Annotated in this window: 61 protein-coding genes and 1 tRNA gene; 3 read left to right on the top strand and 59 right to left on the bottom strand. The window is 67.7% G+C overall.

The window, feature by feature from the left end:
- A partial coding sequence (locus tag DMC18_RS00740; protein WP_158285821.1) for a substrate-binding domain-containing protein occupies positions 1-392 on the top strand: 392 nt, incomplete at its 5' end.
- Between the two features lie 166 nt (positions 393-558).
- Here DMC18_RS00740 and DMC18_RS00735 read toward each other — a convergent pair.
- Both DMC18_RS00735 and DMC18_RS00730 read right to left on the bottom strand, forming a co-directional pair.
- On the bottom strand, positions 559-1,677 hold the full coding sequence (locus tag DMC18_RS00735) for a site-specific integrase (protein WP_110122210.1): 1,119 nt from the start codon (positions 1,675-1,677) through the stop codon (positions 559-561).
- Between the two features lie 3 nt (positions 1,678-1,680).
- A complete protein-coding gene (locus tag DMC18_RS00730; protein ID WP_146217933.1) occupies positions 1,681-2,130 on the bottom strand; it encodes a winged helix-turn-helix transcriptional regulator in 450 nt (149 codons plus the stop codon).
- A 674-nt stretch (positions 2,131-2,804) separates the two neighbouring features.
- Here DMC18_RS00730 and DMC18_RS00725 point away from each other — a divergent pair.
- Positions 2,805-3,188: a hypothetical protein gene (locus DMC18_RS00725; RefSeq protein ID WP_146217932.1), complete on the top strand. Its 384-nt coding sequence runs from the start codon at positions 2,805-2,807 to the stop codon at positions 3,186-3,188.
- Positions 3,189-3,256: 68 nt separating this feature from the next.
- Here the strand turns inward: DMC18_RS00725 and DMC18_RS00720 are convergent, their stop codons facing one another.
- The 23 genes from DMC18_RS00720 to DMC18_RS00620 form a co-directional block, all read right to left on the bottom strand.
- Entirely contained in the window at positions 3,257-3,469 is a 213-nt protein-coding gene (locus DMC18_RS00720) for a hypothetical protein (RefSeq protein WP_110122213.1), read from the bottom strand.
- Positions 3,469-3,693 carry a hypothetical protein gene (locus DMC18_RS00715; RefSeq protein WP_110122214.1) on the bottom strand — a complete coding sequence of 75 codons (225 nt, stop codon included), beginning with the start codon at positions 3,691-3,693 and terminating at the stop codon, positions 3,469-3,471. The genes DMC18_RS00720 and DMC18_RS00715 overlap by 1 nt, the downstream gene beginning before the upstream one ends.
- Entirely contained in the window at positions 3,693-3,845 is a 153-nt protein-coding gene (locus DMC18_RS25805) for a hypothetical protein (RefSeq protein ID WP_158285820.1), read from the bottom strand. The genes DMC18_RS00715 and DMC18_RS25805 overlap by 1 nt, the downstream gene beginning before the upstream one ends.
- Positions 3,846-3,940: 95 nt before the next feature.
- Entirely contained in the window at positions 3,941-4,357 is a 417-nt protein-coding gene (locus tag DMC18_RS00710) for a hypothetical protein (RefSeq protein ID WP_110122215.1), read from the bottom strand.
- Between the two features lie 300 nt (positions 4,358-4,657).
- The gene (locus DMC18_RS25800; RefSeq protein WP_158285819.1) at positions 4,658-4,813 is read right to left on the bottom strand and encodes a hypothetical protein; all 156 of its coding nucleotides are present in this window, start codon (positions 4,811-4,813) and stop codon (positions 4,658-4,660) included.
- On the bottom strand, positions 4,810-4,983 hold the full coding sequence (locus tag DMC18_RS25795; RefSeq protein ID WP_158285818.1) for a hypothetical protein: 174 nt from the start codon (positions 4,981-4,983) through the stop codon (positions 4,810-4,812). Before DMC18_RS25795 ends, DMC18_RS25800 begins: the two co-directional genes overlap by 4 nt.
- A 1,034-nt stretch (positions 4,984-6,017) precedes the next feature.
- Positions 6,018-7,739, bottom strand: coding sequence for a phage terminase large subunit (terL, locus tag DMC18_RS00700; protein WP_158285817.1), 1,722 nt, complete (start codon positions 7,737-7,739; stop codon positions 6,018-6,020).
- 103 nt (positions 7,740-7,842) lie between these two features.
- Positions 7,843-8,196 carry a hypothetical protein gene (locus DMC18_RS00695; RefSeq protein ID WP_110132612.1) on the bottom strand — a complete coding sequence of 118 codons (354 nt, stop codon included), beginning with the start codon at positions 8,194-8,196 and terminating at the stop codon, positions 7,843-7,845.
- A 55-nt stretch (positions 8,197-8,251) separates the two neighbouring features.
- Complete coding sequence (locus tag DMC18_RS00690; protein WP_110122218.1) at positions 8,252-9,064, bottom strand: hypothetical protein; 813 nt, start codon at positions 9,062-9,064, stop codon at positions 8,252-8,254.
- 10 nt (positions 9,065-9,074) lie between these two features.
- Positions 9,075-9,335, bottom strand: coding sequence for a hypothetical protein (locus DMC18_RS00685; RefSeq protein ID WP_110122219.1), 261 nt, complete (start codon positions 9,333-9,335; stop codon positions 9,075-9,077).
- Complete coding sequence (locus tag DMC18_RS00680; RefSeq protein ID WP_110122220.1) at positions 9,332-9,589, bottom strand: hypothetical protein; 258 nt, start codon at positions 9,587-9,589, stop codon at positions 9,332-9,334. Before DMC18_RS00680 ends, DMC18_RS00685 begins: the two co-directional genes overlap by 4 nt.
- A complete protein-coding gene (locus DMC18_RS00675; protein WP_110122221.1) occupies positions 9,589-9,834 on the bottom strand; it encodes a hypothetical protein in 246 nt (81 codons plus the stop codon). The genes DMC18_RS00680 and DMC18_RS00675 overlap by 1 nt, the downstream gene beginning before the upstream one ends.
- An 8-nt stretch (positions 9,835-9,842) precedes the next feature.
- Positions 9,843-10,325 carry a hypothetical protein gene (locus DMC18_RS00670; RefSeq protein ID WP_146217931.1) on the bottom strand — a complete coding sequence of 161 codons (483 nt, stop codon included), beginning with the start codon at positions 10,323-10,325 and terminating at the stop codon, positions 9,843-9,845.
- Positions 10,307-13,018: a hypothetical protein gene (locus tag DMC18_RS00665; protein ID WP_110132611.1), complete on the bottom strand. Its 2,712-nt coding sequence runs from the start codon at positions 13,016-13,018 to the stop codon at positions 10,307-10,309. The genes DMC18_RS00670 and DMC18_RS00665 overlap by 19 nt, the downstream gene beginning before the upstream one ends.
- 6 nt (positions 13,019-13,024) lie before the next feature.
- Positions 13,025-13,249, bottom strand: coding sequence for a hypothetical protein (locus tag DMC18_RS00660; RefSeq protein ID WP_110118639.1), 225 nt, complete (start codon positions 13,247-13,249; stop codon positions 13,025-13,027).
- The gene (locus DMC18_RS00655; RefSeq protein WP_110118640.1) at positions 13,246-13,467 is read right to left on the bottom strand and encodes a hypothetical protein; all 222 of its coding nucleotides are present in this window, start codon (positions 13,465-13,467) and stop codon (positions 13,246-13,248) included. The genes DMC18_RS00660 and DMC18_RS00655 overlap by 4 nt, the downstream gene beginning before the upstream one ends.
- A complete protein-coding gene (locus DMC18_RS00650; RefSeq protein ID WP_110118641.1) occupies positions 13,468-15,993 on the bottom strand; it encodes a phage tail fiber protein in 2,526 nt (841 codons plus the stop codon).
- Positions 15,990-19,982 (bottom strand): hypothetical protein, encoded by a 3,993-nt coding sequence (locus tag DMC18_RS00645; RefSeq protein ID WP_110132610.1) that lies wholly within the window; start codon positions 19,980-19,982, stop codon positions 15,990-15,992. Before DMC18_RS00645 ends, DMC18_RS00650 begins: the two co-directional genes overlap by 4 nt.
- A gap of 7 nt (positions 19,983-19,989) precedes the next feature.
- Positions 19,990-21,624, bottom strand: a complete 1,635-nt coding sequence (locus DMC18_RS00640; protein ID WP_110118643.1) for a hypothetical protein — start codon at positions 21,622-21,624, stop codon at positions 19,990-19,992.
- 8 nt (positions 21,625-21,632) lie between these two features.
- Positions 21,633-22,181 carry a hypothetical protein gene (locus DMC18_RS00635; RefSeq protein ID WP_146217930.1) on the bottom strand — a complete coding sequence of 183 codons (549 nt, stop codon included), beginning with the start codon at positions 22,179-22,181 and terminating at the stop codon, positions 21,633-21,635.
- Positions 22,132-22,623, bottom strand: coding sequence for a hypothetical protein (locus DMC18_RS00630; protein WP_110118645.1), 492 nt, complete (start codon positions 22,621-22,623; stop codon positions 22,132-22,134). The genes DMC18_RS00635 and DMC18_RS00630 overlap by 50 nt, the downstream gene beginning before the upstream one ends.
- Positions 22,620-24,743 carry a hypothetical protein gene (locus tag DMC18_RS00625; protein ID WP_233248021.1) on the bottom strand — a complete coding sequence of 708 codons (2,124 nt, stop codon included), beginning with the start codon at positions 24,741-24,743 and terminating at the stop codon, positions 22,620-22,622. The genes DMC18_RS00630 and DMC18_RS00625 overlap by 4 nt, the downstream gene beginning before the upstream one ends.
- Positions 24,744-24,802: 59 nt before the next feature.
- Positions 24,803-25,414, bottom strand: coding sequence for a hypothetical protein (locus DMC18_RS00620; RefSeq protein WP_110118647.1), 612 nt, complete (start codon positions 25,412-25,414; stop codon positions 24,803-24,805).
- Between the two features lie 14 nt (positions 25,415-25,428).
- Here DMC18_RS00620 and DMC18_RS00615 point away from each other — a divergent pair, with 14 nt between their 5' ends.
- A complete protein-coding gene (locus DMC18_RS00615) occupies positions 25,429-25,908 on the top strand; it encodes a hypothetical protein (RefSeq protein ID WP_110118648.1) in 480 nt (159 codons plus the stop codon).
- 54 nt (positions 25,909-25,962) lie between these two features.
- Here the strand turns inward: DMC18_RS00615 and DMC18_RS00610 are convergent, their stop codons facing one another.
- From DMC18_RS00610 to DMC18_RS00445, 34 genes are all read right to left on the bottom strand, one after another.
- Complete coding sequence (locus tag DMC18_RS00610; RefSeq protein WP_146217929.1) at positions 25,963-26,913, bottom strand: hypothetical protein; 951 nt, start codon at positions 26,911-26,913, stop codon at positions 25,963-25,965.
- A gap of 267 nt (positions 26,914-27,180) precedes the next feature.
- The gene (locus DMC18_RS00605; protein ID WP_110118650.1) at positions 27,181-28,080 is read right to left on the bottom strand and encodes a hypothetical protein; all 900 of its coding nucleotides are present in this window, start codon (positions 28,078-28,080) and stop codon (positions 27,181-27,183) included.
- A gap of 181 nt (positions 28,081-28,261) precedes the next feature.
- Entirely contained in the window at positions 28,262-29,773 is a 1,512-nt protein-coding gene (locus tag DMC18_RS00595; protein ID WP_110118652.1) for a portal protein, read from the bottom strand.
- A gap of 7 nt (positions 29,774-29,780) precedes the next feature.
- Positions 29,781-30,059, bottom strand: a complete 279-nt coding sequence (locus tag DMC18_RS00590; RefSeq protein ID WP_146217928.1) for a hypothetical protein — start codon at positions 30,057-30,059, stop codon at positions 29,781-29,783.
- A 319-nt stretch (positions 30,060-30,378) separates the two neighbouring features.
- A complete protein-coding gene (locus DMC18_RS00580; RefSeq protein WP_158285815.1) occupies positions 30,379-31,203 on the bottom strand; it encodes an exonuclease in 825 nt (274 codons plus the stop codon).
- A 166-nt stretch (positions 31,204-31,369) separates the two neighbouring features.
- Positions 31,370-31,612, bottom strand: coding sequence for a hypothetical protein (locus DMC18_RS00575; protein ID WP_110118656.1), 243 nt, complete (start codon positions 31,610-31,612; stop codon positions 31,370-31,372).
- Positions 31,612-31,833 (bottom strand): hypothetical protein, encoded by a 222-nt coding sequence (locus DMC18_RS00570; protein WP_110118657.1) that lies wholly within the window; start codon positions 31,831-31,833, stop codon positions 31,612-31,614. Before DMC18_RS00570 ends, DMC18_RS00575 begins: the two co-directional genes overlap by 1 nt.
- Entirely contained in the window at positions 31,830-32,156 is a 327-nt protein-coding gene (locus DMC18_RS00565; protein WP_110118658.1) for a hypothetical protein, read from the bottom strand. Before DMC18_RS00565 ends, DMC18_RS00570 begins: the two co-directional genes overlap by 4 nt.
- Entirely contained in the window at positions 32,153-32,323 is a 171-nt protein-coding gene (locus tag DMC18_RS25790; RefSeq protein ID WP_158285814.1) for a hypothetical protein, read from the bottom strand. The genes DMC18_RS00565 and DMC18_RS25790 overlap by 4 nt, the downstream gene beginning before the upstream one ends.
- A 32-nt stretch (positions 32,324-32,355) precedes the next feature.
- The gene (locus DMC18_RS00555; RefSeq protein WP_110118660.1) at positions 32,356-32,592 is read right to left on the bottom strand and encodes an amino acid ABC transporter substrate-binding protein; all 237 of its coding nucleotides are present in this window, start codon (positions 32,590-32,592) and stop codon (positions 32,356-32,358) included.
- Positions 32,589-32,888, bottom strand: coding sequence for a hypothetical protein (locus DMC18_RS00550; RefSeq protein ID WP_110118661.1), 300 nt, complete (start codon positions 32,886-32,888; stop codon positions 32,589-32,591). The genes DMC18_RS00555 and DMC18_RS00550 overlap by 4 nt, the downstream gene beginning before the upstream one ends.
- 55 nt (positions 32,889-32,943) lie before the next feature.
- Complete coding sequence (locus tag DMC18_RS00545; RefSeq protein WP_199228357.1) at positions 32,944-34,926, bottom strand: DNA polymerase; 1,983 nt, start codon at positions 34,924-34,926, stop codon at positions 32,944-32,946.
- Between the two features lie 71 nt (positions 34,927-34,997).
- The gene (locus tag DMC18_RS00540; protein WP_110118662.1) at positions 34,998-35,414 is read right to left on the bottom strand and encodes a DUF3310 domain-containing protein; all 417 of its coding nucleotides are present in this window, start codon (positions 35,412-35,414) and stop codon (positions 34,998-35,000) included.
- Positions 35,404-36,897, bottom strand: a complete 1,494-nt coding sequence (locus tag DMC18_RS00535) for a toprim domain-containing protein (RefSeq protein ID WP_110118663.1) — start codon at positions 36,895-36,897, stop codon at positions 35,404-35,406. The genes DMC18_RS00540 and DMC18_RS00535 overlap by 11 nt, the downstream gene beginning before the upstream one ends.
- Positions 36,898-37,067: 170 nt before the next feature.
- Entirely contained in the window at positions 37,068-37,337 is a 270-nt protein-coding gene (locus tag DMC18_RS00530; protein ID WP_110118664.1) for a hypothetical protein, read from the bottom strand.
- Positions 37,337-37,549, bottom strand: a complete 213-nt coding sequence (locus DMC18_RS00525; RefSeq protein ID WP_110118665.1) for a hypothetical protein — start codon at positions 37,547-37,549, stop codon at positions 37,337-37,339. Before DMC18_RS00525 ends, DMC18_RS00530 begins: the two co-directional genes overlap by 1 nt.
- Positions 37,549-37,833, bottom strand: a complete 285-nt coding sequence (locus DMC18_RS00520; RefSeq protein ID WP_110118666.1) for a hypothetical protein — start codon at positions 37,831-37,833, stop codon at positions 37,549-37,551. The genes DMC18_RS00525 and DMC18_RS00520 overlap by 1 nt, the downstream gene beginning before the upstream one ends.
- Before the next feature lie 41 nt (positions 37,834-37,874).
- The gene (locus DMC18_RS26465) at positions 37,875-38,045 is read right to left on the bottom strand and encodes a hypothetical protein (protein ID WP_199228358.1); all 171 of its coding nucleotides are present in this window, start codon (positions 38,043-38,045) and stop codon (positions 37,875-37,877) included.
- A gap of 15 nt (positions 38,046-38,060) precedes the next feature.
- On the bottom strand, positions 38,061-38,732 hold the full coding sequence (locus tag DMC18_RS00515) for a hypothetical protein (protein ID WP_110118667.1): 672 nt from the start codon (positions 38,730-38,732) through the stop codon (positions 38,061-38,063).
- A gap of 26 nt (positions 38,733-38,758) precedes the next feature.
- Positions 38,759-39,250, bottom strand: a complete 492-nt coding sequence (locus DMC18_RS00510) for an N-acetylmuramoyl-L-alanine amidase (protein ID WP_233245182.1) — start codon at positions 39,248-39,250, stop codon at positions 38,759-38,761.
- Complete coding sequence (locus tag DMC18_RS00505) at positions 39,247-39,621, bottom strand: RusA family crossover junction endodeoxyribonuclease (protein ID WP_158285813.1); 375 nt, start codon at positions 39,619-39,621, stop codon at positions 39,247-39,249. Before DMC18_RS00505 ends, DMC18_RS00510 begins: the two co-directional genes overlap by 4 nt.
- A 28-nt stretch (positions 39,622-39,649) precedes the next feature.
- Complete coding sequence (locus tag DMC18_RS00500; protein ID WP_110118669.1) at positions 39,650-40,318, bottom strand: hypothetical protein; 669 nt, start codon at positions 40,316-40,318, stop codon at positions 39,650-39,652.
- Positions 40,319-40,344: 26 nt separating this feature from the next.
- Positions 40,345-40,917, bottom strand: a complete 573-nt coding sequence (locus DMC18_RS00495) for a hypothetical protein (RefSeq protein WP_110118670.1) — start codon at positions 40,915-40,917, stop codon at positions 40,345-40,347.
- A gap of 27 nt (positions 40,918-40,944) precedes the next feature.
- Positions 40,945-41,100, bottom strand: coding sequence for a hypothetical protein (locus tag DMC18_RS25785; protein ID WP_158285812.1), 156 nt, complete (start codon positions 41,098-41,100; stop codon positions 40,945-40,947).
- A complete protein-coding gene (locus DMC18_RS00490; protein ID WP_110118671.1) occupies positions 41,097-41,483 on the bottom strand; it encodes a hypothetical protein in 387 nt (128 codons plus the stop codon). Before DMC18_RS00490 ends, DMC18_RS25785 begins: the two co-directional genes overlap by 4 nt.
- The gene (locus DMC18_RS00485; RefSeq protein ID WP_110118672.1) at positions 41,483-41,764 is read right to left on the bottom strand and encodes a hypothetical protein; all 282 of its coding nucleotides are present in this window, start codon (positions 41,762-41,764) and stop codon (positions 41,483-41,485) included. The genes DMC18_RS00490 and DMC18_RS00485 overlap by 1 nt, the downstream gene beginning before the upstream one ends.
- Positions 41,764-41,997: a hypothetical protein gene (locus DMC18_RS00480; RefSeq protein WP_110118673.1), complete on the bottom strand. Its 234-nt coding sequence runs from the start codon at positions 41,995-41,997 to the stop codon at positions 41,764-41,766. Before DMC18_RS00480 ends, DMC18_RS00485 begins: the two co-directional genes overlap by 1 nt.
- A gap of 89 nt (positions 41,998-42,086) precedes the next feature.
- On the bottom strand, positions 42,087-44,546 hold the full coding sequence (locus DMC18_RS00475) for a DNA-directed RNA polymerase (RefSeq protein WP_158285811.1): 2,460 nt from the start codon (positions 44,544-44,546) through the stop codon (positions 42,087-42,089).
- 569 nt (positions 44,547-45,115) lie between these two features.
- Positions 45,116-45,205: transfer RNA gene (locus DMC18_RS00470), tRNA-Ser, on the bottom strand.
- 159 nt (positions 45,206-45,364) lie between these two features.
- Entirely contained in the window at positions 45,365-45,784 is a 420-nt protein-coding gene (locus tag DMC18_RS00465; protein WP_110118675.1) for a PaaI family thioesterase, read from the bottom strand.
- A 69-nt stretch (positions 45,785-45,853) separates the two neighbouring features.
- On the bottom strand, positions 45,854-46,705 hold the full coding sequence (locus DMC18_RS00460; protein WP_110118676.1) for an MBL fold metallo-hydrolase: 852 nt from the start codon (positions 46,703-46,705) through the stop codon (positions 45,854-45,856).
- A 79-nt stretch (positions 46,706-46,784) separates the two neighbouring features.
- Positions 46,785-47,471 (bottom strand): hypothetical protein, encoded by a 687-nt coding sequence (locus DMC18_RS00455; protein WP_110118677.1) that lies wholly within the window; start codon positions 47,469-47,471, stop codon positions 46,785-46,787.
- Positions 47,472-47,552: 81 nt separating this feature from the next.
- Positions 47,553-47,891 carry a hypothetical protein gene (locus DMC18_RS00450; protein WP_110118678.1) on the bottom strand — a complete coding sequence of 113 codons (339 nt, stop codon included), beginning with the start codon at positions 47,889-47,891 and terminating at the stop codon, positions 47,553-47,555.
- 3 nt (positions 47,892-47,894) lie between these two features.
- On the bottom strand, positions 47,895-48,863 hold the full coding sequence (locus tag DMC18_RS00445) for an RluA family pseudouridine synthase (RefSeq protein ID WP_233248024.1): 969 nt from the start codon (positions 48,861-48,863) through the stop codon (positions 47,895-47,897).
- Positions 48,864-48,887: the final 24 nt, after the last annotated feature.

The raw sequence follows: 48,887 nt of genomic DNA, 5'->3' as shown, positions 1-48,887 counted from the left end.
CCCATGGCCTGGCCGCGCTCGCCCTGCCGCCGGCCGTGCGCGCGGGCGGCGGCTACGACTACGCCAGCGGGGCGGAGGCGGCGCGGGTCCTGTTCGGCGAGGCGGAACGGCCCGACGCCCTGTTCTGCGCCAACGACCTGGCGGCTTTCGGCGTGATCGACACCCTGCGCGAGACGTTCGGCCTCAAGGTCCCCGACGACGTGCTGCTGGTCGGCTACGACAATCTCGACATGGCCGCCTGGGCTCCCTACCGCCTGACCTCCTTCGACCAGGACATCGAGGCGCTGGTGGCGACGGCGATGGAGCTGCTGGGCCTGGAGGCGGGGGCGACCTGCGTGGCGCGGGTGGTTCCGGCGCGGCTGGTCGAGCGCGAGAGCACGCGATCAGGCTAGCGCCGAGGGCGCTTTCGCGGGGTCGATTTTCAGGGGGTAATGGCGGAGAGGGTGGGATTAAGTGTAGCAATTACAGGCACTTGTGAGGCCTGGGTGTGCCAGAAAATTACCCGCCGCCGCTGTTCTCTGCGTTAAAACATTAGATGCGTTGACGCAATTACCGCCATTACGAAAGAAGAAGTTGCTTAGACCGGGAGGTGACCGCCGGGGCCGGCCCGTCGAGGATGCCCAGGGCGTCCATCGTGTCCTCCGGGCGGAGGTGGGCGTAGCGCTTGACCGTGATGTCGATCGAGCTGTGGCCCGCCCACTGCATGATCTTGTGGATCGGCAGAGACGTCCTGGCGAGCTTGGTCAGGCAGGTGTGCCTGAGCGTGTGGAGCTTCACATCCCCGATGTCGAACCCGACGAGCTTCAGGTCGTCGCGCAGGTTCGTCCACTTGTACCAGACGTTGGCCGGCGAGTACGGGAACACGCGGCCGTCGGGACCGGCCATGGCCAGGAGCACCGGTAGGCTCTCCTCGATCGCCCGGGTGAGCGGCAGCTGGCGCGGCTTGTCGTTCTTCGTCGAGTAGATGGGGAAGGTGACCCACCAGCGCTCGGCGAACTCCTCGAAGCGCGGCACCTGGGCGTTCAGGGCCTCGCCCAGGCGACACCCGGTGTCCAGCAGGAAGCGGATCAGCAGCCCGAAGCGGAGCCAGTCGCGGGTCGGCTCGGCGGCCCGGCGACGCTCGATGGCGGCGAACAGGGCAGCTTCCTCGGCGGGCTCAAGGACGCGGTCGGAGTAGTTGCGGACCTCAATGGTCGGCATCTTCGGCTTCGCCGCCAGGATCGGCCGGCCCTTGCTGTCCTCGTACTCCAGCCCCATCACGAGCGCCTTCGACAGGGTGTCCAGCTTCCGCTTGATGGTGGCTGGCGCGTAGCCGTCATTCTCCAAGTCGGCCACGAGCAGCTTCAGGCGTGCGCCGGTCAGATCGACGACCGCAACGGAGCCGATGCGCTCCCGAAGCAGCTTCAGGTTCGACTTGACGGTGGCCTCGGCTTTCACCTTGCCGGGCTTCCAGATGTCCTGCTCGCACATGCGGAACAGCTCGTCCACGGTGGTCCGGCCGTCCGGTGCTTGCGTCTTTACGGTGGATGGACTTACGCAAATGCCGGACACGATGTCACGCGCAAGGAGGGTCGCAGCCGCTTTGTCGCGGGTGCCTGTGGTGACGCGGCGGCGTTCGCCGGCCGCGTCCGTGTAGTCGACGACCCAGATGCCGCTGGGCTTCTTACGGAGGCGCATGGCCTACTCCTTCAGTGCTCGGCCCTGATAGGCCTCGATAAAGCGGGTGGCGGCTTCCTGGCCCTCCAGAGTGAGGCGCAGGTACTTCCGCCGACGATCGTCCGCGTCGTTCTCGTGGGTGAGCCATCCGAGCGCCTCGGGGTCGCGCTTGGTCGGCTCAAGGAACGAATTCAGGGTGCGTTCGACCGAGTTGCCGAGGATCGGCTGGCCTTCGTTGTCCTCACCCACCAGCTCGCGCAGGTCGGACATGGTGATGCTCTTCCCCATGGTGTCCAGATAGGCCACCGTCAGGAACGCCATGCACTGGCGTGCGGACGTCCGTGCAGGCACCTCGGCTGAGATCGCCTGGAGGGCCACCGACAATTGCTGCAAGGCGCTCGCGGAACCCAAGAGCGTTTTTGATATGACAGCGGGTCCTTTCGTGGCCCCTGCGGTCTTCGACGTGTTCGTCATTGATGGCCTCACTTCTCAAGGGACTCAGACTCCTAACCTTGGCAAATTACTTGAGCAAGGCCATTAATTGCGGGAACGCATCCAATGGCTTTACGTTGCGACGGACCTAAGTCAGTCGCGGCTCTGAAACAATCACCCCGCCAAGGCTAATCCACAGGTGGTCAGGGAGGGTCTTAACAAGAGACCCGCGTTACCCGGGACAGCTCAACCAGCACCTTGGGTGGGTTGAGCGCACCGGGCCCCGCTACCGCTTAGCTCGACGTCTAGGAGACGACCAAAGCAGCAGGACCTAGGATGAGTAGACGCTCTACCGCATCCTCTGGATGTGTGAATTCCTGACCTTCCGTTTGGCGCGCCTATCCACAGGAAAGAGCGAGCTGACGACGCGGCACAACGCCGCGAGGAGGAAGAAGGCCAGGATCGGGAAGACGAAGCAGGCGAGGGACGCCCTCACGCGCCACGCTCCTCGATAGGCTTGAAGGGATGGGGATGTGCGACCGACGCGCCCTTGTCGGCCACCACGAGTCGGCCGGCGGCCATCTCGAAGTTGATCAACGCGGGACAAACTGGGCAGGACATATGTTCTCCTATCGTTCTGGTTTACGTCAGAACTGGACGCACCCGATGCGAGTCCGATTGACGCACCTGGGGACGGCCGGGGCGGCAGCGCCGCCTTGATGTTCTCCATCTGTTCTGACCATGATGGGCGCATGAACGCGCCCCCATCAGCCCCCGTAATCGGGGACCTCCTCGTCACCGGGGACCGGCTAGAGGTCTGGTGCCAGAACCTCGGCTGCTCGCGCACGGAGATCACCGTGTGGATGCCTGAGGAAGCCGTGGCCCGCCTGGGCGCGCATACGACGTTCGCCGACGCCCGGCGCATCCTCGTGTGCCCCGCGTGCAAAGCCGCAGGGCGCCAGAAGATGATCGGGGCGCGGGCCTCGGTGCTGGACTACTACGGCCGCCAAGAGCGGGAGCGCCTGGCCCAGTATGAGGCGCAGTACGGCCCCGAGGCGGCGGACCTCCTCAAGGCTCACTTGCGGCGACCCGGGCGCTAACCCAGGCGAGACGCCACGACCGCCAGCGGCGGTTTCGACCGTGTCTCACGCGGTCATCTTCAGGTGGCTTAGACGGCCATGGCGGCCGCGAGCAGGGCGGTCTCGGCGAGGCTCAGGGCCACGGCGTCACCGGCAAGGGCGCGGGCCTGCTGGGCGACAAACCGCGCCTTCGAGCGCAGCATCTCGGCCGCCCGCTGGGGAGGGTAGAAGCGCGCCTCGGCGATCCAGCGGTCAACTGCGGCGTTGATCTCGGCGACTGAAGGGGGTGAAGGGCGGGCCATCAGGCGTCCTGCTCTTCGTAGGCCCAGGCCATGATCTCCATGGTGCGCGGGTCGCCCGTGTAGTTCCCCGTCACGGCCATGATGACGTGATGCGCGGCGAAGACGCATTTGCGCGAGGCATCGAGCAGCCCCGCGTCCCAGGCCCGCAGGCGCTTCGCCTCCAGATCGGCGAGCACGAGGAGGGCCGACGAGGTCAGCCGCTGAGTGGTGTCGTCCTGGCGCATCAGTACGCCCCGCCCAGGGCGCGCACTTGGCGGCCGGTCAGGTCGAGCTGGCGGAGGACGTCGCGCGATCCGTCGAGGTCGTAGCCCCGGCCCTGCTCGATGACGGGAGCCGGGCGGCGCTTGGTCGGGCGGTGAGCGGGAGGGGTAGGCATCGGAAGGGCTCCAAGCGAAACCCCGGGACAACCCCGGGGCTTGGACAGGAGCCCCGGGCGCTAGGCCCGAGGCGATCTATGGATTGACGCAAGTTTCAGGCGGCGAGAGCCGACAGGATGTCGGCGCGGGTCCGATCGAGGATCGAGGCCATCTCGGAGGCGTTCCATTCGACGGCGAACCAGACGAGCCCGCCGACGCTTTCGATGACCGGCCGTTGGCCCACGGCGTCATGGTAGTCGGTCAAGGCCTCGTCGATCTCCGTGCGCCACTCAGGCACGCGGCGGGCAAGGTCGGCGTCGTAGATCAGGCCGGACGGGGCGGCACAGGCGGCGCAATCGACAGTCTCCAGACGGCGCTGGACGGCGCCTAGGGCGTCGCCCAGGTCGTTGGCCTCGTAAGCCGCGTCTTCAAGAGCCCAGTCGAGGAGCGCGGCGCGAATGCCGTGGGTCTCGAAGGTGTCCACGCGGTTGACGATGGCGGCGCGGAGGCGCTGAAGGTCGAGATCGGCCATGGGTTTGCAGCCGCGCGGCTAGGCGCGGTCCTCTTGCTGTCCTGGGTTGTCGGGAGTAGGGTTCGGAGGTGGCCCCCGGCGTTGGAGCGCCGAGGACCGGGTAGCTGGCTAGAGCAACCGAAGGACTAGGTGGAACGACCACCTGGTCCTTTTGCTTTTCCAGCGGACCCCAAAGCTCAGCCTAGGCATCGCTTTGCCCTCCGTTGTAGGCCGACGGCCGGTCGGCCAGCGGGCGGACGTGAGACGCCGCGACGCCCACAGGGCGTTTCGACCGTGTCTCAAGCGGTCATCATCAGGCGGCTACTTGTGGTCGGCCTCCTCGTCCCACCATCCCGCCATCCAGCTTTGGTAGCGGGCGACTTCGGAAGGCCGGTCGCTCTCGGGGTCATAGGGGCATGGGCCGTTGGCGGTGCGCCAAGCCCGGCGGCCCTCCTCGTAGTAGGTCGGGAGGATCACCGCTCCACCACCCAGGCCGGGTAGCAGCCCTCAGGGCGGCCGTAGTCGTGGAAGCGGCCGGTCAGCTTGGTGAGCACCACGGCCAGCCATCGGGCGGCCCAGCGCGGCCCGTGGAAGTCGGCGGCGACGCCGACAGTCGTGGTGCAGTCGAAGACTTGGTAGCGGTGCATGGTGCCTCCCGTTGCGCAAGGCCATTGGATGGTCTTACGCAAGTATGCGTTTCGGCCCTTCCATGGGCCTTCCTCAGGCGGCCGGTGTCAGGCCGCGACGCATGTTCACGATGTCAAAGAGCCGGGCCGGAGCCCGTCCGGTGCGTCGCCGCCCCGGTGTTCCTGCTTCTCGCAAATCAGATTGATTGCGTCAATCCATCAAATGCACTGACGCAATAAAAAGTCCCTAGCCCGGCGAAACAGGCCGCCCAGGCAGGCCCCGGCGCAATCCCCCGGCCGCCCCCGGGTTCGCCCCGTGTTGCCCCAGGCCAGGACCCCGGCGTGTGGCCTTAGTCGAGGAACCCCCGGACCAACCAACGGCCGACACTGTAGGCGACCCAGAGGACTAGACAGGCAGCGAGGTAGGCGACGACCCAGAGGCCGACGGCGTAGGCAACGTGGATGGGGCGGAACAGCCACCCTTCCTCCCACTGCCTCCAGATGAACCAGGGGGCCGCCCCGGCGTACATCACGGTCAACACGACGGCGACGCGCCGCAGTCCGCGCTTCCAGTTCACTCCAGCCCCTCCCGGTGAGTCAGGGGGCGACCCTAGGCCAGCCTAGCGAAAAAAGCAGGGTACACCGGAGGCACGCCGAGAACGCACGGCAGGCCAACAGGGCGGCCCAGGGTGTCCCCAGGTGCGCCGCTTGCTGACCTGCCGTCGCCCCTTGGCGCTTGTCCCGCCATTCACATGCAGTGAAATCAAGGGCTTGCGTCGTAGTGTGCCGCCGATGCGTGCCAGGACCCATGTGTCAGGCCTCAGGCGGACCCCAGGCGAGCCGGGCGGTTCCCCCGGGCCCACCCCATGGGGGGAGTGGGACAGAAGCCACCACGTACATGCCGCTTCGGATTTCTGACCCAGAAACGATCGGACCCCCTTGAAAGAGGGCCCGACCCTTCTACGTAAAGAACTAGAGGTTACACCCAGGCTCATACCTAGGTGATTAGACAGGTAGACGTAGGTCCCTAGTAGAACCTCTGGTCCACCCGAAGCTCACCTCATGCGACGTCCGGCTCCACGGCGGGGGCCGGCCCCGGGTTTCTTCAGGTTGCCCCCGAGGATCGTCCCGGCGAAGAACTGCTTCTCCCACCTCTCGTTCTGCTTCCGGTCGTAGGCCTCCTGGGCCTTCTGCTGGTCGGCGTTGAGGTACTGGGTCCAGTAGGCCACACCGAGCGACAGGACGTCGATGCGGTCGTCGTGCTTCAGGGCCCCGCGCTGGGCGGTCAGGTGGGTCAGCTGGTAGAGGCCGCGCCGGACCAGCTCGGGGTGCGCCAGGTCGCGCTCGACGACCTTGGAGTCCATGACCAGGCGGTGCTGGGCTAGGACCGGTTCGAGGACGCCGAGCATTCGGAGTTCCTTCTGGCCGGACGAGCGGACCTCCTCGATCGCGCACGGGTGGACCCGGGCGAGCACGGGCTCCAGCAGGCGGCAGAACATGCCGTCGCCGAAGTTGCTCTCGACCACGATCTTGTTCACGCCCTCGTCCGCCGCGATCTTCGACAGGGCCTGGAGGGTCGCCTCGGAGTAGCCCTCGGTGAAGCCACCCCACTGCCGGACGTAAATCTGACCGTGGAGGAACTTGGTGACGACGTACCCAGTCTCGTCCTTGCCCCGGCCGCTGGGGTCGATGTGCATGACGGAGCCGGAGTAATCCACCCAGTCGGGCGAGACGAACATCGGCTTGCAGAACCGGTCGCCGTCGAAGCCCACGTTCACGAGGTCAGGGAGCACCTGCTCGCGACCGCCGGCCCACGCCAGGCGCACCGGGGCGATCTTGGGGTGGACGTCCATGACCACGAGGTCGCGGGTCTTGAGCGGGAACTTGTTCGCGTCCGACAGGGACGTGTCGAGCATGTACTGGAGAAGGAACGGGGCTTGGCGGTACTCGACCTCCCGCTCCATCAGCTGCATCTCGGTGAATCGCTCGGGGTCCGTGGGCTTGCCGCCGAGCGACGAGGCGCTGGGCTTGCACAGCTCGGGGTCCGCCTCGATGTCCGCCAGCAGCATGGGGGCCAGGTGGCCGAGGTAGGCCGCGATCTTCGAGGCCAGCGGGTAGCGGGCCGGCCAGATGCGGACGCCGTAGCCTTTCTCAGGCAGGCGGCGGTAGATGGACTCCTGGGACTGCGGGGTGCCGAGGTAGATGATCTCGGCTTCCTCGGTGGTCTTCAGGATCGCGGTGTACTCGCCGGTCTTGGCCTCCAGCTTCTCCCGCATGGTCTCGGTCTCGGAGTTCTTCGGGACCTCGACGTCGTCGGAGATGAGGATGTCGGCGCGCGAGCCCGTGAGCTGACCGGTGATGCCCACGGCTTTCACCGAGGGCGACTTGTCGGGGGTCTCAACTTCACCGCCGACGTCGAACGCCATGGCGCTGGAGCGCTGGCCGATCCGGGGGCGAAGCTCGGCCCACATGGGGTCGGCCTCGATGATCAGCTTGATGAAGGTGGCGATCTCGGTGGCGAAGGTCTCGTTCGCCGAGACGATCATGATCTTGAGCTGGGGGTTCTTCCACAGCCGCCAGACCACGTAGGCGGCGGTCAGGAAGGTCTTGCCGATCCCCCGGAAGGCCTGGATGAACCGGCGGCGGGGGCCCGTGGCAAGGTAGAGGGCAATGTCGAGCTGGATGCGGGTCGGCTTCGGGAGCGACAGCACGCGGGTCCAGACGTACCAGACGAACTTCAGGAAGTCGGCCTGGAGGATTTCCTTGGAGGACAGCATGGGCAGGGCCGTCCCGCCCCCGTGGCCTGGGGGTTGACCAGGGTGTTCACGGGTGCCGGCTGGGGCAGTAGCCGGCGGGCGGTCGGAGGCCTGATCTCTCGGACTAGGTGGGGAGGCCGTAGAGGGCCTGGTGGTCGCCCCGGATCACGACGGCGCACACGGCGCGGGCGTCGCGCAGGGCGGCGGTGTTCCGGCCCGGGATGACCTCGGGGAACGGGGCGCGGGTGGCGACCAGGGTGTCCTTGTGAAACAGGTAGTCGCCCCGGGCCCGGAGCTGGACGTTCACGCCCTGCTTGTAGGGGAGCCACATGGCGTCGCTCGCGGCGAAGTCGCTGCCGGCAAACCAGTCGGCCAGGGCCGTGGCCAGCTCGGCCTCGTTGATCCGGCGCAGAGGCTGCGGCGCAGGGGTCGTTGCTCGGGCGTCCGAGGGGGACGCCGAGGTCTCGGCTAGGTGCATGAGGGGTCCGTGGAGAATAGGGAAAGTCCCCGGGCAGCGAGGCCCGGGGAGGGGATCAGGCAAAGTCGATCGTGCCGACGATGTCCCCGGCGGCGGCCAGGGTGGCACCGGCAGCGTCGGTGGTGATCGCGAAGGCGAGGCCTGAGGTCACCGCCGAGCCGCTCGTGTTCTCCCAGGTCTTCACCTGGCCGGCGGCGAAGGGGATCGTCCGCACCGGGGTATCGGTGCCGGGAATGCCCGCCGAGGTCTTGGCGTAAATCTGGAGGAAGCGGAGCGCGGCCGTCGTGTTCATCAAGTCGTAGGCGTAGAGCTGCCCAGCGGAAGTCTTGATGGACCCCGAGGCGGTCTGGATGCGGGCCGCAGAAGTGCCGCCGGTTGTCTTGGTGGCGACGGTCACGCCGCCGATTACGTTCGTGCCGGCCGGCAAGGCCTGCAAATTGAGTACGGAGACCGCCGGGACGTCAGTAAGGAACAGCGCGGAATTGACCGTTCCCGACGAGTATGAGGCCAGGCGCGCACGGATGCGCTTGGCGATGGCGGGGAAGGCCACGACGAGGTTCGCGCTCGTCGATGTGACGGCAGCGGCTCCCGCCGTGTCGGCGCGGTAGCCAGCGATCGAGAACCAGACGGCCCCGTCGATCGAGGCCTCGAAGGCCACCGAGCCGCCCCACGTACCCGTGAGCTGGGCCAGGAGGGTCTGAACGCCCGTCAGGTCCACGTCGAACAGGATCGCATTCGAGGATGCGGCAGGAGTTCCGGTGATGCCGGAGGCGAAAACTATGGGCTGGCCGCTCTCGGGATCGAAGAGGGCGACCGCCTCGAACCCGCCGGTCGGGGACCGGGCGGGGCGGGGGGCTTGGGTTTGCAAAATGCTCCTATCAGTGGCGGGGACGGGTCAGCTCGGCTTCGAGGTCGATGTCTTGAAGGGTCGCGGCCAGGGCGTCCACTCGGGGCGCGGCCTGGGGCGTGTCCACGCCGTTTTGGGCGAGGAACTTCATGACCTTGTCGAGGAGCTGCGGGTTGATGGGGGTGTTCTCGGTCTTGGAGGCGAGCATGGCCGCCTCCAGTTCGTCTTTCAGCGCGCCGGCCAGGAGCCCGTGGAGGGCGTCGAGGGCGGCTTCAGAGGCGCGTCCGGTCACTTCAGGATGCTCCCGAGGAATGCGGTGAAGACCGCGCCCACGGCGGACGCGGCGATGGAGGCCAGGCCGACGGCCAGCCAGCGGAACCGCTCCAGCGCCGAGAGGCGCTTGTCGTGATCCTCGTGGGTGACCTCGTGCTTCTCGAAACGGCGATCGGTCGCCTCCCGGTGCTGGCCGAAGGACTCGACCAGGGCTGTGAGCTTTCCGTCGATCTGCCCCAGCAGGAGGAAGGTCGATTGGTCAGGCCCGTCCATTAGGCGGTCCCTGCCCGGGCTTGGAGCTGGCTGATCGCCTCGGCCACCGTGGACTCCAGGCTGACACCCGGCGAGCCTTGCGGCGGCGAGTAGGCGGCCTGCTCCAGGGCGCTAAAGGCCTTGAGGGTGTTGGCCAGGGGTTCGGCCGCCAAGCGAGCGCGGGCGGCCTCGGCATCGAGCCGGGCGGCAGCCACGGCCGAGCGGTAGGCCACCAAGGCGGCCAGCAGTTCTTCTTCGGGGTTCATGGGCTCTCTTAGGAGACGGTCCCCTCTTCGGAGACTTGGAGGTAGTAGGTGACGACGGGGGAGTAGCTGACGGTCCCGAGCGCGTCGGTTACCTTGCAGCGGATCGAGCCCGTCATGGTCCCGCCTAAGCGGGGGAAGTTGTATCGGACGCCGGTGGACGCCGTGGCGGCGCTGGTGATGATCCCCGCGCCGTCGAGCAACTCCCACTGGTAGGTGAAGGGGGCGCGGCCGTTGGCGACCAGTGCGGCGACGACCTCAGTTGCGACCGTCTGGGCGCTGCCGTTGGGGATGCCGTAGCCGCTGATGTAGTCGCGATCCACGGACACGGTCGGCGCGACATAGGCCGCGAAGGCCTGCCGCCAGGAGCCGCCCGAGCGAACCCAGATGTTCTGGACGGGTCGCCAAGCGCCCGAGACGCGGACGGAGGGGGCCGTAACGGTGCGCCACGAGCCCCCGGTCTTGATGGTCAGGGTCACGAGTATTGGAACCATACGTCCCCGTCCGCGCCGCCCGAGGGTGCTGCGGTCGAGTAGGTGACGGACGAGTTGGCGTATGCGCCATCGGCATGGCGGAACACCCGGCCGCCCTGGGAGGTCATTCCGGCGTCGGCCTGGACGAAGCCGCTCGTGTAGATGCTCTTGCCCCCGTAGGAGCGCATCCACGTGCTGTCGCTCATGTGCCAGCCGCCGCCGAAGCTGTTCCAGTAGATGCCGTTGGAGCCGGTCACCCTGATCCAACCCGGCGTGACGATCTCTCCGTTCGCGTAGAGCGTCCCCGCCACATCGAGGCGGCCCCCGACCACGACCCCACCCGCGCCCGTGCCGTCGAGCGTGACCGCGCCAGAGGCGAGGTTCACGTAGAGCGGGCGGTGGCTGTCGAAGCTGGTCGAAGACGTGGCGTTCTTCAGGATGTAGAACTGGGTGCCGTCCTGATAGAAGCCCGCCATCGTGTTGCCGATGACGGCGGTGAACTGGCCGGTGCCTCCGGTCCCGAAGGCGCGGACGTTGGAGTTGACCGACAGGTCGCCGTTCGGAGACAGGGACAGGACATTGCTGTCGCTGCTGTTTCTCCAGTGGTGGTAACCAGCGGTCTTCCAGAGGCTGTCGCCGTTGGCACCGAACCAAAAGCGGTTCCGACCGTCGTCGCTGTTCTGCCATGCCCCGGTCGGGATTTGCCCGTCGAGCCATAGCTGCTTGCGCACGTCGCCCATGGACCACCCGCCAACGCTCCACCGGTTGAGGTGGTCGAGGCCGAAGTGGGCCGCGAACTGGCCGGGGCGGTGAAAGGAGATTGCGGCGCTGTCGCCGGTCCCACCCATCGCGCGGACCCCGAGTGTGCTGATGTAGGTGTTGAAGGGCGCTGCGTTCTGCCAGACGTTCCCGGCGACCGTGACGAACTCCTTGACCCCCTGCGTCAGCAGTTGGCCGGTGTTCGACGTCATGGGCGCGAGGTTGCCGTTGGTCCACGGCGTGTAGCCGCCGAGGGACATTGAACCGGTCACCGTCAGGTTGCCCGAGACTTGCGCCCCTGCCGTCAGGTGGGCGAAGACGCCCATGTTCAGGTTCGTCTTGTCGTAGGCCCAGATGCTGACGCCGCTGGATGAGTAGAGCCCAACCGCAGTGCCGTTGCCGTAAAAGTAGACGTTTCGGTCGCCCATCTTCCACGTAATGGTCTGCTCCGTGGTCGGCCCGGCGTTGAACAGGATGCCGCCGGTGGCCATCGTGAGGCCGTTCATCGTCGAGGACGACCCGAAGGCCGCTCCCGCGTTGAAGGTGCCCAGCCCGTTAAAGAACATCGGCTGGTAGGCGGTGATCCTCGTCGGCTCCAACAGCAAGTTCGTAACCGCGCCTGCTTGGGTCTGGAGGTAGAGGCTGCCGGTCGAGTAACCACGCACGGCCACGTTAGAGTAGTCGCCGTAAAGGCCCGTCGCGACGTTCTGGCCGACCGAGAGGCCGCCGGGGAACGCCGCATTGACGTTGAACTGCGCGCCGCTGGCGGCAAGGCCCACAAGTTGACTCCAGACGACGGTTTCGCCTGCCACCTGACCTGCGCCGCTGGCCTTGGAGCCGACGTAGAGGTTGATGGTGTTGTCGTGCAGGCCAATGCGCGATGCACCCCGGCTGCCCTGGTAGGAGTGGCCGGTGCCTGACGTAGCGTTCTGCCGAATGTGCGTAGCGCCAGCGACAAGGTTTAGGAGGCCGTCGCCGACCGCGCTGTCGAAGCCGAGGGCGGCCTGCTGCCACACCCCTTGGCCCGCGCCGCCAACGCCAGTGGTGACCAGCAGGCGTGCGTCGATGGCGGCCTGAAGGCCTGTGACGTCGGCGATGACGTGGGTGTGCGCCGTGGGGGCGAAGGCGGCCGGCTTATTGGACAGCGTGCTCCAGTCGGAGGCGTACGTCGCGGGCTTGTTTGCCAGTGTGCTCCAGTCGGACGCGAAGGTGGAGGGCTTGCCCGAGAGGGCGGCCCAGGTGAACCCGGCGGTCGTCACGTAGGAGCCCGAAGCCTGCTTGCCGTCGAGGGCGGCCTGGAGGCCGGTGACGTCTGCGATGGCGTGAGCATGAGCGGCGGGGGTGAAGGTCGCGGGCTTGCCGCCGAGGTTGGCCCAGGTGAAGGCCGCGGTGCCCACGAAGTTGGCCGGGTTGAAGGTTGCGGCCAGGGCAGCGCTCGTAGCTGCGGCCTGGGCGCTGCCGGCGGCCGAGGCTTTGGCGGCCTGCGCGTCCGTGTTCGCCTGGACTGCGGTGTCGCGGGCCGCCGCGAGGGCGGCGGCGGCGGCATCTGCGGCCTCCATGTAGACCTTAGCGTTGGCCTCGGCATTTGCGGCGCGGTCGCGGTACTGGATCGAGAGATCGCGGGCAGCCTGGGCGGCCGTAAGCGCGGCCTGGGTCAGGACGCGGGATTGGTCGGCGGCGTCGCGGTAGGCAAGGGCGAAGTCGCGGGCGGCTTCGGCGGCCAACTGGGCGGCGACGGCGGATGCCCCGGGGCCCGAGACCGTTGAGGCGAGCGAGGCCGGACAGGCCACCAGCGAGGTCGCCCCCTGGCCGTTGGTCAGGGGGAACCTGCCGTCGCCTTGAGGGCCTCCCGTCGCAGAGCCGGCGAGCCAGTCGCGAAACTCGGCTTCGCGCTGGTTCCACAGGCCAACGAGGGTGGTGATCTGTTGGGCCAGCTGGGCGTTCGAGAGGCTCACCCCGGGTTACTCGGCGTCTACGGTCTCGGCGGCCTTCTGGGCCTGGGCCGCCTGGGCAATCTCGCCGGCCAGGGCCTGGCCAAGACGCACCCCTTCGAGGGCGGCACGGACAACCTTGCGGCGCTCGCGGGCGACCTCCAGTTGGTCAGCCAGGTTGGCGACAACGACGGCCAGCTCGGCGTCTTCGCGCAGGAGGCTTTCAGCGGACTGGGCGGCGGTGGGCTGGTTCATTCGAGGGTCTCTTCGATGTGAAAGGCGGAGGGCGGCGTCCAGTCGGGAATGGGCGTGAGCGCCCCCTCCACGACTTGAAGGCCGGCGGTGTTGGTGTCTTTGGGGACTTCCAAGGCGCTCTCGCCGGCTTGAAGCTGGATCGGGAGGAGCGCGGGGAGGCAGACGACGACACGGAGGATTTCCCCGGTCGCCGTCCCGTAGATGACGTAGGTCTTCACTTACTTCTTCATGACTCGGGCGCGGATGATCCCGTTCCAGAGGGTGCAGTCGATCCCGCCGTTGATCAGGCGCGTGCCTGTGATCAGGATCGAGTAGACGTTGGTTCCAGCATCCGGTGTCGCGTCCGTGAAGGTCAGCGACATGGGCACGCGGTCGTTGCCGTCGAAGCCCGAGGTGGACTGGGCGTCGGTCACGGCGATGCCGTTGCGGAGCAGCTGAAAGGTGATCCCCGAGCGGGTCGAGGGGTAGCCGACGTCCACTTGGAACTGGATGTCCACCGTCTGGCCGGCTTCGGCCGGAACGGCGAGCGGCAACACCGTGGAGTTTTGGACGGGGCGGCTGATTTGGGTTCCCGCGCCCATCGCGGCCTGGATCGGCGCGCTGATGGCGGAGTCGGCGATGGCCGGCGTGGTCACAGCGCCGTTGACGATGTGCCAGCCCTGGATCGTGTTCGCGAACAGGTTGCCGACCACGAGGTTCGGCGCGCGGACAACGCCGCCGCTGATCTCGAAGGGGACTATGGGGGAGCCGCCATTGGGGTCCACGACAGCGAACCGGTCCGCCGCGATGGTGAAGGAGCCCGTGGTTCCATCGTTGTTCGCGACCCAGCCAGTGATGTGGCCGTTGACGTTGAGGGCCACGCTGTAGCGGGCGCTTAGGCCGGCCTGGACCTGCTGGAGCGACGTGATGGAAGACGTCTGCTGCCCGACGGTAGCGGTTAGCGTGTCCATGCGTTGGGACAGCGCACTGTCGCCCGATGCACGCGTCTGCTGCTCGGTGACCATGGCGGCCTCGGAGCTGCCGATGCGGACGTCCAGGCCCGACAGGCGGGTCGCCAGGGCCAGGCCGCTGCTGAGACGCACCGTGTTTTCGTTCAGGTTCCAGGCCTGGCCGTCGGCGCTCTTGGCCCCGAGAAGCGAGAACTGGGTGGCGAACACGCCGTCCTGCCCTGCTCGGACGGTCGCCTCATTCTGGACAGCAGCGCTCAGCTCGCCCCGGATCGCGGCGGCGAGCTGGGAGCGGGCGGTAGCCTCGGCGGAAACGGCGGTGGCGCGGGCGTTGGTCTCTGCGACCAGGCCCGCCTCTACGTCACCCACGCGAGTGCCCATCGTGTCGATCCGCTGGCCCAGGGCGGTGTCAGCCGTGGTGCGGTTCGTGATCTCGGTTTGGGCGACCGATAGGGCGTTGGCCGTCGCCGAGGACATGCTGGTGAGACGGGACGAGAGGCTCTCGGTCGAAGACACGAGGGTCTTGTTCAGATCGAGCACAAAGGCCGTGCCCGCACCATTCTTGGCGCCCAGCAGCGCCAGGGTAGACGTGAGGACGCCCTCGGCCGTTACCCGGGCGGTTTGCTCGGTGGTGAGGGCGGCTTCGGCATTGCTCACCCGCGTGGTCAGCAGGCCCCGGGCGGTAGCTTCGGCGCTGACTGCGGTTACCCGGGCGTTGGTCTCCGCGAGCACCTGGGCGTCGGCGTAGGTCTTGCCGTCGGCGAACCGTTGGGCGACCAGGGCGTCAACCCGAGTGGCCTCGGCGGAAGCGGCGGTCGTGCGCGCAACGCGCTCGGCGGTGACCTGGGCGTCTGCATAGGACTGCGCCTGGCCACGGGAGGTGGCGATCAGCCCCTCGATCCGGGTGGCCTCGGAGCCGGCCGCCGATACACGGGCGGTTTCCTCGGCGATGATCCGCGCGCGGTTGTCCGCGTCGGCCGCCGAAAGTGCGGCTAGGCGGCTGGCCAGCGTTTCCGTCGGCGAAGCCCGGACGGTGTCGAGGTTCAGGATGAAGGAGAGGCCGTCGCCGCTCTTGGCCCCAAGTAGCGACAGGATGTTGCCGAGGGCGGTGTCACCCTGCACCCGTTGGTTGGCTTCGTTCTGAATGACCGTGGCGATGCCCTGGCCGTTGCCGAAGTCGATCAGCCCGTCCACGACGCCGGTAAGAGCGTCGAGATCGATGCGGATGCCCTCGGCGCGGGCCGTCAGGGAGGCTCCGACGCTGTCAGCGTGGGCGATGGCGGCATCCCGCTGGGACGTGTCTAGGGCCTGGCGGAGGATGGCCTCGGCGTTGAGGTCGATGTCGGAGATGCGCTGGCGGAATTCGGCCAGCAGCGTGTTCTCCAAGGCGAGCTTCGTCAGCTCGTCCATGATCTCGGACGGATCGGTGACGACGCCGAGGTTGTCGCCGAGGCGGACCTGGGCTTCCGTCAGAGCGCCGTTGTAGAGGTCCGTCAGCTCTTGCTGAACGTACAGCACTTGCCGGACGGCGGTGTTCAGCTCCAGCTCGGTGAGTACCGCGCCGTTCTGAAAGGTAACTAGGGCTTGGTCGAGTGGCGTCTTGCGGCGCAGCACCACGGCAGCACCGGCCGTCGCCGGGTAGACCAGTCGCAACCGCGAGCTGGACACCCAGTCGAACGGGGCCGGTGCGCCGCTGACCGTGACCTCCACGTGGGAGGCGTCGAGGAAGGGGATGTTGAAATCAAAATCCCGCTGCCCTGCCGCCGCCACGTAGGTGGCACGGGTCGCGTAGCTCATTCTTGGGAGAGGGCTTCTTTCCTAAAGCGCTGGACGGCTGCGGGCAGCTCGTCGGGGGTCGTGCCCCTCTGTTCGAGGAGGCGGATGTGGCTCTGAACCTTCACCTCCTGGGCGAGGCCTTTGTCCTCCTGTTGGAGGCGGGTCTTCGCCACGTCGGCGTACATCTCGCGGGTGTCGCGGATGGCCTCGACACGCTGGTAGTCACTCATGGTCCGCCACCGGGGGTTCGCCATGTGCGCCCGCAAGCGGCCGTCGAGCGTGAGTCCGCCGAGGCGGACTTCCTCGCCCATCAGCGCCTTTAGACGCTCCGAGTGCTTGGCGGTCAGCTGCACCCCGGCGATGGCGCGGGTGTCCCTCGGAGCCTCGAAGTTGAGGCGCGAGACCTCGGCGATCAGCTGGTCGTCGGCATCCTCGCCGCGCCGGAAGCCGGCGGTGCGATTGAACTCGACGACTTTGCCGAGGAGTGGGTCGCGTCGAACGGGCAGGGCGGCGGACAGGCCTACCCACGAGGCGCGGTACTTCTCGGCCAGGGTCTTGGCCTCGCGGATCGCGTCGGCGTCGCCCTGGGCGGCGTACTTCTGGAAGCCGCCAGCCGGGACCATGCGCTGCATGAGTCCGTTGAAGAATTGCTCGCGGCTGTAGTCGCCAGTCTTGGGGTCGGCCATGGCCGAGAAGTTCTGCAACGACTTTAGCCACGACTTCGACAGGACGCTGCTGGTGACAGCGTGCATCACCGCGTAGGTGTACTTCTCCAGTGCGCCTTTGGTGTGCTCCTTGTCTTCATCCTCGAAGCGCTGCTCCCATTCGTACAGGTCCGCGCCAAGGCCAAGCGGGATCGCCAGCGGGTCGATACGGCCGAATTCCCAGTGGTTCCCGCCGGGAAGGCGGATGGAGTACTGGGGACGCCCAAGGCGGGACGAGGACGTCGGGCCGCCGTCGTAGCCGACGACGTCGCCCTTGGCGGCGCGAGTGTACCCCTCGACGATCAGCATGGTGCCGAGCGTCATCCGGGCGATCATCTCGGCCGCCTCGGGACCACCGGCCGCGATGGTCTCGCGGGCTTCCCTGAAGAACAGACCGGCCGGGGTGAATTCCATCGCGGCGGACTCGATGATCCGCAGCGGGGTCTTCACGAACGGCACGATGATGCCGCCGGGGTCCATCTGGTTCAGGGCCCGGGAGGCCCCCTGGGCGACGCCGGTCTTCAGGTCGTCTTGGAAGAGGATGCGCCGTGCGTCGGCCTCGGCGACGGACTCGATGTTGGTCCGGTCCAGGGCCTCCTGGGCGAGCAGCTTGATCTTCCCGGCGTCCTGTTGGCCTGCGGCGACGAGCTGCTCCAGGCGGGTCAGCGTGTCGTCGGAGGCCTCGGACACCAGCTGCTTGGCCTGACGCTCGGCGAACGACGCCAAGTCCGTACCGGACTTGCCCAACTGGAGGCCCTGTAGGGTCGCCTGCCGGACAGCCTCGGCGTACCGCGAGGCGTCGAACACGGTTTGCCCGATCAGCTCGTCCGGCACGTCGATGGCTAGGACGCGAGCGCTCCGGCTGATCGCGCCGAACGTGTTGAAGGCCAGGCCCGTGAGGGACCGGAGGCCCGCCGTAAGGAAGGCCGCGCCGTGGTTGTCGCTGGCGTTCCAGGCGTCCACCGTGGTGGGCGCGATGTGCCAGAGGCGTTCGCGGGTAGCATCGGCGCGCTCGAACTTCGGACGGAGGTCGCCGAGGGTGGCTTCCTTGCCCAGCTTGTCGGCCTCCCAGACCGGGATTTTGCCGAACTGCCTTTCTACCCAGGAGGAGGCCTGGGTGAGCTTGGCGCTGGCGACGTTGGTCCCCAGGCCCTCGGTCGCGGCCCTGACCTCGGCGATGGACTCGCGGGCCAGGTACTGGGTTGAGCGGACGGTGCCGTGCCACAGGGAGGGCAGGAGGGAGCCGAGGTAGGCCCGGTTCGACGCGGCGGCGGCGACCCATTCCGGCGAGCGGAAGAGAGCGGCACCGAGGTGGGATGTCGAGGCCGCGATGATGTCGGACGTGATCATCCCCGCCCCGCCCAGGATGTTGAACGTGAAGGTGGCCGGCGAGAACAGGTTGGCCGACGTCTCGCGGAACACGCGGAGCTTGCCCACGATGCCGGAGTACTTGGTCGCGTCGCGGACGACGCGGGCCAGGTCACCGCGCTGCTTCAGGATCTGCTGGAGCAGCTTCGCGCGAGCGGCCGGGGTTTTGGCCTCGCCCAGGGCGGTCAGCCGGTCCTCGAAGGTCTTGCCGATCTTCGCGGTGGCGTCGGCCGGGTCTTTGCCCAGGACGCTCTTGATGCGGGAGATCTTGGCGAGACCCTGTCGAGACTCGACGATCGTCTGGAGAGACCGAAGTCCCCGGCCCATGTTTGACGCCGAGCCCCGGAAGGCGGCCTGAAGAACCGAGACGGTCTCCAGCTGCTTCAGGAACGCGATGTACTCAGGCGAGCCGGCGTCGGCGACGCGGGGTACGGCCTTTTCGGCCAGAACCACCAGCTTCTCCGCCTCACCGCCGATCAGGCCGGCGGCTGCGTTGGCGTACACATCCAGGTTCTTCGTCTTGTCGGCGAAGGTCTTGGAGATCGTCTTGATGTCCGACCCGAGGAACCGGGCGAGGACCGCAGTGGTCTCCGCCGTGCGGGGCTTGGAGCCGAGCTGGAGGGACATGGGCTCCGCCGCCGTGGCGATGCGGGCGACCCAATCGTGCAGGGCCTCCATGGCCTCGGCCGCGTTCGGGTGCTTGGCCAGGAACTTGCCGAAGTCGAGGCGGGCGGGGTTGACCCCCATCCGCTCCAGCATCGTGAAGCCACGGCCGGCGGCCTGGTCCTCAGCGAGCTGGCGCAACTCCACCTCCGTCATCCCCCGCACCTTGGCGTCCACGTCGAGGTGGACCCGCTCGAACTCGTCGAGCACGTCGGGGGCGGCGGACTGGGGCCGCTCGAACAGTTCGCCCTGGGTGCCGGCGGGGGCGTCCTGGGGAACCGAGGGGCCCTCGGGCTTAGCCACGGAAGGCGGCGGCTCGGCACCTTCGGCCAGGGTCTTGGCCCCGCCCGCAGCGTCGTCTTCGACGGCCTCGCGGATGGCGGCGGTGTTGACGTCCGGTTTCACTTCGGCGGCCCCTTCCAGGGCCTCCAGCTCGGCCTTCTGGACCTTCACCTTCCGCAGGGCACCGATCATGGTCCCGAGGGCTTTGAAGGCCCCATCGGCCGCGACGCCGACGACGCCATCGGCCGCCATGTTCTTGAGGCGGGCCTCGAACTCAGAGTCGTCCTGCTCCACCGACAGCGCGCCGACGAGATCGTCAACGTGAAGCATCTTGGAGATGGCCGCCTTCTCGATCCCGAAGTGCTCCGCCACGTTGGCCAGGTTGCCTTCGAGCGGGTCCGTCTTCTGGTAGGCGGCGACGGCCGACGCCAGGATCGGGCGGGACCAGGCCGCGACGTAACCCCAGCCCGCCATGCCCTCGGTCGCGACCATCATGGGCACGAAGTTGGCGGCGAACTCGGAGATGTCGCGGGTGATCTTAGCCCCGGTGCGCTCGGGTTCCTTGAAGAGGGTCGTCTTCATAAAGGCCCGGGCACCGTCGCGGTCGCTCTTGTAGGACTCGAAGCTCTCCGAGGCATTCACGAAGCGGTACTTGCCGTCGGCGTCGATGGTCGCGCCCCCAGGCAGGTGGATGCCAAGGGTGCTGTGAAGCGTGCGGTCGAGGCGAGCGCTGATGCTGTGGTCGAAGGTCTGCACCGTGTCCATCAGGCCGAAGATGCCGTCGGCCACACCCCCGGCCACACCCCGCCAGCCGTAGTCGACAGCCCTGGAAGGGCGGTCGGGCTTCTGGGCCGGCGGTCGGTAGGGCTCGGGGGTGCGGTTGGAGAGCACGGGCGTGCCTGGGGCCGGCTTCGGGGCGCGGAACTGGGCTTCGAGGCTCAGCTCGGGGTCGTCCGCCAAGGCGGCGTCGAGGTCGGTCAACAGGTCAGCCATGCGGCTCCTACTTCTTCTTCTGATCGGAGATGGTGGGGCTCATGTCGCGGGCGCGGGCTTCGGCCACGCGGGCGTCCACGAACGACTTCTGGAAGCCGCCAGCGGTCAGGCCGGCACGGAGCGCTTCGGCCGGCGAGGAGCCAGTCCGCAGGGCGCGGTAGAACGACAGCTGCGCGGCCTGAGACTGCTCGGCGAGCTGGGCGGCGGAGGGCCGGCCTGGCTGACCTGCGTAGGCGTTGCTCTGGGCGTAGATGTCCTTGAGCGTGTACTCGTAGTCCTGGGCCCCCACGCGGCTGACCACGCTCGCGTCACCCGGCATCTGGCCGATCTCCTCGGTCAGGGTGCGGAAGGTGTCGCCGTTGATCTTGCGGTCGCCGTAGAGCTTGGCAGCGGCGCGTTGAGCTTGAGCGGGGGACGCCCCCTTGGAGTAGAGCCCCACGAGAACGTCGTTGGCCGCCTTTACCGAGGCGCGGGCGGCGCGGGCCTCGGCCCGGTCGATCAGGGCTAGGCGGCGGTCCTCTTGGCCTTGTGCCCAGCTGATGTCTTGGCGACGCTGCGCGATCTTCTGGCGCTCCTCGTCGTCCCGGTGCTCCTGCACCCTGAAGAGGTCTTGCGCGTCCTGCGGCCGGATCGCGCCGGAGTCGATCTGCTGCTGGACGAAGGCCGGGGTGATCTTGAAGCCCTGCTGCACCTTGACCGCCATCGTGCCGAGCGTTGCGGCGGAGCGGTCGGCGGCGGCCTTCTCGTTCTTGGCGTCCACGATGCGCTTGAGGGTGAGCGCCTGGTCGCGGAGGGAGTTCTCCTCGGCGGTGCTCCAAGTGCGGGAGCCGTCGGCCTTGCGACTGTCGGCGGCCTTCAGGAGGAGGTCAGGGTTGTCCGTTTGGATCGCTGTGTTCACCAGGGCCGGGAGCAACTCGCGCTTGGCGGCGACCGGGTCGATCCCTAATTCCCCGGCGCGGGCGATCCCCGCCTCGATCGAGATCAGGCCTTTCTTCGCGTCGAGCGCCACCATGTCGGCGACGCCAGCCAGGCCCTTGGTTTGGACCTGCTGGGCGATGACCTGCTGGGCCTCGGCGTGGAGCCCGAGCCGAACCTCGCCGAGCGCCTGGTAGAGCGCGGTGTTGGCCTCGGGTGTCCCGTAGTCCTTCGCGGTCTTGCCGTCAGCCTCGAACAGGGCGGGTTTGAAGACCTCGTCCAGGGCGGCGTTCACGTCGTCGAGGTCGTGCTCGCCGTCGGCCATGAGGGCCTGGATGCGGAGCTTCGCCTTCGCTTCGAGATCCGACGCGGTGCGGCGGGCGGCCGACGTGGCGATGACCTGGGCGTAGGCCTCGGATTTCTTCGCAGCCTCGGCGTTGATCTTGCCGGTGGCTTCGTCGGCCACGGCCTGCTGAGCCTGGGCCTTTTCCTTCTCGAAGTGCTGTTGCTGCGTCAGGTCCGCCACGGCGGCGACCCCGTCGGTCACCATGCCCAGGGCGCGGCGGACTTCGTCCACGTCGTTGCCCCGATAGGCGCTGCGCATGTCGGCGCGGACCTGGGGGGCCGCCATGTCCGTGATCCGCGAGCGCGGCAGGACGGTGTCGGTGTTCTTGGTTAGGCGCTCGGCCGCCGTGCGGCGGGTCGGCGCACGGGCGAGATCGGCCACGGCTTATCCTATTTGGAGGTTGCGGCCGAAGCGGCCTTCTTGCTCGCGCCCTTTCGGGCAATCTCCAGGCTCGTCCCGGCGGAGTAGCCTTGGAGACCTGCGCTCGCGAGCCGGAGGCCCGCGCCGAGCAGGGTTGGGGATTGAACCCGCGAGTACATCGAGTTGGCCTCGGCGACGGCGGCGCGTTGCTGTGTCTCGGCGTTCATCTGGGTGCGCTCGCCGGCCAGCTGCTGCTGGGTCACGCTGTCGAGGAGTAGCGCCTCGATCGAGCCCGAGCCGAGCTGGACGCCTGACTCGCCGGCTGCGACCTTGATGCGGGCCTGCTCACGCCGGGCGGCGCGGGCGCGTTCGTTCAGCTCTGCGCTCTCGGCCGATTTGATCTCGGCCTCGCTGTTCGCGAGCTGGTCGGCGATGGCGGCGTTCTGGGCCTTGGCGGCCTTGACCTCGCTGATCACGGAGGCCGCAGTCGTGGCGACCGAGACCACCGTCATCGCGATCGTGACGGGGTCACACATGCGGATCGTACCTTGCGAAGGTGAAAAAGAGGCGGCCTTCACGGCCGTGCTTTGGGTGCGCCTCAAGCAGCCGGAAGCCGGACCAGCGGAGCCAGTTCATGGACTTGTCGTTGCGGGCGTCGATGTAGTTCCAGAGGCACGGATAGGTCCGGTGCATCTGGCGGAGATAGGGGCGGGTCGCCCGGGCGATGGTCATCGCGGCGCGCCGTTCGTCCATCTCAGGGGTGCCCATCATCCAGACCAGGCCGGAGCCCTCGCAGCCGGTCGCGGCGCAGCCGAAGACGGCGATGGGGCGGGTTCCCTTCAGGATCACCCAGGCGTGGTCGGAGAGCATGACGCTCGTGGTCAGCGAGACCTCGGGGTCGAGGTCGTGAGTGGCGGCGATCTCGTCCAAGTCGGACGGCCGCAGACGCCCCGCCAAGTCGGACACCCAGGCAACTGATTGCTCGGGGCCGACCTGGCGGAGGTCAACGAAGGTGATCATAGGGTGGCGCGGTTCCAGTAGAAGGCCTCCCACTCGGCCGCCAAGAAGGTCGAGCCGACGTGGGTGTCGTTGCTGATGGTGACGGTGGCCTGGGCCGCGTCGCCGTAGACCTGAAAGCTGTACTTGCCGGTGTGGAGCACGGGCTTGTTCAGTACGAGGTCGGAGGCCCCGACGATCTTTCCGGTGAAGTCCGCGACCTTGGCCGGGATCACCTCGCCAACCGTAGACTCCAGGCCGTAGGGGGCGACCTCCGTTCGGAAGAAGCCCGTCTCGCGGTAGCTGATGGTCCACGTGCGGAGCTGGAGGCGACCGGTGGTCACCGCCGTGCCGTCACCCTTGCGGGGGTACTGCTGGCTGAACCGGAAGCGGAACGTGTAGCGCCGGCCGGCGAGCACAGCTCCGGCGGTCTGGTTGCCCGGCACCTGAAGGATCGTGTTGCCGACCCAGGTGTACGATGCCGGGTCTATCAGGGAGAGCACGCGGTCGGCGAAGGCGGAGCCCCGGACAAGCTGGAAGTTCGCCGTGTCGGCCGCGTAGGGCAGATTGAACTGCGTCCTGTCGTTCTGCTGGATGTAGACCCCGGTCAGCGCCAGGCGGCGGTCGAGGTGAACCTCGCTCGGGGCGGCGGCCGGACGGGCTCCCGCCTGGAGGTTCAGGCGTTCGAGGTAGACCCCGTCGCCTCGGTCGATCAGCAGGTAGAGGTAGCCACCGAGGTACGCGCCGGAGAGGACCCGCGAGCCGGACCCGAGGTCCCACACGTGCCAGGCCGACTGCGCCTTCTCGGCGTCGCCGATCCAGTAGAACTGGTAGACGAACACCTTGTTGGGCGCGCCGTCGGTCAGGACGAAAAGGGCCTTGCGGTCGCCTGCTGGGATCAGGCGGTGGACACCGGCCGGCAGGTAGTTGGGTACATGGCCGGTCACGTCGGAAGCCGAGGTGGCCTCGCCTCCGGTGATGCGGGAGTACTCTTGGATCGTGGCCCAGCCACTGGCTTCGGTCGCGAAGTAGACCTCCGAGCCAATGGCGGCCATGCCGGCGCGGACGTTGACCTCATAATTCGTGGTCGGACGAATGGCGATCGAGGTGGCTGAAATGCCGGCCTCGCCGTTGGTCATCGAGAACTGCGTCTGGTCGGACGTCAGCATGATGCCGTCGGCAAAGGGCACGGCGTCGTACAGGATCGACACCTTGGTGGACGTCGCGGCCACGTCTTTGACGTCGCTGTCGAGGTAGTCCAGCACGGTCATGCGCCAGAAGTTGCCGAAGTCTCCGGCCACGGACAGAACCGCGTTCTCGTCGTAGATGAAGGCGAGGCAGTTCTGGTAGAAGAACACCTTGCGAATGGTCCGGCCTACGAACCCGGGCAGCGGGTTGTTCGTCTCGTCGCCTACACGGCGAGGGGCCCAGGAGAACGGGGCGAACACGAAGGAGCCGTCGAGCTGGCGAACCAGCGCATGGGGCATCGTGGCCGAGTCGAGCGCGTTGATCAGGCCCGGCTTCACCGTCTCGTCCCAGACTGCTCCGGTACGGCGGACGTAGTACGAGACGAAGCTCGTGGTCTCGTCGCCAACCACCCGGTAGACCGCGCCCTCTGCCGCCGTCGTCGGCAGCTTGTCGAACCGCTGGACCTCACCGGTCAGCGTCCCGCCCGAGGGGTTCACGACGTACTGGTAGGCCTTGCCCGGTCCATACGGATTGTTGAGACCGTCGGTGCCGGACGCCCGGTTGATCCAGAGGTAGTACGAGGGATCGGCGGCCTGGTCGGCGAGAGCCGGGGCCGTCTTGCAGACCATCTTGCGGTTCACGACGAAGGTGTAGTCGGCCACCGTGGTCATCGCGAGGTCTTGGGCGTAGTCGCTGACGCCGCCGAGGTAGGCCCAGCCGCCCGGGGCGCTGACGTTCTTCTCGTTGCCGGCCAGGTCAAAGACCCGGAGGCGGCCGTCGGCGGCCACGACGATGTACCGCTCGGTGGTGTCGCGGTTGATCTCGTGGACCAGGGCCCGGTCGGGGGCGGTGGTCAGAAGTTTGGCCACGTGCTCGGTCGGCGGGCGCTTGCCCAGGCCGGTGGCCAGGGAGGCCCAGCCGTTTTCTTGCAGCTCCAGCTGGTCCTTCGAGCGCACGAGCGCGGACTGCTGGCTCACCCCGTTGTACAGCGAGGGGAGCGTGTCGGTGTAGAGGCTCAGGGGAAGGTCCGACCCGAGCGCCCACTACGGTTGGTGTAGCGGCGCATGGCGGGGTTTTGGCGGAAGAGGTTCTTGTCAGACGACGCCATCTCGTCGCGGATCAGCAGGGCCCAGGCGCGCTGCTCGTCCTCGGCGTTGAAGCCGTCCAGCTCGTTGGAGCCGAGGATGCGCTTCTGGAAACGACGGGCGGCTGAGATGGCGATGTAGTTCCGGGCGGTCTCGGGCAGGTCCTCGAAGCCGAAGCCCCAGGTGACCCGGAAGTAGACCGGGGCGGAGAAGGCCCAGGTGTGGACGGCGGTGTCCCACATGGCCAGCTGGCCGCTGGGATGCCGGCGCTGGACTAGGCGGAGGTTGCGGTCCTCGGGGCCGATCTTCAGCACGCCGGCCGGAACCAGCAGGTAGCCGTTGATGTCGGGGGTGAGCGGGTAACCGGCGTCGGTGTTGAAGGCGAAGCCGTGCAGCTGGACGTAACGCACGACCTTGCGGAGTTCGGAGAGGGCGATGTTGACGTCGCCGATGCCGACGAGGGCGTTGACCGGGGCTTGGCCGATGGCCATCAACATCTCGTTGACTGCCTCCAGCTCCGTGAAGGGAGTCGTGATGGACATGGGGAAAGCTCAGGATGAGTGAGGAGGAAACGGCGGAGGATGACGGCGCTGCTGCTGTCGAGCGGCTGGCCGACGCTCAACGAGAGCGAGCTGACGCAGCCGCGATTGCCTGGTTCAAAGTTTGGACGCTGTCTCTCGCCGTAGGAAACGGGGCCGGCCTTCTGGCTTTGGGGTCGGCCCTCAAAGACGCGAAGGGTGCCCTGTGGTTCGCGCTTCTGCCGGCGATGTGGCTGTTCATGGTGGGTCTACTGGCCGCCGGAGCCGAGCCGTTCGCGCGAGCGCGCCTCCACACATTCGAACGCAGAAACTGGGGAAACCTCAGCCTTAGGATGGGCGGAGGCATCTTCGGGCCGGAGCCGAAGAAACAGTTGGCGGACCGGCGAGGCCTGAAGTTTTGGAGGACGGGAAGTGCGGCGTTGAATGCGGTCGCAGCAATCGCTTTTGCAGGCGGCATCACATGGGCGTTGGCGGCCATCACCTTCGGGTGGGGCTAAGGAAAAAATAGAGGGAGACCCCCAGTCGAAACTGAGGGCCTCCCCGGGGGTGGCTTAGGCCTTGGCCAGTTCCACGGCGCACTTGGTGCGCAGCGGATCGGTGCCGGCCATCTGGCGCGCCAGGATCAGCGTGCCCTGCTTTTCCGGCTGATCGACCACCTGGGTCGACAGGCCTTGGACCTCGGCGGTGGCCGCAGCCATCGGCGTCCAGACCAGACCCACGGTGTTCGTGAAGTCGGCGCGGTACTTCGCCGGGATCGCCGAGTTCGCCGTGTCGTTCACGCCGAAGGGCGTGATGTTCGACTTCAGGATGGTGATCTCGTCGATGGTGGTCAGGGCCATCTTGCGGATGTCGGCGGTGCCGCCGTTGACGTCGCGGTTCAGGTTCTTGTCCGATCGGGCGACCATGTACCACTGGGCCGGGGCCAGCAGGCCGTAGACCGGCATGGTGTCGATCGGGACGTCCTTGACGTCCATCGCCTGCTTGGCGTCCGAGAAGCCGTTGATCAGGGCCGAGGCGTCGGTCGCGTAGCTGGCCAGGGTCAGCTTCGAGCCGCCTTGGTCGCCCGTGAACAGGGGGCCGCCACGGGCCGCCTGGATGATCCGGCGCATGACGTTCTTGTCGTAGATTTTCGCCAGGACAGCGCCCAGCTCACCCGCGTAGGCGCCACGAACGTCGAAGTGGTTCAGCACCTCGTCGATGTCGGCGACGAAGACGCTGGAGACCAGCTTGTCGTCCGGCAGGATCGTGACTTCGGTGTGGGGGATTTGGTCGCCCAGGATTTCAGTGCCCGGGGTGTGGTAGCCGGCGGTGGCTTGCCAGATCGCAGGGAACTTGAAGCTCTTACCCTTCGACAGCGCCTTGACCATGTGCTTGTCGCGCATGGTGAGCTTCGAGGTGTAGGCAGTCAGCAGTTCGCCAGCGAACAGGTCGAGCATCAGCTCGCGGTCGCCACCGGTTCCGCCCTGCTTAGCGCCGGGACGGTTAGGAACGGAGTTGGTCAATCGGTTTCCGTTGAGAAGTGAGGAGTCGGGTTACGGGCCTCGGCTCCAGAGTCGCGCGCGTGGTCGGGGGTTGTCGGCGCACCGGCCCCCCGCGAGGATTGTTCTGGTATCGAGAGCCGGGCTTTCACCGGCCGCCCTCCGTGGCCACGGAGGTCACTCGTTCACGGCACGAGGGGCCGGCCCAGACGCGGGTCCGTCAGCGTTCAGCCGACGAGGGGTCTGGGTCTAAGAGAACCGCCCCGTGCTTTCGCGAGCGGGGCGGTCGGGTCAGAAGCCGCCGCCGAAGAATTGCGCACCGGTCACCATCGTGCCGGCCGCCTTCGAGCGCTGGATCTTCTCGGCGACGGCCTGGCGGAACGCCGGGTCGCGCTTGTATTGGTCGCTGCTCATGGCGGCGCTCATTTCTTCAGTCGAGCGGAAGACGTCGCCGGCAGCAGCCGGGGTCGGGCCCGGGTTGATCACCAGGCCCTCCGACGGGTTCGCGCCGTTGTACTTGCCGACCAGCCATTCGACGGCCGAGCGGGCAGTCTTCGGGTTGGCGACCGAGCTGTTGTAGAACTCCAGCTCGGCGTCGGTCAGCTTCTCGGCCGCCCAATTCTGGGCAGCGAGGAAGGTGTCCTTCCCACCGGCCGCCTCATGGGCTTCCATGCCTCGCAGGGTCTCGATGGCCTTCAGGCCCTCGAAGTAGAGCTGGAGGTTCGCCTCGGGCAGACCGATCTTCTTCGACAGGTCGGCCACGTCGGTGTCGGCCAGGGAGCCATCGGCGTACTTGGCGGCGACGGCTTCGATGGCCGCAACGGCCTCGGCAGCGGGATGTCGGCCCGACTCCGGGTCGGCTTCGGGACGCTTGATCTCGACCCCGGTCTGGTCGGCCGGCGGGGCGTCGGCAGCGGGCTCCTCTTTCGGAGCACCGAGCTTGGCTTCGAGCGCCGAGTAGCTCTTGGCCATGCCTTCGTAGTCCACCACGCCGGTCGTGGCGTTGTAGAACTTGGCCGGCACATGGTCCGGCTTAGCAGGCACCGCGGCCTTGCCCGGGTCGGCCAGGGCCGGCTCCGGCAGACCACCTTGGGCGGCGGCCTGTTGTTGGGCGACGTAGGCCGCCGGGTCAGCGCCAGGCGGCAGGGCCTCAGGCGGAAGCGACGGCGCTACTTGCGCAGTCTCGGTCATTCAGCGCCCGGGACGCTGGGGTCCACGTAGGTCGTCATGACCGCGCCAGACTCCAGAACCGAGGTGACCTTCGGGTACTCGCGTTGACCGAAGGATTGGACGACGTCGTTGGTTTCGAGGACGCCGCGCTCGACGGCCGGAGCGGCTTCGTCAGCCGAGGTGGGGGTTTTTGCCAAGGTTCTCACTCGGGGTTAGCGGCCGCGTCGGTCGCGGCCTTGATCATGTTCGGAGCTGCGGCCACGGCGGCCTGGCTCATGGCTGCGTTCTGCTGGTCAGCTTGCTGCTGCTCAGGAGACTTCAGGATGCTGTCCAGGCCTTCGACGGCGTAGCCCTCGCCGAGGCGCTTCAGGACTTCCTCGCCGTTGATGAACGACATGGCGACCTGCGGGCCCAGCATCTGGGAGGCATCGGCCAGGAAGGCGCGAATGCGGTTCACGGCGGCGGCCCGGCCTAGGGCGTCGAAGCCCGTGACGATGTTGGGGTGGACGGCCGACGGCAGGGCGGGAATGCGCTGCTGGCGGGCACCGATGTGGAGGAAGCGGCGAACCAGGGGTAGCTGCATCTCAGCCGAGAGCACGCTGTAGGTCCCGCCCAGGGTCGTCTCGAGTTCTTCCGCGACCATGCGGACTTCCTCGGCGGTCACCCGCTCGGCGTTGCGCACGGCGGAGGTGCGGAGGAGGAAGGCGTTTGAGACGCGCTGCTCCAGACGCTCGGCCAGCGTGGACATGACAGCCCAGTCCTGGGACTTCTCCAGCTGGAGGAATTTCACCTTTTCGTGGTAGCCCGACATGAAGGTGCCGCTGTCGGCTTCCATCAGTTCGTCGATGTCGATGCCGGAGTTCGGATCGACCATCCCGATGATGCGGGAGGCGACGGTGGCGAACTGGACCATCGCCTTCGTCAGGTCTTCCAAGGACAGGATGTCGCCGATGTACTCGGTGACGTGGGCCCGGCCGTAGTCGGACCCCGGGACCATAAGCCAGCGCAGGGGCATCCAGCCGGAGGCTTCCGCCGGGGCGGAGCCCTGGGAGCCGGGGACCACCAGGTCGTTGATCTCCTGGTGTTGCTCGACGCGGTCGCCGAGCCGGCGGACCACGGTGAAAACCTCGATCGGCTTCTCGTCGCTCGTGTCGCTGGTCGTGACCTTGCAGGCGGCCCGGACGTCCTCCGAGAGGACCGAGGGGAGCACCTGCTCGCGGACCACTATGGTCACGAAGTTGCCGGTGTGGTCGCGCTTGCAGACGTATTGGTCGAGCCGGAAGAACCGGGGGCGATCCTTGAGCGGGATGTGGACCAGGCCGTTGCCGGCGACGATCAGGTGCCGCAGGGCCTCGTTCATGATCGGGCGGATCGTGACCGCCTCCATCATGGAGTAGGCCGTGCCGGCGATCAGCGACATGCGCATGTTCGCCTCGCCCAGGTCCGCCCCGAGTTCACGGGCGGTCGCCGCATCGAGCTGGAGCCGGAAGAACGGGAGGTTCGGCGGGAAGAGGGCCAGCAGTGAACGGGCGGCCAAGCTGGCGACGCCTCGGGCGCTGACGGAATTGTAGGGCTGGACCGAGACGAAGTGCTCGTTCTGGCCTTCGTCGGGGATCATCCCGGGGATCGTGAGCGCGGAGGCTTCACGCGCCCGTTCCAGTACGGTGGAGCGGGCGGGGGTAAGGGCGTTGTACTCCGCCCTCGCGGTCGTCATCAGGGGGCTAGGTGCCGATCTTGTTGCCGAACAGGCCCCGGATGATCTTCAGCTGTGCGGCCTGGGTGGCGTCAGCGGTCGAGCTGGCAGGCTGGACCGTCAGGGGCGAGGTCGCGGGGGTGGTGGGGTTCTGGGTGCCGGCGGTGTTCCGGTCGATCCGCAGGGATCGGAGGCCGGTGGAACGCGATCGGATGATCGGGTCGATGCCGTCGAGGTAGGAGTTGCGGAGCACCGGGGTGTCCGTCTCGGTCGCGGTGGCGACCTTGGCTTTCTTAATCAAACACATCGGGGGCGTCCTCCCGGCGGCGGGAGGTCTCGTAAGCGTCTTGCATCGTCAGGTAGACGGCGCGCTGGGCGAGGTCCCAAGTCACCTGCCGAGGGTCATCCGTGGGCGAAGGGCGGGGCTCGGGGAACCGGCGGTCGAGATCGGCAAGGAACTGCTCGACGGTCTTGGGGAAGAGATTGGGTGAGCGGGGCGGCGGCGGTCGGCGGCGCATGGGCGTCCTCGAAAAAAAAGCCCCCACCGGTCGAGGACCAGAGGGGGCTTCAGGTGTGCTAGGGGAGAGAACCAGCAGTCGTCGCCTTTCAGGCTCCTAAGACCAGCACTAATTCGGGGCTGGCGGAGACCACAGGATCGGCCGGCCGTTCCACTCGTCGTGGCGGAGGATGCGGGCAAGACGTGCCTGTTTCAGCGCGTCCTTCTCCTTCAGGCCGGCCTTGGCGTAGGCCGAAACCACAGAGGCCCACGGGCTTTCGCTCGGGACCAGTTCCCAGGTGGTGCGGATCACGCCCTTGTTCGGGCCCCGGGTGATCTCCCGGTGGACTGGGGACCACTTCAGGCCCTCGTCGAGCAGCCGGGTGGCGATCACGTCGCCGGCCCCGGGGCATCCCGGGTAGCCGTCCGTGCTGTCCCCGACCAGCGTCTGGTACAGGTGGTAGCGATCGGCGAACTCGGGCGTGATGGTCTCGACCTTGGGGCGGTCGAGGTGCGGCCGGTACAGCAGGCACGGGATGGTCTGCATGTCCTTGTCCGCCGAGACGATGATCCGCTCCTCACCTGGGTGGGGTTCGGTGGCCATGATGCCCATGATGTCGTCGGCTTCGAGCCAGCCGCGCCGCTCGGTCTCGTAGTTCTCGGCCAGCCACTCCTTGATGTCGTAGAGGTGGACCGGCCGTTCACTGGTGCGGTTGCCCTTGTAAGTCGGGCAGACCCGCTTGCGGAAGTTGTTGAAGTCGTCCGAGAGGCAGATGACCGCCCGGTCGGCGTCGAGGGTGTCCATCAGGGCGTCGATGGTGTCCCGGGCGTGGCGCTTGGCTTCCTCGAAGTCGGCCACGGTGGACGTCTCGCCGTCGCCCCAGTCGTAGGCCTCCTGGGTGGAGGCGCTGGCGCGGAAGGCGATGATGTCCGCGTCGATGAGGAGGGTCCTCAAGAGGCCGGCACCAGCTGCGATGCGCGGACCTTCACGTGGACCAAGCGGCCCCGATCCATGTAGGTCGTGGTCAGACGACCGCGAGAGGCAAACTCCCGCATCAGCGCGGGGTCGCGGTCATGGACCGACACGTACACCCGGTCCACGTAAAGGCCAGGCTGCTTGCTCATTGGCAGGCCTTGTTGGCCGCTTCGAGCTTGGCCTCGTAGCCCTGGCGGACCTTGCGGTCGGCGTGCAGGGTCTTGGTCTGGGTGAAGATGTCCGCGCCCGGCTCCAGGGTGTCGAAGGGGAACTGCGGCTTCTCCACCCGCTCCAGGCGGCAGGCGACGGTGAGGGTGGGCTCGGCGGGCCGGTGGCCGCACCCGGTCAGGACCAGGGCGGCAGCGCCGAGGGCGAGGATGCGGCGCATCACTGGGCCACGAGGTCCACGAAGATGACCTCCACGCCGCGCTCGGCCTGCTCCTCGGCGGTCAGCTTGTGGTAGCCGTGCCGCTGCATGTGGCTGTTGTAGACGTAGGCCTTCTGGAGGTCGGGCGTGGACTGGCCTGCCCACACGTCGCGGCCGGCGGCGTAGTTGCCCTCGGCCCGGCCACACTGGGTTCGCGTGAAGCGGACGACGTAGTTCTTCAAGGGCGTTCCTCTCGGATGATGCTGTCGGTCAGCGCCTGGGCCGCATCGCAGCGGTCGGCGGGGGCCGGGGTGGGGAGTTGCAGGATGGTGGCGGCCTGCCGGTTCAGCCCGGCGGCGATGGTGTTGGCCTGGGCCAGCTGGGCCTTGGCGCTCTCGGCGCGGAGGTCCGAGAGTTCCTGGGCGTGGCGGATGTCCAGCTGGAGGCTGACGACCTGGGCCTCGGCCCTGTCGGCCCGCTTGCTGGCGGACTCCATGCCTGCCCCGAAGAAGCACGCGACGAGGACGGCGAGCGCCGCGACGGCCAGGAGGAACTTGTCGATCATGTGGGGTCCGTGAAGCTGTCGCCGTTCCAGTCCAGCCCGGTGTCCATGCAGTCGGAGCAGGCGTTGCCGGGCAGGCCGGTGTAGATGCCGGGGCCGCAGGACCGGCAGGTCTGGAGTGACGGGGCGCAGGCCTCGAAGTCGCCGAGCAACTCGTGCTCAGCGCGCAACTGGCCGCACCGCGCACAGCGGTCGAGGGGGCTCATGCGTCAGGTTCGTCCTTGACCTTCGCGCCGATGCCGAAGCCACCACCCGCGAAGATCGCGGCGAGGCCGGTGCCGAACTCGACGGCGTTGAAGTGGGCCTGGTTGGCGACGACGTCCCAGCCGGTGAAGGCTAGGACGCCGAGGCCGCCCAGGATCATGCCGACCCGGATGGGGTCGAAGCTGACGCCGTCACGGGTGGTGACGAGGTCGTTCAGGAAGTCGGGGAGCTTCATGGGTTGGCAGGAGTGCGCGTCTGCCGGCCCGACCGGGTGTGGGCCTTGAGGCCGATCCGGTAGAAGTCGGCAACACACTCCAACTCCTCTAGAGTGGCGTCGTTCTTGATGCGGTTCGCCCGGCGACTGACGACGATGATGTTGCCGGGGACGTACCCGAGGTCGGGCACGATGCGGTCGAGCGACGGGGAATTGTCGCAGCCTCCCTTCCGGCCGAGGCGGCGGAACAGCGGGATGCCCAGGACTGGGCAATGGGAGGGGATGACGATGTCGGCGGCGATGATCGTGGCCGGCACGCCCGCAGCTTTCGCCCGGGATCGTGCAGCGGTGACCATCAGCCGCCGGGGGTCGTCAGTGGGTTTCGGCCCAGTTGTCGCCGATGTCGAAGGCACCAGCGAGCGGGCAGCGGAGCCCGAACGCAACGCCTGCTTCGGCGATAGAGTCTGCCGCGATTTGACCTGCTTGTTGGGCAAGTTCCTCACGTACTTCGATTTGGAATTCGTCGTGGACGTTGGCGCAGAAGCCGTAGTCCACGCCGTGGACCCACCCCAGGGCCGTGAAGGCCCGGAAGCAGATGACCAAGGCCTTCTTCATGACGACCGCGCCGCCGCCCTGGAGCAGGGTGTTGAGCGCAGCGTGGGCGCTGCGGACGTGCAGCTCCCGGCCGTCGAGGGACTTGATGTAGCCCCGCTTGGCCTTGTCCTTGATCAGGTCCTGTAGCTTACCGAGGGCGGGTAGGCCTTCCTCGATAGAGCGTCGGGTCTTCAGCCCCAGGCGAGCCAGGGCTTTCTCACGGGGGTCACCCGGGGCCCAGCGCGCATTGAAGGCGGCGCGGCGGGCCTCGCTCATATCGTCGTAGACGATGGAGCCGAGCTTGAGATTTCCCGCCCCGTAGAGGTAGGCGTAAATCCACGTCTTGGCGTTGTCGCGCTTGTTCAGCCCGAGCAGACGCTGGTTGACGGTGTGGACGTCGGTGCCGTCTTCCTTCCGGCCGTTGGCGACCGTGTTGGCGTAGGCCCCGCCGTCGAAGCGGGCCATGTAGTGGCCCAGCATCCGCAGCTCCAGGCCCTCGGCGTCGCAGCCGACGAGCTTGAAGCCGGGGGCGACGATGAAGAGGGCACGGCAGGCCTCGCCGTAGAGCGAGCCGACCTTGGGCACCTGGGCGATGTTGGGCGAGCTGTGCGTCATCCGCCCGGTCACCGCGCCGTTGGCGTTGACCCGGCCATGGATGCGGCCGTCTCTCCTCACGTGGCCGAGCCAGGCTTGCTTGCCGGTGGCGAGCTGCCCGATCCGCTTATCGACCGTCAGGTACTCAACGAGGAGCTTGGCCTCGGGGTAGTCGAGGCCGTCCAGGGTGGTTTCATCGACCTTGGGCTTGCCGGTTTCCGTCAGCTCGACCGGGGTCCAGCCGAACAGCTTGATCATCCGGTCGGCGATGTGGTCGCGGGAGCCGGGGTTGAAGACGATCAGCTCGACGCGGGTGGCCTTGCAGCCGGCCACGTAGCCGAACTTCTTGTTGTCCCGGGCAGGGTCGATCAGGTCGTGACGGCCCAGCTTCCGCTTAGGCGCGTACCAGGGGAGGAAGACCTTCCGCAGCTCGTCGGAGAGCTGGGCGTGGCGAACCTGCAGAACATGGAGGAGGGCGTCGGCGGCGACCTTGTCGAACAGGAAGCCGTGCTTCTCCTGAAGCCGGATGATGCCCGCGACGGCGGTCTCCAGCTCTAGGGCGTCGGGCGAGAACCCCTTGCTGTCGATCTTGTCGAACAGCACGACATTCACGACGACGTCCTGCTCGCAGTACTCGTCCATGTCCGGCGTGAACCGGCCCCAGACGAAGTTGCGGATCTCGTCGCCTTCCAGGCCCAGGGCCCTGGCCTCGGCCTCCTTGGCCGGCCCGTAGTCGCCCTTGTATTCCCCGAGGCGGAAGCCCCAGGCCGACAGCTTATGCGTGCCGGTGAGGCGGTCGCGGATGAACTCCTCGGGCCGCTTGTTCTTCTTGATCGCGTTGGTGTCGATGTCGAAGAGGTTGGTCCAGATGACCCGGGCCTCGACGAGGGAGTCCCGCACCTTCCCTTTCGGTTCAAACCACGGGTAGAGCTTCTGGATCGCCGGGATGTCGTACCCGATGACGTTGTGACCGCCGATGCAGTCGGCTTCCATCAGGAGGACTAGACCCTCTTCGATGGTGCCGGCGCGCGGGGCAGGGGTGCCGTCGGCGTAGAAGCCGGAGTTGAACCGGCGGCGACGACCGGTGAGGCGGTCCACTACGTTGACGCAGTGGATCACGGTCATCTCTTCGATGAAGCCGTCGGCCTCGATGTCGAAAACGAGCAATGAGGCTCCAAAGAAAAAAGGCCGCCCCCGGAGGGACGGCCTTTGGTTGCGGTGGGGGTGGGAGGCGGGGCCTAGGCGGCCGGGCGCTCCTCCATCTCGATCAGCATTTCGAGGAAGTGGCGGGCCTTCTTCAGGTCTTGGACGCCGCCCTTTTTCCGCCAGCGGCTGACGTACTTGACGACGCTGCCTTCGATGAACGGCAGGCCGTTGGCGTGGATGAACTCCACCGGCTGGATGGCGCAGTCCTTGTAGTGCGCGCCACCGACCTGGGTGGTCAGCGCGCCGGCCGGGGCAGAGGGAGCGTCGGCCGGGGCGATCGCGAAGCGGTCGCTGGAGAAGCTCTGGGTGCGCCCCTCGATCTCCAGCGAGAGGCCGTGGGAGTTCGTCACCGTGAAGACCGTGTCCGCCGGCAGGTTCCACCGGGGGCCGGACGTCGAGATCGGCTGCGTGCAGACGACTTTGTCGCCGCGCTTGAAGTCAGAGGTCATCAGAGGTTTCCGTACTGAAAGGGCAGTCGTTGTCGCCGTCGAGCGAGCACTCGATCATCCGCCCGGTCTCCCGGTTGAACGTCAGGCCGAGCAGGGGGCCGACGGCCTCGCCATGCTCGCGGTCCTTCAGACCCCGGAGGGTCGTCGGGCTGTCCGGCTCTTGCTTGTTGCGCTCCAGGCCGATCATGGCGTGGGACCACCGGGCGATGGCGCGGCTCCCGGTGAAGTGCTTCTCCAGCACCCGGCCGCCTTCCTCGTGGGCGGTGCCCTGAGGGGTGGTGAGGTGGGAGACGAGGTGGATGGTGAAGTCGTAGGTCTCCACCAGGCCGCTCATGTCGGCCATGATGGCGTCCAGAGCCCGCCGCTCGTCTTCCTCGCCGGCCACCAGGGCAGTGAGCGGGTCGATGAAGATGTCGCGGACGCCCTCGGACAGGACGAGGTACTTGATGTTCGCCTTGACGCTGTCCCAGTCCTTCGCGCCAAAGCAGTCGATGGGAAAGAACAGGCCGTCGAACGTGTCGATGGCGGCGCTGATCTCCTCGTCCGTCACGATGACGTCCGGCTTGTTCAGGCGCTTGCCGATGGCCATGCCCGCCAGCGACCGCAGGGTCTTCGCGGGGTTCTCCTCGAAGAGGATCGTCCCGACCTTCCGGGGCGGCGGGATGGGGATGCCGAGATCGCCGTGGTCCTCTAGGAGGTCCGGCCGCATCGCGGTCAGCATCAGCTGCTTCTGGGTGGTGGTCTTGCCGGAGCCGACGCCAGCGCCCCAGGCGTAGATGTAGCGGCGTTGGATGCCGTATGTGCGCTGGGTCAGCGTGCGCCACGGCCAGGGCAGGCCCCAAGCCTGGGGCGCCAGGGCCTTCTGCTTGAGGTCGGCGACCGTGCGGATGCCGTCCGGCCGATAGACCTTGGCCCCGAACAGGGCGTCCACCAGCTCGGCCGAGCGGTTCGCCATGACCATCTCGCTGGAGTCCTTCAGCGGCAGCTGGGCGACGAACACCTTGCCCGGGCTGAAGAGGCCCACGACGTCCTCCACGGCCTCGCGGCCGGGCTTGTCCATGTCGAAGCACAGGACGATCTTCTCGAAGCTTTCGAGGAAGGCGGTGTGCTTGGAGAGGTCGCGGCGGGCGGCCGAAGCGCCGTTCGGGAGGGAGACCACGGGCCACCGAAGGCCGAGAGCCTGGGCCGCCGAGAGGGCGTCGATCTCGCCCTCGGTCACCACGATCATCTTGCCGCCGGCTCGGGCCTGGCGCTGGCCAAACAGGCCGGCCGCCTTAGGGTCACCGGCCCAGGTGAAGGCCTTCTCGTTGTCGCGCTTGTAGCGGACCTTCTGGGCGACGAGTGCGCCCAGGTCGTCGTAGTAGGGGGCCAGGTGGCACTTGCGGCCCTGGTAGGTCCCGATGCGGTAGCCGTACTTCTCGCACGTGTCGCGCGTCAGGCCTCGCGGAGAGATCGCTTCGATCTCCCCCGACAGTAGGTCCATGCGTCCTCTTGGGGATTGGGGGCGGGGGGAGGCCTCCTGGCCGTCCCCCCTCTTGGTCACACCGCAGGCGAAGCAGTGGGTGTGGCCGTCGCTGTACTCGGCGTTCGCATCCGACGATCCGCAGTCCCCACAGGGGACGTGGCGGACGAACTCGCTGTCCCCGTCAGCCACTAGAGGGCGAAGGCGGGCTCAGGCAGTTCGAGCTGGACGTAGAGACCGTCCACGCGGGCCGGGACGCCGAAGGCACCCGACAGCACCGCCTCGCGGTAGCGGTCGAAGCGATCCTCGGCATCCCGGCGGCGGAGAACTTCGTGGCCGGCGAGCGCCCGGGCCTTCTCGATCGTGTCGGTGGCGACGGCGAGGGCGTCCTCGGCGCGGCGCAGCTGGGCGGCCGGTACGAAGCCGAGGTAGCCTGCCAGGATCACGACGAAGCGGCGCATCAGCGAGCGCCCTTCTTCATGCGCCAGGCCGGCACCTTCCGGCGGCCCGCGCCGGCTGCGAAGGCTTCGAGCGTGACGGCGTAGGTCCCCGACAGGGGGACCTCGTCGGTGTGGGCGAAGGTTAGGGCCTTGGTGATCAGGGCATCGCCGAACGCGGCGCGCATGTGGGTGCTGGTGCGGACCAGCTCACGACCTTGGTTGTCGCGCTGCATCAGGCGGCCTTTCGGACAGACTTGGTGAGGAAGGCGGGCGGGTTCGGGAAGGCTTGCTTCCGGGCGACCAGCCGGTACTCGGCGAAGGGACGGCCCAGGGCGTCCTCGCGGGTCACCGTGATGATCTCGCGGCCCTCGGGGACGAGATGCCGATGGCTGGTGCGCAGGCGGCGGATCACCATGGGCAGGTAGAAGTAGCCGTGGGCGGTGTGGGCGGCGGCCGACGTGATGCGGCCGACGGTGATCAGGTGGTCAGCGACCACTTCGTTGCGGGTCTTGCTCATGTGCCTCTCGAAAATTCTATGGATTAACGCAAGTATCGGAGTCAGCTGTTCGCCCAGGCGATCAGGAAGGCGATGCCGATGATGACGAGAAGGGTGAGCGGCAGGCCGATCCAAAGCGGAGCGAGCACCCACCACCACGACCACGTGATGAAAGCGGCCAGCTTCAGGCCGATGAACAGGAGGGCCAGCAGGCCGCAGAAGGCGAAGGACATGGGGTTCTCTCAGGCTCACCAGCCGAGGCGCGGGTCTTGGAGGTAGACCTGAACCTGGCTGCGGATTTGGTTGCGGGGTTTGCGGCCGGCGGCCTTGGCGGCCCGGCTGTTCGACAGGCGGCCGAACCAGCGCCAGCCGGGGGCGTTCGCCGAGGTGCCGCGATGGAAGGCGCGACTGTCGAACCACACCAAGCGGTTCGAGGGGGCGTAGACCGACACGAGCGAGCACTCGGCCAGGGCGTTGGTGACGGCCTCGTCGTAGACGTCCCAGACATTGCGGTCGGAGCCGACGGGGACCTCGGGGAACGACCAGGTGCCGACGGCGAATTCGGTGGGCGAGACCTCGCCGCCGATCAAGGCCAGCACATGCTGGGCGTTGTCCGGGTTCGAGAGGTCGGGCTGGCCGTCGGGCCTGGTGCGCGGCACGTCGTCGAGGTGCCAGCCGGGGATGCAGGGCCACATGCCGCGCATCAGCATGTGGACGCGGGTGTCCAGCACCCCTTCGATCGCGTCGATGTCGGGGTTCACCGCTTCGAGGAAGGCCCGCGTGATCGGCCCACCGTTGTCGTAGGCGAACCGGGGCGAGGCGGAGAACAGCATGGTCTCGGCGGCGATCTCCTCCTGGGAGAACGCGGGGAGCGAGGCCCCGACCCTGAACTGGGAGAGGCCGGTGAACGTGTTGGTCATGGTTTCCTTCAGGGTCGGGGGTGGAGCTAGGTGTAGGCGGGGTGCTCGACCGGGTGGCCGGCGTACCAAGTGCCGGCATCGAAGGTCGGGCACTCCTTCAGCCACTCGCCTTTGGTGACCTTGCCGTCGCGGTTGCGGTCAGGACTCAGGTCGCGGTGGCCGAGGATCACGGCGTCCGGGTAAGCGTGCTTCAGGCTGTCCAGGGTGTGCCGCAGGGCGGCGTACTGGGCGTCCGTGAAGTTGGCTTCGGCGGTCTTGCCGTCGGGCTTGACGCCTCCAACCATGCAGATGCCGAGCGAGCGGCTGTTGAAGCCCTGGACGTGGGCACCGGGCACGGTGTCGGCCCGGCCCTTATCGACGCGACCGTCACGCCGGATGACGTAGTGGTAGCCGATGTCTGCCCAGCCCTGTTGCATGTGCATCTGGCGAATTTCCTTCGCGCCGATGTCGCGGGTGACAGGGGTGGCCGAGCAGTGGACGACGAGGAAATCGACGCGCTTGATGGGCATGAAGTTCATGCGGCTCCGTACTGGATGATGACGGCGGTGTGCGCAGGCTCGCCCTTGGCGGCCCAGCGCTTGGTCGTCCGCAGGTCGTGGACCTGGGTGTCGTCCTTCCAGACCATCTCGCTCGTCGTCAGGGCGTCGAGGATGGTCTTGGCGAAGTTGTCCACGTCGCCCTTGGGGGCGCGGAGCTTGGTGGTCTTGGGAGGCGTCGCGACGCTCTCCACGAAGATCGTGACCGGGGCCACGAACAGGTCGTCGCCGACCCGCTCGATGGTGCCCTTCACGAACTCTGCGATCTGCGCCTTCAGGTCCACATAGGGTTTCTCCATGTAGACCTGGGCGAACTTACCGATGACCCGCACCCTAGGGCGCGGGCTCGGCATGGGCTCAAACGGCAGAACGAGTTCGACCTTAGAGGTCATCGTCCTCGCTGGGGTCGCGGTCGCCGGTCGAAGTCTGGTCGGCGGTGTCGGCCACGCCGTCGGTGATGTCGTCACCGTCCTCTTCGTCGAAGCCGTAGTCGGCCCCGCTGCGCTCGCCGAACGAGGACAGCTTCAGGATTTGGACGGCGTCCAGGCGGAGGGTCACGTTGACGGACTTGGTGTCCTCCTTCAGCGACGCCCACGGCACGACGAAGCACTTCAGCACCGAGCCGCCACCGATGATCGGCGGGTTCTTCAGCTGCTCGCGCTTGGAGTTGAAGTACTTCGGGACGAGGAAGTAGGTCTTGCCGTCCTTCCGCGAGACCACGCGGTGCTTCATGGCGACCGTGATCAGCAGGCGGCCGGTTTCGTCGCCCGTCTCGTTGTCGATCTCCGGCTTGCAGACCGGGCCCTTCACCATCTGCTTGGCGACGGCCATCTTCTTCTGCTCGACCAACTCGGCGTACTTGCGGTCGAACTCGGCGTCGCGGATGGCCTCCAGCTTGGTGATGAAGGCCTGGACCTCCGGGTCGTCAGCGTCGAGCGCCAGCTTGGTGTGGAAGCGGCCGTCGGCGTTGTACTTCGTGTCGGCCTTGTTCAGGTGCGGGTAGATGGCGACGCCCTTCGGCGTGCGGATTTTCTCGTCGTGCTTGCTCAAATGCGTTCTCTGTTCTTACGCAAATTTCAGGTGTAGGGGCGGAGGTTCGGCAGGTGGTCGCGGCGGTAGACGACGAACTTGCCGGTGGGGCTTTTCAGGACGGCCTGCTGGTCCGAGAGGGCGACCAGCTCGTACTTCGAGTTGGTGGGGCCTCCCCAGGTGACGGCCATGCCGGGCTCCAGGCGAACGGCCCGGCGCACGGTGCCCTTGAAGGTGCTGGTGCGGGCCAGGTAGCCGATCGGGCCGCGCTCGGAGCGGACGCGGACGTCACCCTCCCCGTCGGCCGGGGCCAGCACCTCGAATTCCTCGACGACGGCGACCTTGTCGCCGACCTTCAGGGATTTGAGGTCGATCGCCTCGGGGCCCTTGACCCACTGGGTGCTGGCGACCTTCGGCTGCGGCGCGGCGACCAGGGCGAACCGGTTGGCGTAGAAGTAGCCCGTGCGGTCAGCGAGGTTGACGTAGGCGATGCCTTCATCGGTGAACGCACGGGACACGACGTACTCGACGTCGCGGAAGATGCGCTCGGTCGGGCCGTTGAAGGTGCTGTTCGCCCGGGTACAGCGGACGCGGTCGCCCGTCTTGAAGGGGTGGGTCATAGGAACTCCGATGTCGGGAGGGGCCGGCTAGTGCCGGGCGTTGACGCGGTCGATGTCGCGGTCGAGCTGGGCTAGGTCGTAGCCCTCGGCAGCTAGGCGCATCTGGGTGTCCGATGAGACGACGCCGTCGGTGCGGTGCTCCAGCACGGCGTCGTTGAACAGGCGGCGGACGTACTGGTTCATCGGGCGACCACCACGGCCCAGAGGCTCGCGAAGGTGTCGCGGACGCCCCAGCGGCTGCGGAGCACGTAGCGGTCCAGAACGGGCTGGACGACGCGGCTGCTGAAGCCCTTGATCAGCGCGCCGACGCCCTCGCCGAGGACGTAGAGGATGGCGAGCGGGACCATGAAGGCCAGGGCCAGGGTGTAGATCGCGATGCCGCGCAGGGCGTAGGCCCGGGCCAGCATCTTGAAGTCCCGGCGGTAGACGCGGGTGTACCAGTAGATGTCGAGCATCCACGGGCCGACGTCGATGTAGAGGCCGTTGCGGCCAGTCGAGATGGCGAGAACGCAGCTGCTGTCGGAGCGGCCGGCGTTGATCTCGACGTAGGGGTAGCGGAACTGCATCAGCGGTCCTTTCGGGCCAGCTCACCCGCCGCGTAATCGCGGATGGCCTGGACGTGGTAGGAGAAGGGGCCCTCGGCCTGCGCCATCATTCGGCGGGCTCGCTCGATCTCTTCGTGAGGGTCGAGCCGGAGGGCGTCACAGGTGACGGCGGCGGCGAGCATCAGGGCCCGAACTTGGTCGCTCGGGTTGATGTGCTGCATCCGGTCGATGATGCGAAAGGCCGGCTCCCGAAGGATGCCGACCTCGCTTGCCGTCCGAACGCGGTCGGCGATGCCCTGCATCAGCCGATCGTCAGGCGGTGGGTTGCGCTGAGCTTGAAGCCGGCGCCTTCAAGGGCGCGGCGTTCGGCGAGGCTCAGGGCGTACAGGTAGAACGTGCCACTGCCCTGGCCGATGTAGCCGAGGGCGATCTTCTGGCCGCTCACGGTCGCCGAGAGGGCCGCGTCGCCGTCGGCGTCTACGGCCAGGTCCAGCGCTACCACGTCAATGGGGGTGGTGGGGGTGGCGAACTTCATGGGTCTCTCCAGGGTCGAAAGCGTGTTGCTCCTAAGGGCAGCACTAATTGCGAGTGCGTCAGAGCATTAGATGCTTTTACGCAAACATCTCACGCAAAGACGTAGTCCGAGCGCAGCACCTCCGAGAGATCGAGGGTGCCCAGCGGGGGAAGCTCGGGGATCAGTTCGGCGATCTCTGGTGGGAGCTGCGCCATTAGCTCGTCGCGGAACCGGGCCAGGACGTTTGGGGTGTACTGGGCCACGAAGGTCTCCTTCAGGATCATCGCCAGGTCGGCGGCGTCGGCGGCGTGGGTGCCGAAGCTGTCGTGGATCACGGCGAGGCTGATAATACCTGCTCTTACGCAAGTATTGGCCACGGCCATGAGGTGGGCAGCATCCATCGAGTGGACGAAGTTGGGCGCGATGCCGTTGACCTGGGCGTTCCGGTTAATCCCCTCCGCGTGGACGGCGGTTACCAGCTGGAGCCGCTTGGCTCCGATGAAGACGTTGACCGTCTCCGAGGCCGTCGCTCGGTACATCTGAAGGACCGGCAGGCCCATGGGGGTGGTCCACCAGATCGGCTGGCCCGAGGTCGTCGCGATCTTCGCCGCATTCCGCAGCCACTCCATGGCGCCCGAGGCGGCCACCACGGTCTGCTGGATGGCGTCCCACATGACGTAGGAGAGGGCCATGGCAGACTTGTAGTTGTCCGCGCCGGCCAGGTGGGGCAGCTCCGCCTTCTTCGCGTGCTCCTTGTCCACCTCGCGCAGGGTTTGCAGGATCATGTCGTGCATCCCGAAGCGCGTCGCCGAGTAGACGTAGGTCATGCAGGGGCGCTTCGCGATCTTGCGGCTTACCTTCCCGCCGGCCCAGGCGCGCAGTTCCTCCGAGGTGGAAGTGTCGGCCATGGCCTGGGCCTTGGCAGCGACCTGGGCGTAGACGTCCTGCGGCTTGTCGGACGGCAGCAGGTTCACGGCGGCAGCACCGACGGGGTCGCGGAGCATGGCCGAGAAGTGCTGGAGCCCGGAGTTGGAGCCGTCGAGGGCGATCGGGGTGTGCGAGACGTAGTCCCCGCCGTCCTTCATGTACCCCGCCCAGTCCACGCAGGCGGCCAAGGCGCACCAAGGGCTGTCTGCCGTGGTCCAGAACCGGGCTCCGTCGAGCGGATCGTCGGCGCTGTCGAGCAGCAGCTGGGTGTTGGCGAAGACCCAGTCCACGCGATCCTTGAAGCTGACCTTGTCCACGCCGAAGAGGTTGGCGATGTGGACGGCCAGCCACCAGGCTCCCGCGTCGCCCAGGGGCTTGCCCTCGGCGAACTGGAGCAGCGCCTTGCCGCTGTCGTCGGCCTGCGGGTGCGGGCCGCCGGTCGGGATCGGGTAGATGCGGCCCCGGAAGTCCAACTCGTGCGGGAAGTAGATCGCCGCCTCGGCTTCGAACTTGTCGGCGATCCACAGGCGCTGCTGGAAGGACAGCCGCTTGGACAGGGCCATAGCGTTCGCCTGGTGGACGATCGCCGCCTCCCGCTTCCAATCCTTCAAGAGCGAGGGGTCTTCCTCCATGCCCTCGGGCTTGGCCGGCAGTGGGACGTCGTCCCGACGGGGCAGGCCGCCCATGTCGCCGCCGCCGTCCCAGACCTCCCGCATGACCGACAGGACGGTCTCGTTGATGCGCCAGGCCGTGTTCTGGACGGCATTGACCGCGTCGTAGACGGGCTTCATGTCCACGTTGCGCAGCTCGGTATGGTACTTGTCGTTCCACTGCTTGACGAGCCGCAGGCCGGGCCGCTTGGTCAGGTAGCCGCCCCAGAAGGGCGTGCGCCAGGCGCGGGGACGGACGACCATCGGCAGGTGGATGGGCTCCAGCAGTTCACAGCGGGCGTGCTGGCGCTCCAGCCACCCGGCCAGGGCCTCGGTCGGGCGGAGGAAGTAGGTGTCCCGGCCGGACTTGTTGGGGCCCAGCTCCATGACGAAGAGGTCCGACGACGAGATGAACAGCTCGATGGCCTTCAGGCCGATCTGAAGCTGCTCGGCTTGGGGGACCTCCAGGCGTGCGCCCTCGTTCGCCATGATCTCCTTGATGGCCTGGCGCTTCTTCGACGAGGAGCCACCCTTCTTCTGGGCCTTCACCAGGCCCTTGAAGCCGGCCTTGTTGGCGGCCTTCAGCTGGACCATCTCGATGTGCTCGATGATGGACGCGGCGACGGCGTAGGCCGTGGTGGTCACAGGCAGGCGCGACGCGGCGGCGTTCACGACAACGCGGCCGGTTAGGTAGGCGGCCTCTTGCGCGCCGGCCAGGCACAGCACGCGGTAGGCCTTGGGCCGGCGGCCTGCGCCGCCTTCGCGGACCCGGTCGAGGAACTCGGTGATGGCGGCGGCGGCCGGCTCCAGGGCCAGCTTGAGCAGCTGACGGCCGGGCGGTAGCTCCGCCTCCTCGATGACCGAGGACGTCTCGGTGCGCCAGGGCAGGGGGCGGGAGGATTGGTATCGAGCGGCCCCGAGCGCGCGGCTCTCGTTTTCCAGCTCCAGCTGGCGGGCGATCAGTTCTTTCAGGGTCTCTTGGGTGTGAACCACGGTGCTCTCCAGGCATGAGTCCGCCATCCCGTCGGCTGGTGGGCCGCAGGTGGCTTTTGGTTGGACTTTTGGTTTGACCTCTGGGTGGGCCTTAATCGGCCCCCTAAGGGCAGCAGTAATTAGGATTGCGTGAGAGCGTTAGATGCTCTTACGCAAACATCGGTTACGGATCGGGTCGAGGGGGGAACATGCGTCGCTGCCAGATAGTTGCGTTGACGCAAGTATCTGGTCCGCAGCGTGGGCGCAAGGGCGCTTTGCGGGTAGGGGTTAAGTCAACGGGCCGAACGCTGCCCGTCTCCCGAAGGTATCAGAATAGGGCGCGCACCGCGTCCCAGCCCTGGGTCAGCCACAGCGATCCAAGAGCGAAGCCCGCGATTACGAGGGCGGCCCCGGCGATCTCAACTAGGTGCTGACGAATGGGCGTCACAGGGTGCCTCGGGGGTGTGCCTGAGGCCGGCTCATGGTGTGCCGAATGTGCCAGGAAAACCCCCGGCACACCCTGTTCGGCACCGTGCCGACGGCCCAGTAGGCCGAAAGCGAGGATTTCTTCAATGAAATCAACGCAGAATTGGCGGAGAGGGTGGGATTCGAACCCACGGTGCCCTTCCAGGCACGCCGCATTTCGAGTGCGGTACATTCGACCACTCTGCCACCTCTCCAGGGGGTCTTCGTGGCTGGCTTGGGGCCGGCCTTGAGTGAGGGCGGGATACCTATCCGCGCCGCCGAAAGAGCGCAAGAGGCTCCGGTGCGCTTTTCTGTCTCAGGGCGCAATTTCCTGCGTCGGGCGGCGGCTTGATCCGCGTCCGGACCGTGGCGGCTCAGGCTTTCGGGTAGAGAACCATCTGGGTGCAGCGGAAAAGGGCGATGGTCTTTCCCGTGCCTTCGGCCGTGACGACGGCGTCCCAGACCTGGGTGTTGCGGCCGCCGTGGATCAGTTTGGCCTCGCAGGCCACGCCGCCGTCGCGGGCGGTGCCCAGGAAGTTCGACTTCAGCTCGATGGTGGTGAAGCCGGTCGCGCCCTCGGGCAGGGAGACGACGCAGCCATAGCCGGCGGCGCTGTCGGCCAGGGCGATGACGGCGGCGGCGTGCAGGAAGCCGTTGGGGGCCATGTGGTGGCGGGCGACGTCGAAGCGGCCGCGCACCAGGCCCGGCTTGGCCTCCAGCCATTGCAGGCCCAGGTGGTCGGGCAGGCTGCCGGCCTGGACGGCGGTGAGGTTGGCGCTCTGGTCGTCGGCCATGGCGAGGCCTCCTAATGCTTCACGTGCGAAGTATTAGGCGCGCCGAGGGCGATGAAGGCAAGTCCGTTTTTAAAGCGAACTGATATTCCGCGACGGAAAGCGAACGCCGGCCTCGTCGGGATAGGGCAGCTTGCCCGAGCGGACGGCGACATCGAGGGCGGCGATGGTCAGGGCCGAGGGGGCGGGCTTGTCGCCGGCGCGGCGGGCGACGAACTCGGCTTCGGCCACGGCGTCGCCGGCGTCGGGATTGGCGGCCTTCTGGGCGGCGACGGTCGTGTCGGCGGCGGCGACGTCTTCGCCGGCCCAGCTCGACAGCAGGCGGGTGTCGTCAGGCAGTGAGAGCAGCTTGCGGGCGTCGGCGAACAGGCCGGCCGCATCGGCGCCGGGGGCGTCGCTGTCGGGCAGGCCGGTCGCCAGGCCAAGGGGAAGTAGCGCGTCGCCGACGAAGACCACGTCGCCGGCCTTGTAGGCCACGGCGCCGGGCAGGCGGCCGGAGAGGGCGATGGGGTGGAACTCGATCCCGCCCATGATCAGGGGCTCGTCGTCCTCGCGGGCCAGCTTGTCGAAGTCCCAGCCTTCCAGGTCGACGCCGTCGGCGCCGAGGGCCGGAACCAGACGCTGCAGGCTTTCCAGCACGTGGGCGCCGATGGCGACCGAGGCGCCGGTCTCGTACTTCAGATGGCCGGCGGCCGACAGGTGTCCGGTGTGGACGCCGGTCTCGAGGATCCAGGTCGGGCCAAGGTCCTTCTCACGGATGTCGGCGATGATGCCGTCGACGAAGGCGGTCGAGGTCTCGCCGGTGGCCGGGTCGAAGTCGAGCACCGGATCGACGATGGCGCACAGCAGAGTGGCCGGATCGGCCACGAGATAGGTCACCCGCCCCGTGGCGGCATGGTGATACGCAGTGATGTCCGGCTGCATGCTTACGCCTGAAGGTCCCCGATTGCCCGGCACCATGACGGCAAGCCGTTAAGCTTCGGCGAACGCCGGAACGGGAGTCTTACGGACGGTCGTCGATGTCGCAGGGGCGCTGGGCGCCGCGCATCTCGGTGGCCCACAGCGGTTCGATATAGCGGCCGTCGTCGGCGCGGAGGCCGCTCGCACAGCGTTCGGCGGCCGAACCGCGACCGGTCATGTCCAGCGACAGGGCGATCGACTGGCTCTTGCCGCCGCGACCATAGCCGTAGGGGCCGTAGCCGAGGCCGCCATAGCCGTATCCCCCATAACCGTAGCCGTCGTAGCCATAGCCGCCGCGGCCGTTCTTGCCGTACTCGGTCTGGCTGACGGCGACGCCCAGGGTGCCGGTCTCGCCGACCGGATAGTAGGCGGTGACGCCCATGTGGCGATAGCCGCCGGTGCCGACGCCGACCTCGACGCTGCCGTGAATCTTGCGCTTGGTCGGACCGTCCTCGTCGGCGCGCGTCAGGTTCAGCGGGCCGCTGCTGTCGTCGACCGTCTTGACCGGCGAGGCCTTCAGCCAGGCGTCGATCTGCTCCTGGGTGGTGAGCGGACGGGTCGCGGCGGGCGCGGCCGGAGCAGGCGCGGCTTCGGCCTGGGCTTGAGCCTGGGTCGGGCTCGTCGTCGTCTTGGCGGTGGCGACCACCTCGTCGTCGGCGCCGGCGGCGAAAGCCATCACGGGCGCGGCGAGCAGGGCGAGTGCGGGAACGAGGCGGGCGGCGAGGGACATGGGACAAATCTCCAGCCCTGTACCGATAAGCGGGCGGCGAAGCTGAATTAGGGCGCGAATATTGCTCGGACGCAAGGCGGTTCAACGCTTTCGGCGGCGCGCCCGGCTGGCGCTTTCCGAGGTCCAATACTCAGGTGGGAGCTCGAATTTGCCGCGCTGGTCGAACGCGCGGTCGCCGCGCAGGGCGCCGGCCCGGAAGAGACGCCAGCCGCGCCAGGCGACGAAGGTGACCCAGGCCAGGGAAGCCGCCGCGACGATGATCCAGCCGGCGAGCGCCGCAGGTGGAGCCAGGTGCGGTCGCAGGAAGGCCATGGCGAGCACCAGCAGGCAGACCGGCAGCGGGGCGGCGGCGGTCCGCGGCTTGGCCAGTTCGCGATCCACGAAGCGGCGAAAGCGCAGGTAGGTGCGGCCTCTGGCCATCGGCTACAGCGCCTCCAGCCCCGCCTCGACCGCGGCCATGTCGGGCGGCAGGGGCGTTTCGAAGCGCAGGGTCTGCCCCGTCACCGGATGGACGAAGCCGAGCAGGGCCGCGTGCAGGGCCTGGCGGGCGAAGGCGGTTTCGGTCAGCACCGCCTTGACCGGGGCCGCCGGGGCGCCGGCGCCGTAGATGGGGTCGCCCAGGCACGGCGAGCCCTTGCTGGCCATGTGCACGCGGATCTGGTGGGTGCGGCCGGTCTCCAGTCGACAGGAGACGCGAGCGGCCAGGGGCTTGGCCCCGTCGCCGCCGAAGGTGCGCTCGACCCGATAGTGGGTGGTGGCCTCGCGGCCGCCGCTCTTCAGAACCGCCATCTTCTTGCGGTCGTGCGGCGAGCGGCCAAGGCGCGTCTCGATCGTGCCGGACGAAGGCTGCGGCGCGCCCCGCACCAGGGCGACGTACATGCGGTCGATGTCGTGGGTCGCGAACAGGGCCGACAGGCCGCGATGGGCCGCGTCGCTCTTGGCCGCGACCATGACGCCGGAGGTCTCCTTGTCGAGCCGGTGGACGATGCCGGGCCGCGCTACGCCGCCGACGCCCGACAGGCTGTCGCCGCAGTGGGCCAGCAGGGCGTTGACCAGGGTGCCGGTCTCGCTGCCGGGGGCCGGGTGCACGGCCATGCCGGCCGGCTTGTCCACCACGATCAGGTGGGCGTCCTCGTAGAGCACGCTGAGCGGGATCGCCTCGGGCTGCGGGATCGCCGGGGCGGGCGGCGGTTCGACGACGAGATAGTCGCCGGCCTGCGCCTTGGCCGAGCCATTGGTGACCGGGCGCGGCTCGCCGTCGGCGTCGAGGCGGAAGACCCGGCCCTCGGCCATCAGGGCCTGCAGCCGGGCGCGGGAGAGTTCGTCGAACAGAACCGCCAGGGCCTTGTCCAGCCGCTGGCCGACCAGGTCGCCCGACAGTTCAGCCGTCAGGCGCCGTTCGCCTCCAGCGGGCGC

This window comes from Caulobacter sp. D5 (assembly GCF_003185805.1).
Lineage (GTDB): Bacteria > Pseudomonadota > Alphaproteobacteria > Caulobacterales > Caulobacteraceae > Caulobacter.
This window is presented reverse-complemented; position numbering and strand designations above follow the sequence as displayed.

Coding starts and splice junctions, on each gene's coding strand:
- DMC18_RS00735 (WP_110122210.1), bottom strand. CDS start 1,677: ATGCGCCTCCGTAAGAAGCCCAGCGGCATCTGGGTCGTCGACTACACG.
- DMC18_RS00730 (WP_146217933.1), bottom strand. CDS start 2,130: ATGACGAACACGTCGAAGACCGCAGGGGCCACGAAAGGACCCGCTGTC.
- DMC18_RS00720 (WP_110122213.1), bottom strand. CDS start 3,469: ATGGCCCGCCCTTCACCCCCTTCAGTCGCCGAGATCAACGCCGCAGTT.
- DMC18_RS00715 (WP_110122214.1), bottom strand. CDS start 3,693: ATGCGCCAGGACGACACCACTCAGCGGCTGACCTCGTCGGCCCTCCTC.
- DMC18_RS25805 (WP_158285820.1), bottom strand. CDS start 3,845: ATGCCTACCCCTCCCGCTCACCGCCCGACCAAGCGCCGCCCGGCTCCC.
- DMC18_RS00710 (WP_110122215.1), bottom strand. CDS start 4,357: ATGGCCGATCTCGACCTTCAGCGCCTCCGCGCCGCCATCGTCAACCGC.
- DMC18_RS25795 (WP_158285818.1), bottom strand. CDS start 4,983: ATGCACCGCTACCAAGTCTTCGACTGCACCACGACTGTCGGCGTCGCC.
- terL (WP_158285817.1), bottom strand. CDS start 7,739: ATGCTGTCCTCCAAGGAAATCCTCCAGGCCGACTTCCTGAAGTTCGTC.
- DMC18_RS00695 (WP_110132612.1), bottom strand. CDS start 8,196: ATGCACCTAGCCGAGACCTCGGCGTCCCCCTCGGACGCCCGAGCAACG.
- DMC18_RS00680 (WP_110122220.1), bottom strand. CDS start 9,589: ATGGACGGGCCTGACCAATCGACCTTCCTCCTGCTGGGGCAGATCGAC.
- DMC18_RS00675 (WP_110122221.1), bottom strand. CDS start 9,834: ATGAACCCCGAAGAAGAACTGCTGGCCGCCTTGGTGGCCTACCGCTCG.
- DMC18_RS00670 (WP_146217931.1), bottom strand. CDS start 10,325: ATGGTTCCAATACTCGTGACCCTGACCATCAAGACCGGGGGCTCGTGG.
- DMC18_RS00660 (WP_110118639.1), bottom strand. CDS start 13,249: ATGAACCAGCCCACCGCCGCCCAGTCCGCTGAAAGCCTCCTGCGCGAA.
- DMC18_RS00650 (WP_110118641.1), bottom strand. CDS start 15,993: ATGAGCTACGCGACCCGTGCCACCTACGTGGCGGCGGCAGGGCAGCGG.
- DMC18_RS00645 (WP_110132610.1), bottom strand. CDS start 19,982: ATGGCTGACCTGTTGACCGACCTCGACGCCGCCTTGGCGGACGACCCC.
- DMC18_RS00630 (WP_110118645.1), bottom strand. CDS start 22,623: ATGATCACCTTCGTTGACCTCCGCCAGGTCGGCCCCGAGCAATCAGTT.
- DMC18_RS00620 (WP_110118647.1), bottom strand. CDS start 25,414: ATGTCCATCACGACTCCCTTCACGGAGCTGGAGGCAGTCAACGAGATG.
- DMC18_RS00615 (WP_110118648.1), top strand. CDS start 25,429: ATGAGTGAGGAGGAAACGGCGGAGGATGACGGCGCTGCTGCTGTCGAG.
- DMC18_RS00605 (WP_110118650.1), bottom strand. CDS start 28,080: ATGACCGAGACTGCGCAAGTAGCGCCGTCGCTTCCGCCTGAGGCCCTG.
- DMC18_RS00595 (WP_110118652.1), bottom strand. CDS start 29,773: ATGACGACCGCGAGGGCGGAGTACAACGCCCTTACCCCCGCCCGCTCC.
- DMC18_RS00590 (WP_146217928.1), bottom strand. CDS start 30,059: ATGTGTTTGATTAAGAAAGCCAAGGTCGCCACCGCGACCGAGACGGAC.
- DMC18_RS00575 (WP_110118656.1), bottom strand. CDS start 31,612: ATGCGCCGCATCCTCGCCCTCGGCGCTGCCGCCCTGGTCCTGACCGGG.
- DMC18_RS00565 (WP_110118658.1), bottom strand. CDS start 32,156: ATGATCGACAAGTTCCTCCTGGCCGTCGCGGCGCTCGCCGTCCTCGTC.
- DMC18_RS00555 (WP_110118660.1), bottom strand. CDS start 32,592: ATGAAGCTCCCCGACTTCCTGAACGACCTCGTCACCACCCGTGACGGC.
- DMC18_RS00540 (WP_110118662.1), bottom strand. CDS start 35,414: ATGACCTCTGACTTCAAGCGCGGCGACAAAGTCGTCTGCACGCAGCCG.
- DMC18_RS00535 (WP_110118663.1), bottom strand. CDS start 36,897: ATGGACCTACTGTCGGGGGAGATCGAAGCGATCTCTCCGCGAGGCCTG.
- DMC18_RS00530 (WP_110118664.1), bottom strand. CDS start 37,337: ATGCGCCGCTTCGTCGTGATCCTGGCAGGCTACCTCGGCTTCGTACCG.
- DMC18_RS00525 (WP_110118665.1), bottom strand. CDS start 37,549: ATGCAGCGCGACAACCAAGGTCGTGAGCTGGTCCGCACCAGCACCCAC.
- DMC18_RS00520 (WP_110118666.1), bottom strand. CDS start 37,833: ATGAGCAAGACCCGCAACGAAGTGGTCGCTGACCACCTGATCACCGTC.
- DMC18_RS26465 (WP_199228358.1), bottom strand. CDS start 38,045: ATGTCCTTCGCCTTCTGCGGCCTGCTGGCCCTCCTGTTCATCGGCCTG.
- DMC18_RS00515 (WP_110118667.1), bottom strand. CDS start 38,732: ATGACCAACACGTTCACCGGCCTCTCCCAGTTCAGGGTCGGGGCCTCG.
- DMC18_RS00510 (WP_233245182.1), bottom strand. CDS start 39,250: ATGAACTTCATGCCCATCAAGCGCGTCGATTTCCTCGTCGTCCACTGC.
- DMC18_RS00505 (WP_158285813.1), bottom strand. CDS start 39,621: ATGCCGAGCCCGCGCCCTAGGGTGCGGGTCATCGGTAAGTTCGCCCAG.
- DMC18_RS00495 (WP_110118670.1), bottom strand. CDS start 40,917: ATGACCCACCCCTTCAAGACGGGCGACCGCGTCCGCTGTACCCGGGCG.
- DMC18_RS25785 (WP_158285812.1), bottom strand. CDS start 41,100: ATGAACCAGTACGTCCGCCGCCTGTTCAACGACGCCGTGCTGGAGCAC.
- DMC18_RS00490 (WP_110118671.1), bottom strand. CDS start 41,483: ATGCAGTTCCGCTACCCCTACGTCGAGATCAACGCCGGCCGCTCCGAC.
- DMC18_RS00485 (WP_110118672.1), bottom strand. CDS start 41,764: ATGCAGGGCATCGCCGACCGCGTTCGGACGGCAAGCGAGGTCGGCATC.
- DMC18_RS00480 (WP_110118673.1), bottom strand. CDS start 41,997: ATGAAGTTCGCCACCCCCACCACCCCCATTGACGTGGTAGCGCTGGAC.
- DMC18_RS00465 (WP_110118675.1), bottom strand. CDS start 45,784: ATGGCCGACGACCAGAGCGCCAACCTCACCGCCGTCCAGGCCGGCAGC.
- DMC18_RS00460 (WP_110118676.1), bottom strand. CDS start 46,705: ATGCAGCCGGACATCACTGCGTATCACCATGCCGCCACGGGGCGGGTG.
- DMC18_RS00455 (WP_110118677.1), bottom strand. CDS start 47,471: ATGTCCCTCGCCGCCCGCCTCGTTCCCGCACTCGCCCTGCTCGCCGCG.
- DMC18_RS00450 (WP_110118678.1), bottom strand. CDS start 47,891: ATGGCCAGAGGCCGCACCTACCTGCGCTTTCGCCGCTTCGTGGATCGC.